This window comes from Photorhabdus khanii NC19 (assembly GCF_000517265.1).
Lineage (GTDB): Bacteria > Pseudomonadota > Gammaproteobacteria > Enterobacterales > Enterobacteriaceae > Photorhabdus > Photorhabdus khanii.
Genome location: NZ_AYSJ01000017.1, coordinates 1 through 57,671, shown reverse-complemented (window position 1 = coordinate 57,671; position 57,671 = coordinate 1). Strand labels below are relative to the sequence as shown.

Annotated in this window: 50 protein-coding genes, 6 tRNA genes and 4 pseudogenes (1 of these 60 running past the window's edge); 51 read left to right on the top strand and 9 right to left on the bottom strand. The window is 43.3% G+C overall.

The features are described from left to right. Window positions 1-436 carry the 5' portion of an MFS transporter gene (locus tag PTE_RS21425; RefSeq protein ID WP_036850519.1) on the bottom strand. 1,082 nt of this gene lie to the left of the window's left edge, so only the first 436 of its 1,518 coding nucleotides appear in the window; the start codon lies at window positions 434-436; its stop codon lies beyond the left edge, outside the window. Between the two features lie 165 nt (window positions 437-601). On the opposite strand from PTE_RS21425, the gene PTE_RS21420 reads away from it, so the two are divergent. Beyond that, on the top strand, window positions 602-1,495 hold the full coding sequence (locus PTE_RS21420) for a LysR family transcriptional regulator (RefSeq protein ID WP_036850517.1): 894 nt from the start codon (window positions 602-604) through the stop codon (window positions 1,493-1,495). Window positions 1,496-1,586: 91 nt separating this feature from the next. On the opposite strand, the gene glnS is transcribed toward PTE_RS21420, so the two are convergent. The 3 genes and pseudogenes from glnS to nagE all read right to left on the bottom strand — a co-directional run. Further along, window positions 1,587-3,254: a glutamine--tRNA ligase gene (glnS, locus tag PTE_RS21415; RefSeq protein ID WP_036850515.1), complete on the bottom strand. Its 1,668-nt coding sequence runs from the start codon at window positions 3,252-3,254 to the stop codon at window positions 1,587-1,589. 198 nt (window positions 3,255-3,452) lie between these two features. Beyond that, a pseudogene (locus PTE_RS27395) lies at window positions 3,453-3,902 on the bottom strand (glucose PTS transporter subunit IIA); the annotation flags it as partial. Window positions 3,903-3,958: 56 nt separating this feature from the next. Further along, window positions 3,959-5,477: pseudogene (gene nagE, locus PTE_RS21410) on the bottom strand (N-acetylglucosamine-specific PTS transporter subunit IIBC); the annotation flags it as partial. Between the two features lie 348 nt (window positions 5,478-5,825). Between nagE and nagB the strand changes: the two are divergent. The 9 genes from nagB to PTE_RS21365 all read left to right on the top strand — a co-directional run bounded on the left by nagB (window position 5,826) and on the right by PTE_RS21365 (window position 9,877). Beyond that, complete coding sequence (gene nagB / locus PTE_RS21405; protein ID WP_036850511.1) at window positions 5,826-6,638, top strand: glucosamine-6-phosphate deaminase; 813 nt, start codon at window positions 5,826-5,828, stop codon at window positions 6,636-6,638. An 83-nt stretch (window positions 6,639-6,721) separates the two neighbouring features. Next, entirely contained in the window at window positions 6,722-7,882 is a 1,161-nt protein-coding gene (gene nagA / locus PTE_RS21400) for an N-acetylglucosamine-6-phosphate deacetylase (RefSeq protein ID WP_036850509.1), read from the top strand. A 15-nt stretch (window positions 7,883-7,897) separates the two neighbouring features. Beyond that, on the top strand, window positions 7,898-9,121 hold the full coding sequence (nagC, locus tag PTE_RS21395; protein ID WP_036850506.1) for a DNA-binding transcriptional regulator NagC: 1,224 nt from the start codon (window positions 7,898-7,900) through the stop codon (window positions 9,119-9,121). Window positions 9,122-9,271: 150 nt separating this feature from the next. Then, window positions 9,272-9,348: transfer RNA gene (locus PTE_RS21390), tRNA-Met, on the top strand. A 5-nt stretch (window positions 9,349-9,353) separates the two neighbouring features. Beyond that, a tRNA-Leu gene (locus PTE_RS21385) sits at window positions 9,354-9,438 on the top strand. A gap of 29 nt (window positions 9,439-9,467) precedes the next feature. Then, window positions 9,468-9,542 (top strand) — tRNA-Gln (locus PTE_RS21380). Between the two features lie 43 nt (window positions 9,543-9,585). Next, window positions 9,586-9,660 (top strand) — tRNA-Gln (locus PTE_RS21375). Between the two features lie 59 nt (window positions 9,661-9,719). Further along, a tRNA-Met gene (locus PTE_RS21370) sits at window positions 9,720-9,796 on the top strand. Between the two features lie 6 nt (window positions 9,797-9,802). Beyond that, window positions 9,803-9,877 (top strand) — tRNA-Gln (locus PTE_RS21365). Between the two features lie 147 nt (window positions 9,878-10,024). Here PTE_RS21365 and ubiF read toward each other — a convergent pair. Continuing rightward, complete coding sequence (gene ubiF / locus PTE_RS21360) at window positions 10,025-11,215, bottom strand: 3-demethoxyubiquinol 3-hydroxylase (RefSeq protein WP_036850503.1); 1,191 nt, start codon at window positions 11,213-11,215, stop codon at window positions 10,025-10,027. Window positions 11,216-11,404: 189 nt separating this feature from the next. On the opposite strand from ubiF, the gene miaB reads away from it, so the two are divergent. From miaB to crcB, 24 genes are all read left to right on the top strand, one after another. After that, a complete protein-coding gene (gene miaB, locus PTE_RS21355) occupies window positions 11,405-12,835 on the top strand; it encodes a tRNA (N6-isopentenyl adenosine(37)-C2)-methylthiotransferase MiaB (protein WP_036850500.1) in 1,431 nt (476 codons plus the stop codon). A gap of 87 nt (window positions 12,836-12,922) precedes the next feature. Then, window positions 12,923-13,900, top strand: a complete 978-nt coding sequence (locus PTE_RS21350; RefSeq protein WP_198539153.1) for a PhoH family protein — start codon at window positions 12,923-12,925, stop codon at window positions 13,898-13,900. Beyond that, window positions 13,897-14,364 carry an rRNA maturation RNase YbeY gene (gene ybeY / locus PTE_RS21345; protein ID WP_036850498.1) on the top strand — a complete coding sequence of 156 codons (468 nt, stop codon included), beginning with the start codon at window positions 13,897-13,899 and terminating at the stop codon, window positions 14,362-14,364. The genes PTE_RS21350 and ybeY overlap by 4 nt, the downstream gene beginning before the upstream one ends. A 72-nt stretch (window positions 14,365-14,436) precedes the next feature. After that, window positions 14,437-15,318 carry a CNNM family magnesium/cobalt transport protein CorC gene (gene corC, locus PTE_RS21340; RefSeq protein WP_036850495.1) on the top strand — a complete coding sequence of 294 codons (882 nt, stop codon included), beginning with the start codon at window positions 14,437-14,439 and terminating at the stop codon, window positions 15,316-15,318. A gap of 7 nt (window positions 15,319-15,325) precedes the next feature. Next, window positions 15,326-16,855 carry an apolipoprotein N-acyltransferase gene (lnt, locus tag PTE_RS21335; RefSeq protein ID WP_036850492.1) on the top strand — a complete coding sequence of 510 codons (1,530 nt, stop codon included), beginning with the start codon at window positions 15,326-15,328 and terminating at the stop codon, window positions 16,853-16,855. 126 nt (window positions 16,856-16,981) lie between these two features. Continuing rightward, window positions 16,982-17,443, top strand: a complete 462-nt coding sequence (locus tag PTE_RS21330; protein WP_036850489.1) for a carboxymuconolactone decarboxylase family protein — start codon at window positions 16,982-16,984, stop codon at window positions 17,441-17,443. Window positions 17,444-17,895: 452 nt separating this feature from the next. Further along, on the top strand, window positions 17,896-18,789 hold the full coding sequence (locus PTE_RS21325) for a glutamate/aspartate ABC transporter substrate-binding protein (protein WP_036850486.1): 894 nt from the start codon (window positions 17,896-17,898) through the stop codon (window positions 18,787-18,789). A 133-nt stretch (window positions 18,790-18,922) separates the two neighbouring features. After that, window positions 18,923-19,663 carry an amino acid ABC transporter permease gene (locus tag PTE_RS21320; protein ID WP_036850483.1) on the top strand — a complete coding sequence of 247 codons (741 nt, stop codon included), beginning with the start codon at window positions 18,923-18,925 and terminating at the stop codon, window positions 19,661-19,663. Further along, window positions 19,664-20,338, top strand: a complete 675-nt coding sequence (gene gltK, locus PTE_RS21315) for a glutamate/aspartate ABC transporter permease GltK (protein WP_036850481.1) — start codon at window positions 19,664-19,666, stop codon at window positions 20,336-20,338. Beyond that, entirely contained in the window at window positions 20,338-21,063 is a 726-nt protein-coding gene (locus PTE_RS21310) for an amino acid ABC transporter ATP-binding protein (RefSeq protein WP_036850479.1), read from the top strand. Before gltK ends, PTE_RS21310 begins: the two co-directional genes overlap by 1 nt. A 162-nt stretch (window positions 21,064-21,225) precedes the next feature. After that, window positions 21,226-23,808: a leucine--tRNA ligase gene (gene leuS, locus PTE_RS21305; RefSeq protein ID WP_036850477.1), complete on the top strand. Its 2,583-nt coding sequence runs from the start codon at window positions 21,226-21,228 to the stop codon at window positions 23,806-23,808. A 14-nt stretch (window positions 23,809-23,822) separates the two neighbouring features. Then, window positions 23,823-24,371, top strand: coding sequence for an LPS assembly lipoprotein LptE (lptE, locus tag PTE_RS21300; protein WP_051477504.1), 549 nt, complete (start codon window positions 23,823-23,825; stop codon window positions 24,369-24,371). Further along, a complete protein-coding gene (gene holA / locus PTE_RS21295) occupies window positions 24,368-25,408 on the top strand; it encodes a DNA polymerase III subunit delta (RefSeq protein ID WP_036850474.1) in 1,041 nt (346 codons plus the stop codon). Before lptE ends, holA begins: the two co-directional genes overlap by 4 nt. Continuing rightward, entirely contained in the window at window positions 25,392-26,069 is a 678-nt protein-coding gene (gene nadD, locus PTE_RS21290) for a nicotinate-nucleotide adenylyltransferase (protein ID WP_051477503.1), read from the top strand. Before holA ends, nadD begins: the two co-directional genes overlap by 17 nt. 99 nt (window positions 26,070-26,168) lie before the next feature. Next, the gene (gene rsfS, locus PTE_RS21285; RefSeq protein WP_081738292.1) at window positions 26,169-26,495 is read left to right on the top strand and encodes a ribosome silencing factor; all 327 of its coding nucleotides are present in this window, start codon (window positions 26,169-26,171) and stop codon (window positions 26,493-26,495) included. 2 nt (window positions 26,496-26,497) lie between these two features. Further along, window positions 26,498-26,968, top strand: coding sequence for a 23S rRNA (pseudouridine(1915)-N(3))-methyltransferase RlmH (rlmH, locus tag PTE_RS21280; protein ID WP_036850471.1), 471 nt, complete (start codon window positions 26,498-26,500; stop codon window positions 26,966-26,968). Between the two features lie 38 nt (window positions 26,969-27,006). After that, complete coding sequence (gene mrdA, locus PTE_RS21275) at window positions 27,007-28,902, top strand: peptidoglycan DD-transpeptidase MrdA (RefSeq protein WP_036850468.1); 1,896 nt, start codon at window positions 27,007-27,009, stop codon at window positions 28,900-28,902. Window positions 28,903-28,910: 8 nt separating this feature from the next. Continuing rightward, entirely contained in the window at window positions 28,911-30,023 is a 1,113-nt protein-coding gene (gene mrdB / locus PTE_RS21270; RefSeq protein ID WP_036850461.1) for a peptidoglycan glycosyltransferase MrdB, read from the top strand. Window positions 30,024-30,036: 13 nt separating this feature from the next. Beyond that, window positions 30,037-31,044: an endolytic peptidoglycan transglycosylase RlpA gene (gene rlpA, locus PTE_RS21265; RefSeq protein ID WP_036850458.1), complete on the top strand. Its 1,008-nt coding sequence runs from the start codon at window positions 30,037-30,039 to the stop codon at window positions 31,042-31,044. A gap of 162 nt (window positions 31,045-31,206) precedes the next feature. Further along, window positions 31,207-32,418, top strand: a complete 1,212-nt coding sequence (gene dacA, locus PTE_RS21260; protein WP_036850455.1) for a D-alanyl-D-alanine carboxypeptidase DacA — start codon at window positions 31,207-31,209, stop codon at window positions 32,416-32,418. A gap of 162 nt (window positions 32,419-32,580) precedes the next feature. Beyond that, complete coding sequence (gene ybeD, locus PTE_RS21255) at window positions 32,581-32,844, top strand: DUF493 family protein YbeD (RefSeq protein WP_011145617.1); 264 nt, start codon at window positions 32,581-32,583, stop codon at window positions 32,842-32,844. Between the two features lie 131 nt (window positions 32,845-32,975). Then, window positions 32,976-33,617, top strand: a complete 642-nt coding sequence (gene lipB, locus PTE_RS21250) for a lipoyl(octanoyl) transferase LipB (protein WP_036850454.1) — start codon at window positions 32,976-32,978, stop codon at window positions 33,615-33,617. 111 nt (window positions 33,618-33,728) lie between these two features. Further along, complete coding sequence (gene lipA / locus PTE_RS21245; protein WP_036850452.1) at window positions 33,729-34,694, top strand: lipoyl synthase; 966 nt, start codon at window positions 33,729-33,731, stop codon at window positions 34,692-34,694. Between the two features lie 14 nt (window positions 34,695-34,708). After that, window positions 34,709-35,083, top strand: coding sequence for a fluoride efflux transporter CrcB (gene crcB / locus PTE_RS21240; RefSeq protein WP_036850451.1), 375 nt, complete (start codon window positions 34,709-34,711; stop codon window positions 35,081-35,083). Between the two features lie 78 nt (window positions 35,084-35,161). Here the strand turns inward: crcB and cspE are convergent, their stop codons facing one another. Beyond that, the gene (gene cspE, locus PTE_RS21235) at window positions 35,162-35,371 is read right to left on the bottom strand and encodes a transcription antiterminator/RNA stability regulator CspE (protein WP_021323071.1); all 210 of its coding nucleotides are present in this window, start codon (window positions 35,369-35,371) and stop codon (window positions 35,162-35,164) included. A gap of 219 nt (window positions 35,372-35,590) precedes the next feature. After that, window positions 35,591-36,052 (bottom strand): methylated-DNA--[protein]-cysteine S-methyltransferase, encoded by a 462-nt coding sequence (locus PTE_RS21230; RefSeq protein WP_036850449.1) that lies wholly within the window; start codon window positions 36,050-36,052, stop codon window positions 35,591-35,593. A 334-nt stretch (window positions 36,053-36,386) separates the two neighbouring features. On the opposite strand from PTE_RS21230, the gene nrdH reads away from it, so the two are divergent. The 13 genes from nrdH to emrB all read left to right on the top strand — a co-directional run bounded on the left by nrdH (window position 36,387) and on the right by emrB (window position 50,377). After that, window positions 36,387-36,617, top strand: a complete 231-nt coding sequence (gene nrdH / locus PTE_RS21225; RefSeq protein WP_036850447.1) for a glutaredoxin-like protein NrdH — start codon at window positions 36,387-36,389, stop codon at window positions 36,615-36,617. Window positions 36,618-36,630: 13 nt separating this feature from the next. Next, window positions 36,631-37,053, top strand: coding sequence for a class Ib ribonucleoside-diphosphate reductase assembly flavoprotein NrdI (gene nrdI / locus PTE_RS21220; protein WP_036850987.1), 423 nt, complete (start codon window positions 36,631-36,633; stop codon window positions 37,051-37,053). Further along, window positions 37,050-39,179: a class 1b ribonucleoside-diphosphate reductase subunit alpha gene (gene nrdE / locus PTE_RS21215; protein ID WP_071993019.1), complete on the top strand. Its 2,130-nt coding sequence runs from the start codon at window positions 37,050-37,052 to the stop codon at window positions 39,177-39,179. Before nrdI ends, nrdE begins: the two co-directional genes overlap by 4 nt. A 21-nt stretch (window positions 39,180-39,200) precedes the next feature. After that, window positions 39,201-40,160 carry a class 1b ribonucleoside-diphosphate reductase subunit beta gene (gene nrdF / locus PTE_RS21210; RefSeq protein ID WP_036850445.1) on the top strand — a complete coding sequence of 320 codons (960 nt, stop codon included), beginning with the start codon at window positions 39,201-39,203 and terminating at the stop codon, window positions 40,158-40,160. Window positions 40,161-40,758: 598 nt separating this feature from the next. Beyond that, entirely contained in the window at window positions 40,759-41,958 is a 1,200-nt protein-coding gene (gene proV, locus PTE_RS21205) for a glycine betaine/L-proline ABC transporter ATP-binding protein ProV (RefSeq protein WP_036850444.1), read from the top strand. Then, on the top strand, window positions 41,951-43,036 hold the full coding sequence (gene proW, locus PTE_RS21200; RefSeq protein WP_036850443.1) for a glycine betaine/L-proline ABC transporter permease ProW: 1,086 nt from the start codon (window positions 41,951-41,953) through the stop codon (window positions 43,034-43,036). The genes proV and proW overlap by 8 nt, the downstream gene beginning before the upstream one ends. Window positions 43,037-43,108: 72 nt before the next feature. After that, on the top strand, window positions 43,109-44,107 hold the full coding sequence (gene proX / locus PTE_RS21195) for a glycine betaine/L-proline ABC transporter substrate-binding protein ProX (protein WP_036850442.1): 999 nt from the start codon (window positions 43,109-43,111) through the stop codon (window positions 44,105-44,107). 225 nt (window positions 44,108-44,332) lie between these two features. After that, the gene (locus tag PTE_RS21190) at window positions 44,333-45,556 is read left to right on the top strand and encodes an MFS transporter (RefSeq protein ID WP_036850441.1); all 1,224 of its coding nucleotides are present in this window, start codon (window positions 44,333-44,335) and stop codon (window positions 45,554-45,556) included. A gap of 92 nt (window positions 45,557-45,648) precedes the next feature. Continuing rightward, a complete protein-coding gene (locus tag PTE_RS21185; protein WP_036850440.1) occupies window positions 45,649-46,407 on the top strand; it encodes an AzlC family ABC transporter permease in 759 nt (252 codons plus the stop codon). Then, window positions 46,407-46,742: an L-valine transporter subunit YgaH gene (gene ygaH, locus PTE_RS21180; RefSeq protein WP_198539154.1), complete on the top strand. Its 336-nt coding sequence runs from the start codon at window positions 46,407-46,409 to the stop codon at window positions 46,740-46,742. The genes PTE_RS21185 and ygaH overlap by 1 nt, the downstream gene beginning before the upstream one ends. Window positions 46,743-46,871: 129 nt before the next feature. Beyond that, window positions 46,872-47,399, top strand: a complete 528-nt coding sequence (mprA, locus tag PTE_RS21175; RefSeq protein ID WP_021323081.1) for a transcriptional repressor MprA — start codon at window positions 46,872-46,874, stop codon at window positions 47,397-47,399. 233 nt (window positions 47,400-47,632) lie between these two features. Beyond that, entirely contained in the window at window positions 47,633-48,811 is a 1,179-nt protein-coding gene (gene emrA, locus PTE_RS21170) for a multidrug efflux MFS transporter periplasmic adaptor subunit EmrA (protein WP_036850436.1), read from the top strand. 24 nt (window positions 48,812-48,835) lie between these two features. Further along, complete coding sequence (gene emrB / locus PTE_RS21165) at window positions 48,836-50,377, top strand: multidrug efflux MFS transporter permease subunit EmrB (RefSeq protein WP_036850426.1); 1,542 nt, start codon at window positions 48,836-48,838, stop codon at window positions 50,375-50,377. 46 nt (window positions 50,378-50,423) lie between these two features. On the opposite strand, the gene PTE_RS21160 is transcribed toward emrB, so the two are convergent. Further along, window positions 50,424-51,440, bottom strand: a complete 1,017-nt coding sequence (locus PTE_RS21160) for a tRNA/rRNA methyltransferase (protein ID WP_036850423.1) — start codon at window positions 51,438-51,440, stop codon at window positions 50,424-50,426. A gap of 137 nt (window positions 51,441-51,577) precedes the next feature. Here PTE_RS21160 and PTE_RS24135 point away from each other — a divergent pair. The 4 genes and pseudogenes from PTE_RS24135 to PTE_RS21140 form a co-directional block, all read left to right on the top strand. Further along, window positions 51,578-51,802 (top strand): annotated as a pseudogene (locus PTE_RS24135) (DTW domain-containing protein); the annotation flags it as partial. Window positions 51,803-51,917: 115 nt separating this feature from the next. After that, complete coding sequence (locus PTE_RS21150) at window positions 51,918-54,560, top strand: bifunctional acetate--CoA ligase family protein/GNAT family N-acetyltransferase (RefSeq protein WP_036850417.1); 2,643 nt, start codon at window positions 51,918-51,920, stop codon at window positions 54,558-54,560. A gap of 163 nt (window positions 54,561-54,723) precedes the next feature. After that, window positions 54,724-56,079, top strand: a complete 1,356-nt coding sequence (gene pssA / locus PTE_RS21145; protein WP_036850414.1) for a CDP-diacylglycerol--serine O-phosphatidyltransferase — start codon at window positions 54,724-54,726, stop codon at window positions 56,077-56,079. 290 nt (window positions 56,080-56,369) lie between these two features. After that, a complete protein-coding gene (locus tag PTE_RS21140; protein WP_051477502.1) occupies window positions 56,370-56,783 on the top strand; it encodes an Exc2 family lipoprotein in 414 nt (137 codons plus the stop codon). A 418-nt stretch (window positions 56,784-57,201) separates the two neighbouring features. Here PTE_RS21140 and PTE_RS27390 read toward each other — a convergent pair. Further along, window positions 57,202-57,295: pseudogene (locus PTE_RS27390) on the bottom strand (IS982 family transposase); the annotation flags it as partial. Between the last annotated feature and the right edge of the window lie 376 nt (window positions 57,296-57,671).

The window sequence follows — 57,671 nt, the reverse complement described above, 5'->3', positions numbered from 1 at the left end:
TACCAATCAGGCTAAAAATACGTGTACGTTGATGACCTTCAAATTCCTGAGTCAATGCTGCCATTGAACCCGCAAAGGCAGCAGCAGCCCCTAATCCTTGTATAAGCCGTAAAATATCAACCCAAAAAACGGACGGCATATAAGGTATTGCCGCAGTAACAACAGCAAAGAGCAATAAACCTAATAACCAGAGTTTCTTACGTCCGTGAATATCGGCCAGGCTACCCGCCGCCATTGTTGCACTACCGTAGGTAAGAATGTAGGCGTTAATCACCCAACTGAGTTCTATAGCACTGCCCCCAAGCGCTTGATTGATCGATGGCACAACAACGGCGGGTCCCGCGATACTCAAAGGAATAACAGCGGCTGTAAGGCAAGCAGTCAAGACGAGTGGAATTTTATTTACACTCGCTCCCGTATTTATTTTAGTTTTCATGATCCAGCCTTGAGTAATGTGTGACTTGCCGCGATATGGCAGACAGAGCAAGATGTATTTTATTTCATACTACAGAGTCGCTAATAGTAGATAAATAGACCTACAATCACTTCTGAAGTGGCTTTTCTGTCACCAATCGTGATCTAAAAAAACCAGGAGGCCTAGATGAACAATTTGAGTGGATTCATGATCTTCATTCATGTCGCCGAAGCTCGTAGCTTTGCAGACGCAGCCCGGCAACTCGGACTATCTCCTTCGTCCGTCAGCAAAAGCATATCCCGATTAGAAGAGAAATTAGGTGTACGTCTGCTCCAGCGTAGCACCCGTAGCGTCAGTTTAACTGCTGAAGGCTCACTATTCCTTGAACGCTGCAAACGTATCCTTGATGAAATCTCCACGGCGGAAAATGAATTGTTGAGTTCCATCTCTGCCCCTCAAGGTCGCCTTCGGGTGAGCTTACCATTAATCAGTAATCTGATGCTGCCCGTATTATCCGCTTTTGCGACTCGTTATCCACAGATAGAACTGGAGCTGGACTTTAGTGATCGATTAGTTGATGTCATTAATGAAGGTTTCGACGCGGTGGTTCGTACAGGAGAGCTTAATGATTCACGATTGATGAACAAACGTATAGGATCCAGCCGTTTCGTTTATGTTGGCGCTCCCAACTATTTTGCCCAACACGGTAAACCATCACAACCCGAAGAGTTATTACATCACGCCTGCCTGATGCACCGTTTTCCAACTACAGGTCTTTTAGAGAAGTGGCCGCTGCGCGCGGGAAAATCCTCAGTAGATATACATCTTCAGGCAAAGATGACCAGCAATCATGTCGAAACGCTGCTTCACATGGCGATCCAAGGTCACGGTATCGCCTGTTTACCTGATTTTACCGTTAAGCAAGCATTGGCTAGCGGTACATTATTAACAGTTTTAGACAAATGGGCGGGTACTTCGAGTACTTTCCGTATCCTATGGCCCTCTAACCGCTGGGTACTACCCAAAGTCAGAGCTTTTGTCGATTTCATGGCAGATAATTTATTTCCACAAGAGAAATAGCAATATAGAGAAATAACAATATTTAGCAAAAAAACTGCACCTCAACTGTTGGCCTCATATCCAACTCGTTGGGTACAGTTCATTATCTCAATTAATCCTGAGAAATTTTTGTCCAGGTATCACGCAGACCAACAGTACGGTTAAATACCAGACTTTCTGCACTGGAATAACAACTATCAGCACAGAAATAACCTTCACGCTCAAACTGATACGTTTTTTCTGACTTGGCATTCGCTAAACTTGGCTCAACAAAGCCCTGATGGACCACCAGTGATTCTGGGTTAATTGTCGCCAGAAAATCATCCTCTGCACCGGGATTTGGTACGCTGAATAGACGATCATACAGACGGAATTCAGCAGGAACAGCATGGGACGCACTGATCCAATGAATAACACCTTTCACTTTACGTCCATCTGCCGGATCTTTATTCAGCGTCTGCTCATCATAGCGGCAATAGATTGTCGTGATATTGCCGTCAGCATCTTTTTCAACACGCTCTGCTTTGATGATATAAGCGTTACGCAAACGAACTTCTTTACCCAAAACTAAGCGTTTATATTGACGGTTAGCTTCTTCACGGAAATCTGCCCGGTCAATATAGATCTCACGGTTGAATGGCACTTCACGGCTGCCCATCTCCGGTTTATTCGGATGATTAGGCATACTCAGCATCTGCTCCCCTTCCGGCCTGTTTTCGATCACCAGCCTGACCGGATCGAGAACAGCCATTGCGCGAGGGGCATTTTCGTTCAGATCATCACGGATACAGGACTCCAATGCGGCCATTTCCACATTATTGTCCTGCTTAGTCACACCAATACGACGGCAGAATTCACGAATGGAAGCGGCAGTATAACCACGACGACGCAAACCTGAGATAGTCGGCATCCGTGGATCATCCCAACCTGCAACAATCTTGTCGGTCACCAATAGGTTCAGCTTACGCTTGGACATCACCGTGTATTCAAGATTCAGACGCGAGAATTCATACTGACGCGGATGACAATCAATGGTGATATTATCCAGCACCCAGTCGTACAAACGACGATTATCCTGGAATTCCAATGTACACAGCGAATGTGTAATACCTTCTAGCGCATCAGAAATACAGTGAGTAAAATCGTACATCGGGTAGATGCACCATTTGTTACCAGACTGATGATGTTCTGCAAATTTAATACGGTACAAAACCGGATCGCGCATCACAATAAAAGGTGATGCCATATCGATCTTGGCTCGCAGGCAAGCTTTACCTTCGCCAAATTCACCGGCACGCATTTTTTCAAACAGTGCCAGGTTTTCACCAATACTACGGTCACGATACGGGCTGTTTTTACCCGGCTCTTTCAATGTGCCGCGATATTCACGGATCTCTTCCGGGCTCAATTCATCAACATAAGCCAGGCCTTTATTGATCAATTCAATAGCATACTGATACAACGTATCAAAATAATTGGAAGAGTAGCGAATATCACCACTCCACTCAAAACCTAACCACTGAACGTCATTTTTAATAGAATCAACGTACTCAACATCTTCCTTAACCGGATTAGTATCGTCAAAACGCAGATTGCACTGGCCCTGATAATCCTCTGCAATCCCAAAGTTCAAACAGATAGATTTTGCATGACCAATATGCAGATAACCATTGGGTTCAGGTGGGAAGCGGGTATGTACGGATGTATGTTTACCAACTGCCAAATCTTCATCAATTATTTGACGAATAAAGTTTGTCGGGCGGGCATCTGCCTCACTCATTGTTTTATACCTCAATAATGCCAAAAGCGCGTCACATAACCGCCTATAATCCAACAAGCAGTGCCGAGAAACAACCGTTTGTTACTGCCAAATGGCGATTCAGAGCAAAGTTAAAGCGAAAAACGGGAAAAGTGGCACTCTTCCCGTTTTTCATTTTATTGAAAACTTTTTATCAACTTTTACGGACTTGTCTGTTGTTTATCTCAGCACATCAAATAATTTTGTCTGTCCTGCTTTTACCTGACCTTTTGCCAAGATATTGATACCGATATAATCATCAATATTGCTGACGATAACCGGACTAATCATAGATTTAGCATTAGCATTCAGATAATCAAGATCCAGATTCAATACAGGTTCTCCAACTTTCACCGTGGTGCCTTCATTCACCAACCGTTTAAAACCTTTACCGTTAAGAGAAACCGTATCAATGCCCAAATGTACAATCAGTTCCAAACCTTCATCAGTTTCAATACAGAAAGCATGATTGGTGTCGAAAATTTTCACGATCGTACCGGACACTGGCGCAAGCACAGTATTTGATGTTGGTTTGATAGCAATACCATCACCAACAACTTTACTGGAAAAGGCTTCATCAGGTACGTCTGTCAAATCGATTAACTCACCACTGACCGGAGCAATCAGCGTCAACAGGATTTTACGTTCGCCTTCAGGCTTCGCTTTCTGCGCTGTCTGATGTTGATAGTTTGCTGTCGCAGCAGCAACCGGACCTTTTGCCAGAACATCACGCATAGCACTGGCAATCAGTTCTGCACGAGTACCAACAATAATCTGCACACTCTGTTTATTCAGGCGGATAATACCGGAAGCACCCAGGCGTTTAACCAGATTGTCATTGACCTGATCGACATTTTTTACAGACAGACGCAGACGAGTAATACAAGCATCAATGCTTGTCAAGTTATCTGAGCCACCCACTGCGGCAAGATATTGATGAGCTTCATTGTGGATGTTATTAGCTGTTGCTTTACCATTTTTGTCCACATCAACATCATAGCCATCAATTTCACCATCAGTTGCCAACTCACGTCCCGGAGTCATCAGATTGAATTTTTTGATAGTAAAACTAAATACGAAATAATACAGGCAGAAAAATACCAGACCTTGTGGGATTAACATGTACCAATGTGTCGCTAATGGGTTACGGGAAGAAAGTACCATATCCACTAAGCCAGCACTGAAACCAAAACCCGCAATCCACTGCATTGTCGCTGCGATAAACACTGAAATACCGGTCAAGATCGCGTGCAGCACATAAAGCACTGGCGCAACAAACATGAAGGAGAACTCTAGAGGCTCAGTAATACCAGTGAAAAATGCAGCGAATGAACCCGCAATCATAATACCGGCAATTTTGGCCTTATTTTCGGGACGTGCGCAGCGATACATCGCTAATGCCGCACCTGGTAGACCAAACATCATAATAGGGAAGAAACCTGCCTGATAACGGCCGGTAATACCAACAATTGCGCTACCATCTACAATGGATTTCTGACCACCGAGGAAATTAGGAATATCGTTGATACCAGCAACATCAAACCAGAATACAGAGTTCAGGGCATGATGCAGGCCAACAGGAATCAGTAGGCGGTTAAAAAAGGCATAGATACCGGCACCTGTAGCACCGAGATCTTTAATACTTTCACCAAAAGTGACCAGTGCATTATAAACCACCGGCCATACATACATCAGAATGAAAGCAACCAGAATCATCAGGAAAGAGATCAGGATGGGGACCAAACGACGACCGCTGAAAAATGACAACGCTTTCGGCAGTTCAACACCACTAAAGCGGTTATACAGTTCAGCAGACACAACACCAACTAAAATACCCACAAATTGGTTATCAATTTTACTAAAGGCTTTTGGTACATCGTCAACCGGAATACCCTGGATCATAGATACCGCTGCCGGAGAACACAGTGTCGTTACGACTAAAAAACCGACAAAACCTGTCAGTGCCGCCGCACCATCCTTATCTTTAGACATGCCATAAGCCACACCAATAGCAAACAACATTGGCATGTTCTTAATAATGGCTTCACCAGATTTAATCAACAAAGCTGCCAGTGCATTATCAGCTCCCCAGCCTACCGGGTCGATCCAGTAACCTATCCCCATTAGTATTGCAGCAGCAGGCAGTGTGGCTACCGGTACCATTAATGCTCGTCCCACTCTTTGCAAATAACTCAGAATATTCACCTTGCTCCCCCTTAATATCCTCAATTACCGGAGTCTCTTACTACTTATGACTACATTATGAAAATAAGCAATAAGAACATTTATTCTACAATTTTCAGTGTAGGAAATTTATTTTTCGTCGCAAATTAATTCATCGATATATGTGATTAATATCACCATGATCACCAATTATTTGGTCAAAATGCTAGCTAACACACAAATCTTATTTTATCATTAAAAATATCATACCGCGCAGAGTGTTTCTGCCAATGAAAATGTTTTAGTATTCAGGCTATAGACGATTAATTAAGAGAATAATGTATAACTCTAATATTTAATCATGATAATTTCTTGTTTTAAGAGGTAATTATGAGACTGATCCCCCTAACAAATGCAAGTGATGTCGGTAAATGGTCTGCACACTATATCGTTAGTAAAATCAATGCATTTAATCCAACCACTGAGCGCCCTTTTGTTTTGGGGATGCCAACTGGCAGCACTCCACTGGCAACTTACAAGGAATTGATTGCTCTGTACAAAGCAGGGAAAATCAGTTTTAAACATGTCGTTACATTCAATATGGATGAATATGTCGGTATCCCCGAAAATCATCCACAAAGTTACCATAGTTTTATGCACCACAACTTCTTTGATCATATTGATATACAAAGGGAAAATATCAATCTACTCAATGGTAATACTGCTGATATTGATGCAGAATGCCAACGTTATGAAGACAAAATTAAGTCTTATGGTCAGATTCATCTGTTTATGGGTGGAGTGGGTAATGACGGCCATATTGCGTTCAATGAACCAGCATCATCCCTGACTTCCCGTACCCGCATCAAGACGCTGACTGTAGAAACCCGTACTGCCAACTCCCGCTTCTTCGATAATGATATTAATCAGGTGCCCAAATACGCCTTGACTGTAGGTGTAGGCACTTTGATGGATGCAGAAGAAGTTATGATCCTGGCTACCGGTCTGAATAAAGCCCAGGCCATCCAGGCCGCTATTGAAGGTAATATCAACCATATGTGGACAGTAAGCTGCCTGCAAATGCACCCAAAATCCATCATTGTCTGTGACGAACCAGCAACAATGGAATTGAAAGTAAAAACAGTTAAGTACTTCCATCAACTGGAAGCAGACATTATCGACATATTTGCCAGCAAAAAATAAGAATCCAGACAGTCTGAGCTTATCTCAGACTGATTATCGTCATTATTCTCAATCATCATCTCCAGACCCCATAGGAGGCTAAGATGTATGCTTTAACCAACTGCATTATATATACTGGTCATAACAGACTGGATAATCATGCTGTTATCATTGCTGGCGGCTTAATTAAACGAGTTTGCCCAACACAAGAGTTACCCGAACAGATTGAAAAACGTGATCTGAATGGTGCAATTCTTTCCCCCGGCTTTATCGACCTGCAAGTTAACGGTTGTGGTGGTGTTCAATTTAATGAACGGCTGGAAGATATTTCAGAAAAAACGCTGGATATTATGCAAAAAGCCAATGAACGCTCAGGCTGTACCAGCTATTTACCGACCCTGATCACCAGTACAGATGAATTGATGATAGCCTCTGTTGAGGTGATGCGTACTTATCTGAAGCATAATAAATTTCAAGCTTTGGGCCTGCATCTGGAAGGGCCTTACCTCAATCCGGTAAAGAAAGGCACTCATAATCCAGAATGTATCCGCAAGCCTACACCTGAAATGATAAATTTCCTGTGCGATAACGCTGATGTCATCATCAAGCTGACTCTCGCGCCGGAAATGGTGGAACAGAAATACATTCACCAGTTGATTGAATCAGGGATTGTGGTTTCTGCCGGTCACTCCAATGCCAGTTATGAAGAAGCCCGGCAGGGATTTCAGAATGGCATAACCCTCTCAACCCATCTCTATAATGCGATGCCATACATTTCTGGTCGCCAGCCTGGTTTGATTGGCGCTATCTTTGATACACCAGAAGTTTACGCGGGTATTATTTCCGATGGTTTTCATGTTTCATGGCCAAACATTCGTCATGCGAAACGTCTGAAAAAAGATAAGTTGATTCTGGTAACAGATGCCATACTTCCCGCCGGGATGGATACTTCTATCAATAAAATGGAGCATTTCACCTTTGCCGGTAAAACCATATACTATCGAGATGGATTGTGTGTCGATGAAAACGGCACTTTAAGCGGCTCTTCTATCACTATGATAGACGCCGTTAAAAATAGCGTTGAACACGTTGGTATTGCTCTGGATGAAACACTGAGGATGGCAGCACTCTACCCAGCCCGCGCGATTGGTGTTGATCAATATCTCGGCACTATTGAAGCCGGTAAAATTGCTAACCTCACCGTTCTCAGTCACGACTTTAAAATCTGCAAGACCATTGTTAACGGAAAAGAAACTGACCTTTGAGGAACAAAATAACCGATGAGTTATAGCAGCACACAAAAGCAAATTGGTAATATTGACCTTGTAAAGCAACTTAACGGCGCTGTGGTATACCGGTTAATTGATCAACAAGGGCCAATATCCCGGATTCAAATTGCAGAGCAAAGTCAACTTGCACCCGCCAGCGTGACTAAAATTACTCGTCAGTTACTTGAACGCGGCCTGATTAAAGAAGTCGATCAACAAGCCTCTACCGGAGGTCGCCGCGCAATTTCAATCGTTACAGAAAATCGTCATTTCCATACTATCGGTGTCCGCCTTGGCCGCCATGATGCCACTCTCGCTCTTTATGACATGAGTGGCAAGGCATTGGTTGAAGAGCATTATCCACTGCCTGAATCCACCCAGCAAAAAGTCGAAAACTTGCTTATCAGCGCAATAGAAAACTTTATTCAACAAAATCAGCGTAGGATCCGTGAATTAATCGCCATTTCAGTTATCCTGCCCGGATTGGTTGATCCAAATACCGGCATTGTCCGTTATATGCCTCATATTAAAGTGACTAACTGGACTCTGGTCGATAACCTGAAAAAACATTTCAATATGACCTGTTTCGTTGGTCATGATATCCGTAGTTTAGCGCTGGCTGAACGCTATTTTGGCGCCACCCGTGATTGTGAAGACTCGATATTGGTACGTATCCATCGAGGTGCCGGTGCTGGGGTGATTATAAACAGCCAGATATTCCTCAATAATAGAGGGAACTTAGGTGAAATTGGCCATATTCAAATTGATCCCCTCGGTGAACGTTGTCATTGCGGCAATTTTGGTTGTCTGGAAACTATTGCCTCTAATTCAGCAATTGAAGCGCGGGTTCAGCATCAATTAAAACAAGGTTTTCCAAGTCAACTAACATTGAATAACTGCAATATCAGAGCCATCTGTCAGGCCGCAAATCAGCATGATCCATTAGCATCTGAGGTTATAAAAAATGTCGGCCATTATCTTGGTAGGGCCATCTCTATCGCCATCAATTTATTTAACCCACAGAAAGTTGTTCTGGCGGGGGAAATTACTGAAGCTCAACAAGTGCTCTTACCCGCTATTCAAAGTTGTATCAATACTCAGGTTTTAAAAGAATTTCGTGAAGACCTGCCAATCGTTGTGTCTGAATTAGTTCACTGTTCCGCTATTGGCGCCTTCGCTCTGACTAAACGTGCTATGCTTAATGGGGTATTGTTACAACACTTACTCGAAGGGTAATATTCATTTTTGTTGGTTTTGTCATCAAAATGCTTATAAGCCAAACAAACAAGCGACCTTAAGCAAATTTCAATAAAAAAGCAGTTGACGCATTTAGCTGATATACGCATAATGCGCCCCGCAACGCCGATGAAGGTAATGCAAAAAGATGGCTACGTAGCTCAGCTGGTTAGAGCACAGCACTCATAATGCTGGGGTCACAGGTTCGATTCCCGTCGTAGCTACCATCTTTGCGGGAGTGGCGAAATTGGTAGACGCACCAGATTTAGGTTCTGGCGCCGCAAGGTGTGCGAGTTCAAGTCTCGCCTCCCGCACCATTTCTTTCATCAAGTTGTCATCATGTAGATGGGGTATCGCCAAGCGGTAAGGCACCAGGTTTTGATCCTGGCATACCCAGGTTCGAATCCTGGTACCCCAGCCACCATTTTGATGACGCAACACGTTGAGCAGTGACTACTTTCAGTTGGGGTATCGCCAAGCGGTAAGGCACCAGGTTTTGATCCTGGCATACCCAGGTTCGAATCCTGGTACCCCAGCCATTAGCTGAATGTCCTCCACTGTTATTTTGCGATAAAATCTCTTGCGTCGTAAATAAAATGGCTACGTAGCTCAGCTGGTTAGAGCACAGCACTCATAATGCTGGGGTCACAGGTTCGATTCCCGTCGTAGCCACCATTTTCTTGGGGTATCGCCAAGCGGTAAGGCACCGGATTCTGATTCCGGCATTCCCAGGTTCAAATCCTGGTACCCCAGCCAAATTCTGAAAACCTGCTTTCGAGCAGGTTTTTGCTTTCCAAGTCCCCTACACTCCCCTTGCTTATACATGGAAATATATAAAAAAAGAGTAAAATGTCTACACCATAAATAGATTTACGACGTGTTTATGATCTGCTGATCTATAAGTTACAATCCCAACGCATACTTAAGCGCCGCTTTTTTCATTACTCCAGCTCGTTGGGCTGCCATCAATGCCAGATTACGTGCAACTTTCAGCCCCGGTAACTCATTACTGAACACGGTGTAAAACAGATCCATTCCAACCTGCATCATCAAGTTATCCGGCATTCTGTAACGCTGATAACGCATAAGCACTTCCAGTGAATCCCATTTTTCTATTAATTCTCTGGCCTTCACCAAAACATTAAGCAACGTATCCACATCCCGATAACCAAGATTTACCCCCTGCCCTGCCAGCGGATTAATGGTATGAGCCGCATCACCCAACAAGACTAATCCTTCACGCACATAACTGTTAGCGTGATGACGAGCCAAAGGAAATGAGCCGGCGGCAACAGGAGTCACTTGACCTAACCGCACAGGAAAGGCCTGAAAAATCTCCTGCTCAAGTTGAGCCATTGGCATTGCCTGTAACTGCCGTATACGTGCCGGTTTGTCATACCACACCAACGAAGCCCATTGATCAAATAGCGGAAGGAATGCTCTTGGGCCAGAAGGAAAAAACTGCTGCCAGGTAATATCCTGCTGTGGCTGCTCTGTTTTTACTGTAATCAACATACAAGACTGTCTGTACTGCCAGCCATGGCTGCCAATCCCAGCCATTTGCCGAACCTGAGAACGAGCACCATCAGCCCCAACAATCAGACGGGTATTAATTTCAATGCCATTATCCAGAGTGACCAACCAGCCCGCTTTCTGCCGCTGCATTGATTGCAGTTCCGCCGGACACAGCAAAGTCAAATTGGGATATTTTTCAAACTGCCGCCACAGCGCCAGCTGCAAAATACGGTTTTCAACCATATAGCCCAGTTCAGGCAGACCCAGACTGTGTGCATCAAACACCAAATTGGAATCATTCTGCTCCCAGGTCTCCAATTTACGATACGGCGCACTGCGCATCTGTAATACCGCATCCCATGCACCAAGTTGTTTGAGCAAATCTACAGAAGCACAACTGATTGCCGATACGCGCACATCTGGGCAACTCTGTGCATCATAAGATTGTGGTGGCTGATGATCCAACAAAGCAACTGTCCAGCCTTCCTGCGCCAGCCCCAATGCTATTGCAGCACCAATCATGCCAGCGCCGACTACCACTACATCAAAAATCTGTTGTGAATTATTCATATCAGTCATGCTATTAACTCATTGATTGGCACAGTGTACCGGATTTTTAATCCTTCGGTAGAGAATATCCTGTTTAACAGTCTGGTCACTGCTCCCTCAAATGACTACAATATCCGGCAACTTTATGCCTAATACACAACTGCTTTTGCAGTGCAATAATCTCTTTAAGCACTGTAGAAAGCCCGGATGCACAAGAAAATGTCGACGATAAAAAAACTGTATATTAAAACCTGGGGCTGTCAGATGAATGAATATGACTCATCTAAAATGGCCGACCTGCTCGAAAGTACTCACGGTTATCAGTTAACCGATGTCGCCGAAGAAGCAGACATTTTACTATTGAATACCTGTTCAATCCGTGAAAAAGCACAAGAAAAAGTTTTCCATCAATTAGGCCGCTGGAAAAATTTGAAAGACACCAACCCAGATATCATTATTGGCGTCGGTGGCTGCGTAGCTTCTCAGGAAGGCGATTTCATCCGTCAGCGCGCCCAGTGTGTAGATATTATTTTTGGGCCACAGACACTGCACCGTTTACCTGAAATGATCAACCAGGTGAAAGGCACCCGCAGTCCGGTTGTTGATATCAGCTTCCCGGAAATTGAGAAATTTGACCGTCTGCCTGAACCACGTGCTGAAGGTCCATCTGCATTCGTTTCTATTATGGAGGGTTGCAACAAATACTGTACTTTCTGTGTCGTACCTTATACCCGTGGTGAAGAAGTCAGCCGCCCGAGTGATGATGTTTTGTTTGAAATCGCTCAGCTTGCCGCACAGGGTGTACGTGAAGTTAATCTTCTAGGGCAGAACGTGAATGCTTATCGTGGTGCAACTTATGATGGCGATATCTGCTCTTTCGCTGAGTTAATCCGTTTGGTCGCTGCTATAGATGGTATTGATCGTATTCGTTTTACCACCAGCCACCCAATTGAATTTACAGACGATATTATTGCTGTTTATGAAGATACACCAGAATTGGTTAGCTTCCTGCATTTACCGGTACAAAGTGGTTCTGATCGTATTCTGACACTGATGAAACGTGCACACACGGCCCTTGAATATAAAAGTATTATCCGCAAACTGCGTAAAGCACGGGCAGAGATCCTAATAAGCTCTGACTTTATCATCGGCTTCCCCGGTGAAACCCAAGATGACTTTGAGAAAACAATGAAACTGATCGCTGATGTCAATTTCGATATGAGCTACAGCTTCATCTATTCTGCCCGTCCGGGAACGCCAGCAGCGGATCTGCCTGATGATGTCAGCGAAGAAGAGAAAAAACAGCGTCTTTATCTACTGCAACAACGCATCAATCAACAAGCTATGGGCTACAGCCGTGCTATGTTGGGTAGTGTACAACGTATTCTGGTTGAAGGAACTTCCCGTAAAAATGTGATGGAACTTTCCGGCCGTACTGAAAACAATCGAGTCGTCAACTTTGAAGGCCAACCTGATATGATTGGTAAATTCGTTGATGTTGAAATTGTTGATGTCTACGCCAACTCACTGCGCGGTAAAGTCATCCGTACAGAAGATCAGATGGATCTTCGTATACACGAATCACCTGAGTCCGTTATAGCCCGTACCCGCAAAGAAGATGAAATCGGGGTCGGCAGTTATCAGCCTTAAATATAGAGATAATCAGTGATTCAACAAACTCATTCACAAGTCGCAACCCAGGAAATTTTCCTCGAACCGGCCGACAATCAACGCCTGATGAGCCTATGCGGCCCGTTTGATGACAATTTGAAGCAGCTTGAGCGCCGGTTGGGCATTGAAATCAGCCGTCGAGACAACCGTTTTAAATTGATGGGCAAACCGTTAAGCGTTAGTGCCGCCACCAATATCCTACGCCATTTATATGTGCAAACGGCCCCTGTCCGTGGTGTTATCCCTGATATCAAACCAGAGCAAATTCACCTAGAGATTACAGAGAGCCGGGTTCTGGAGCAAGCTGCCGAAAACATACCTGAGTACGGCAAATCTGTTAATATCCGAACCAAACGTGGCATGGTGAAACCACGCACGCCCAATCAGGCACAGTATATTGCCAATATTCTTAGCCATGATATTACGTTCGGAGTTGGTCCTGCCGGCACAGGAAAAACTTATTTAGCTGTTGCCGCTGCCGTTGATGCGCTAGAACGTCAGGAAATTCGCCGTATCCTGCTAACCCGCCCGGCAGTAGAAGCGGGCGAAAAGCTGGGTTTCCTGCCTGGCGACCTGAGCCAGAAAGTTGATCCATATTTGCGCCCGCTCTACGACGCCTTGTTTGAAATGCTGGGTTTTGAAAAAGTTGAGAAGCTGATCGAACGAAACGTTATTGAAGTTGCCCCATTAGCTTATATGCGTGGACGAACTCTTAATGACGCGTTTATTATTCTGGATGAGAGCCAGAACACAACCATAGAGCAGATGAAGATGTTCCTGACCCGTATCGGCTTCAACTCCAAAGCGGTTGTCACAGGCGACGTTACACAGATTGACCTGCCTCGTGGACAGAAATCCGGCCTGCACCACGCGATTGAGGTTCTGTCAGGGGTCAGTGAATTGAGTTTTAACTTTTTCCACAGTGATGATGTTGTCCGTCACCCGGTTGTTGCCAAAGTGGTCATCGCTTATGAAGAGTGGGAAGCAACGGAGCAAAAACGTAAGCAGACACTCAGTGAACAACGCAAACAGGAAGCACAATGAGTTCAGTCATACTTGATTTACAAATTGCCTGTGAGAGCTCACAAAGTCTTCCTGAAGAAACCCTGTTCCAGCAATGGCTGGATGGGGTTTTACCCCAATTTCAATCTGAAAGTGAAGTAACAATCCGCATTGTTGATGAGGCAGAAAGCCAAGACTTAAATCTGACTTATCGCGGTAAAGATAAGCCAACAAATGTGTTATCTTTTCCATTTGAAGCACCACCAGAGGTTGATTTACCCCTGCTTGGCGATCTAATTATCTGTCGTCAGGTCGTTGAAAAAGAAGCGGAGGAGCAACAAAAAACCGTAGAAGAGCATTGGGCACATATGGTTGTGCACGGCTGCCTGCATCTGCTGGGCTATGACCATATCGAAGATGATGAAGCAGAAGAAATGGAATCTCTGGAAACAGAAATTATGCAAAAGCTAGGTTATGCTGATCCCTATCTTGCAGAAAAAGAGTAACCACTCTCACCATTTTTATGCTAAAAAATACCGACAACAACTTATTTAATGGGAAATTTTCATTAAAACGCCATGAGCGACGACCATTCTTCAAGTAACGATAACCCTGGCCCTAAGAAAGGTTTTTTTACTCTTCTTCTTAACCAGCTCTTTCACGGTGAGCCAAAAAGCCGTGATGAACTGGTGGAACTGATCCGTGACTCTGAACAAAACGATCTGATTGATCCTGATACCCGCGATATGCTCGAAGGGGTAATGGATATTTCTGATCAACGTGTCCGCGATATCATGATCCCCCGTTCCCAAATCGTTACCTTAAAACGTAATCAAACCCTGGACGAATGTCTGGATGTGATTATCGATTCGGCTCATTCACGTTTCCCTGTGATCAGTGAAGACAAAGATCACATTGAAGGGATTTTAATGGCAAAAGACTTGTTGCCATTTATGCGCACCGATGCCCCACCATTCAGCATAGATAAAGTTCTGCGTCAGGCTGTCGTTGTACCTGAAAGTAAGCGGGTTGACCGCATGCTAAAAGAGTTCCGTTCTCTGCGTTATCATATGGCAATCGTCATTGATGAATTTGGTGGTGTATCGGGTCTGGTCACTATCGAAGATATTCTTGAACTGATCGTCGGTGAAATTGAAGACGAATACGATGAAGAAGAAGATGTCGATATTCGGGCTCTGAGCCGTCATACCTATACGGTGCGAGCGCTCACTCAGATTGAAGACTTTAATGAAGCCTTTGGTACCCAATTCAGCGACGAGGAAGTGGATACTATTGGTGGTCTGGTTATGCAGGCATTCGGTCACTTACCCGCCAGAGGAGAGTCTGTTGATATCAACGGTTATCTCTTTAAAGTTGCTATGTCCGATAGCCGGAGAATTATTCAGGTTCATGTTACGATACCAAACGATGCTCCAATGCCTAACCTTGAAGAAGAATAGAGTCTGGATGAACAAAGTCTCATTATTAAATTGCCAGCGGCTTCGTGCCTTACTGGCACTATCTTTCGGAGCCAGTGGAACACTGGCTTTTTCACCTTTTGGCTTCTGGCCTGCCGCCATTATCTCCTTATTTGGGCTGCAACTTCTGACGTTAAACAGAACAGTCCGGCAAGCAGCCTTTATCGCTTTTTGCTGGGGGTTTGGTCTGTTTGGCACGGGTATAAACTGGGTATATGTCAGTATTGCCAATTTTGGTGGCATGCCAACCGCTGTTAATATTCTGCTGGTCATTTTACTTGCTGCCTATCTTTCACTCTATCCTGCTTTATTTGCTGGCTTACTCAACCGTTTTTTCGCAAAAACGAACTGGTTGAGACTCGCAGTGGCAGCACCTGCATTATGGCAACTCACCGAATTCTTGCGTGGCTGGGTTTTGACCGGTTTTCCCTGGTTACAGTTCGGCTACAGCCAATTAGATGGCCCGATGGAAGCCATCGCACCTATCTTAGGTGTTGAAGCCATCACTTTCCTGTTAATGGCTGTCAGCGGGTTATTAGTTCTGGCTGTCACGCACCGAAAAATTGTCGCGGGTATCATCGCTACCGCCATTCTGCTATTACCGTGGCCAATGCGCCATTATCAGTGGTACAACCTACTGCCTGAAAAAGCCGTCAATGTGGCACTGGTTCAAGGGAATATCCCACAATCCCTGAAATGGGACCCAAAAATGCTCAGTGAAACCCTCGATATTTATATGGGTGATAGCCTGCCATACATCGGTAAAATACCGATAATCATCTGGCCGGAATCTGCAATTCCTTCACTGGAAAATTACCAACGTAATTTTCTGGCAAAATTGGATATGCTATTACGCAGTCAGCACACCAGCCTTATTACCGGTATTGTTGATGAAAGAGCAGTCGGCAACAGCTATAAGACCTATAACAGTCTGATTGTCCTTGGTGATAAAATACCTTACCAATATCCCGCGGCCATCCGCTACGATAAATATCATCTGGTACCCTTCGGCGAGTTTGTTCCTCTGGAGTCTCTGCTCCGACCTCTGGCGCCATTCTTCAATTTGCCAATGTCTTCATTCAGCCGTGGTAACTACACTCAACCACAACTTTCTGTTGCCGGATATAATCTGACCGCCGCCATTTGTTATGAAATTATACTTGGTGAGCAAGTTCGTGCTAATTTCAAACCAGATACCGAATTCTTGCTGACTGTTTCCAATGATGCCTGGTTTGGGCACTCAATCGGCCCCTGGCAGCATTTCCAGATGGCACGTATGCGCTCCCTCGAATTAGGACGCCCATTGTTGCGTGGTACAAATAATGGCATTACAGCCGTTGTCGGCCCAGATGGGAAAGTGCAGGAGGCACTCCCACAATTTACCCGCCGTGTTTTAAACGCTAAGGTGACACCCGCAACCGGGATGACACCGTATGCACACTGGGGTAATTGGCCAGTATGGGGAATCACGGTATTGTTTACCCTATTTGCACTGATCTATAACCGTCGGCAATCTTAATCCAAATATCCATACAAACAAAAGGGAGCGAAATGAAATAGCTCCTTTATATCATTCAGAAGCAAATTAACTTTCAATCCATTTTTTCATTCAATTGATAGAAAAAGCACAAAGGAGTAACAAGTTATGCAAGCAAACCGTCCGCGGCCAGCGGAAGTTTCACCAGAACTTTATAGCGCAGTAGCCAAGGTCGATGAATTAACTTACAAATCAACCCTCGGTAAAGAGCTTATCGAACTCGTCAAGGTAAGAGCCTCCCAAATCAATGGCTGTGCCTTTTGCCTTAATATGCATTCCAAAGCTGCCCGTAAAGCAGGAAGCAACGAGCAAAAACTCTACCTCCTGAGCGCCTGGAAAGAAGCCACTATTTTCACATCACGGGAACGTGCCGCTTTAGGTTGGACAGATGTTTTATCCCGAATTGCCGAAATTGAAGCAAATGATGAACATTACACCCCATTATTGGCTGAATTTGATGAAAAAGAGATTGTCGATTTGACGTTATTGATCGGCCTTATCAATCTCTGGAATCGTCTGGCAATTGGTATGAAATATACTTTGCCCAATCCCACCATTGATCACCCCTGATACAATCCGGCATGGTTATTCTGTAATAACGCCAAACAACTGTCACTGATAGTTAACCATGCCAATCCTCAATGATTGATGTTACAAAAATAATTTGATTGAATGATTTATTGGCCTTAATTTTAGCCCTCCTTATTACTTTGGCACGTTAATTGCTATTATCTCCATGAATGAAAAGGGAAATACCTGTTTAACTCATAAAAACGGGAAAATGCACCAAAAAAGTGATAATCACACACCTTAATTGTGCAAGATAAGTAGAATTGTTCATTTATAGTGCGAGACAGCTCCCGAAATAGAAACAATTCATTTTCATTGACTAACCCTTTTGTACTATTTTTTAACACTATATATACATATAACAGCAAATGATCCTTGGTTAAAAACAAATCACCAGAGAGACTTTTGCAAACATAACATCGCAAACGATAACCACATCAAAGGAGTTGTATATGCGAATGCGTAACCTAGTATTAACCATGATGTTACTTGGCGCGGCAGGTGCTGCTCAAGCCGAAGAATTAACAGGGACACTGAAAAAGATAAAAGATGATGGCGTGATCATTGTGGGACACCGTGAATCCTCCGTGCCTTTTTCTTACTACGATAATCAACAAAAAGTCGTCGGCTACTCACAGGATTATTCCAATCTGATTGTTGAGGCCGTGAAGAAGAAACTGGGCATGCCAAATCTGCAAATAAAATTGATACCCGTGACCTCTCAAAATCGTATCCCTCTACTTCAAAATGGGACTTATGATTTCGAATGCGGTTCCACCAGCAATAACCTTGAGCGCCAGAAACAAGCCACTTTCTCTAACAGCATCTTTGTTGTTAATACTCGTTTGCTGACTAAAAAAGATTCCGGCGTAAAAGATTTCCCAGATTTGGTTGGTAAAAACGTCGTTGTCACCTCCGGTACGACTTCTGAAATATTGCTGAATAAACTCAACGATGAGAAAAACATGAAAATGCGCATCATCAGCGCAAAAGATCATGGTGACGCATTCCGTACTTTAGAATCCGGCCGCGCAATAGCCTTTATGATGGATGATGCTCTATTAGCTGGTGAACGCGCAAAAGCGAAAAAACCTAACCAATGGGAGATCGTGGGTAAAGCTCAATCTAAAGAAGCTTACGGTTGTATATTACGCAAAGACGATCTTGAGTTTAAAAAACTGATCGATGAAACCATTATTCAGGCACAAGCCTCCGGCGTGGCAGAGAAATCATTTGATCGCTGGTTCAAACACCCGATTCCTCCCAAGAATCTGAACTTGAACTTTTCTTTGTCTGATGAAATGAAAGCACTATTTAAATCGCCGAATGATAAGGCACTTAACTAAAAATATAATTAAAAAAATGACAATTTGATTGGCACTACTGGGTGCGAGGTGGTCGTTCCCTACCTCGCTTTTTTTTCCCGGCCAATCAAGTGTTTTCAAGGGATCAAGCCATACCCTTGCAGGGAGTATTATTATGTCAATCAATTGGAACTGGGACATCTTTTTGCAAGCTGCCCCTTTCGGCAATACCACTTATCTCGGCTGGTTGATAGCCGGATTTCAAGTCACAATTGCCTTGTCTATCTGCGCCTGGATTATCGCCTTCGTTGTCGGTTCGCTCTTCGGCATCCTACGTACTGTTCCCAATAAAATATTGTCTGGGATAGGTACCTGTTATGTTGAGCTTTTTCGTAACGTACCACTGATTGTTCAGTTTTTCACCTGGTATCTGGTTATGCCTGAGCTGTTGCCGGAAAAAATCAGTATATGGTTTAAAATTGAACTGGATCCTAACATCCAGTTTTTCATTTCTTCCACTATCTGTTTAGGTCTTTTCACCGCTGCTCGTGTATGTGAGCAGGTTCGGGCCGCCATACAATCATTACCACGCGGTCAGAAAGCAGCGGGGTTGGCAATGGGATTAACCCTGCCACAAACCTATCGCTACGTCCTGCTGCCAAATGCTTACCGGGTCATCATTCCACCCATGACATCAGAAATGATGAATCTGGTAAAAAATTCCGCTATCGCCTCCACTATTGGCCTCGTGGATATGGCGGCACAGGCAGGTAAATTACTCGACTATTCAGCACATGCTTATGAATCATTTACTGCGATCACACTGGCCTATGTCGGAATCAATCTGGCGATTATGCTTGCCATGCACTTGCTTGAGAAGAAAGTGCGTTTACCGGGTAATATTGGAGGTCGATAAATGTACGAGTTTGACTGGAGTTCTATTATCCCCAGTATCCCTTTTCTGTTGCAAGGCTTAGTCATTACAGCAAAAATCACCATTATTGCTGTTGTTATCGGTATCCTCTGGGGAACGGCACTGGCCGTCATGCGCCTCTCTTCTGTAAAAGCCCTGAGCTGGTTTGCAACTTTATATGTCAATCTGTTCCGTTCTGTGCCATTGGTCATGGTACTGTTATGGTTCTATCTGATTGTGCCTAGCCTATTGCAGGATGTTCTCGGTATTTCACCCAAAACGGATATTCGTTTAATTTCAGCCATGGTCGCGTTTGCATTTTTCGAAGCGGCTTACTATTCAGAAATTATCCGTGCAGGCATTCAGAGTATTTCCCGCGGGCAATCTTCGGCAGCACTGGCATTGGGGATGACGTCAATGCAAAGCATGAGAATGGTGATTCTGCCTCAGGCATTCCGTGCGATGACCCCGCTGTTACTGACACAGGGTATCGTGCTGTTTCAAGACACCTCACTGGTGTATGTACTCAGTCTGGCGGACTTTTTCCGTACCGCAGCGAATATCGGTGAGCGTGATGGCACTCAGGTTGAAATGATCCTGTTTGCTGGTTTTATTTATTTTATTATTAGTTTTGCCGCATCTATGCTGGTTAACTATTTGAAGAAAAGGACTGTTTGATGATCTCCCTGAAAAATGTATCCAAATGGTATGGCCAATTTCAGGTTCTTGCTAACTGCTCAACTGAAGTTAAAAAAGGTGAAGTCGTTGTGGTCTGTGGCCCATCTGGCTCCGGTAAATCCACCCTGATAAAGACGGTCAATGGTCTGGAATCCATCCAACAGGGTGAAATTCTGGTTAATGACATTAAAGTCAATGACAAAAACACCAATCTGGCGCAGTTACGTTCAAAAGTCGGCATGGTGTTCCAGCACTTTGAGCTGTTCCCACACCTCTCCATCATTGAGAATCTTACTCTGGCTCAAGTTAAAGTGCTTAACCGTGATAAAAAAGCGGCAGAAGAAAAGGGGCTGAAACTGCTTGAACGTGTCGGGCTTGCCAGTCAGGCTAACAAATTCCCGTCACAACTTTCCGGTGGTCAGCAACAACGCGTGGCAATCGCCCGTGCACTTTGCATGGACCCTATTGCTATGTTGTTCGACGAACCCACTTCCGCACTCGACCCTGAAATGATCAATGAAGTGCTCGACGTCATGGTTAAGCTGGCGGACGAAGGTATGACCATGATGGTTGTTACCCACGAAATGGGTTTTGCCCGTAAAGTAGCCAATCGGGTTATCTTTATGGATGAAGGCAAAATTGTTGAGGACAGCAAGAAAGAAGATTTCTTTGCCAATCCAAAATCAGATCGCGCTAAAGAGTTTCTGGCTAAAATTCTTCATTAGTATTATCTCATTTCCGGTGGTGGTGCCCGTCGCCACCGGATTTTCCCTCAGAACCCCTGTTGCTTGCGTATCAAATCAGATATGCTATGCCGACCTCATATTTCACCAACTAAATGATTGCTACAAGCGTAGCTTTTTACTCACCATAGGATCATCGGTGTCATGCAAGAACAATACCGTCCAGAAGATATAGAGCCGCAAGTTCAGCTTCACTGGCAAGAGAAGCAAACTTTTAAAGTGACAGAAGACAACAGCAAAGAAAAATATTACTGCCTGTCCATGCTACCTTACCCTTCTGGCCGACTACACATGGGTCACGTACGTAACTACACTATTGGTGATGTTATCTCTCGTTACCAGCGTATGCTTGGCAAAAATGTCCTGCAACCTATTGGCTGGGATGCATTTGGCCTGCCCGCAGAAGGCGCGGCGGTGAAAAATAACACCGCACCGGCTCCATGGACCTATGCCAACATCGAGTATATGAAAGGTCAGTTGAAAACACTGGGTTTTGGTTACGACTGGGATCGTGAAGTCACTACCTGTACGCCTGAATATTACCGTTGGGAACAGTGGTTTTTCACCAAACTGTATGAAAAGGGCCTGGTTTATAAAAAAACCTCCGCTGTTAACTGGTGCCCCCACGATCTGACTGTTCTGGCCAATGAACAAGTGGTTGACGGATGCTGCTGGCGTTGTGACACCAAAGTTGAACGTAAAGAGATTCCACAGTGGTTTATCAAAATCACTGATTATGCCGAAGAGTTGCTAAACGATTTGGATACGCTGGAAGAGTGGCCTGAGCAAGTCAAAACCATGCAACGCAACTGGATTGGACGTTCTGAAGGTGTAGAAATTACTTTCGATGTGGCTGACAGTCAGGAGAAACTGACCGTCTATACCACCCGTCCTGATACATTCCTGGGTGCCACTTATGTCGCGGTTGCCGCAGGTCATCCTCTGGTAAAACAAGCAACAGAAAACAACCCTGAACTGACCGCTTTCATTAATGAATGTCGTAACACCAAAGTTGCTGAAGCAGATATGGCAACAATGGAGAAGAAAGGCATGGCAACCGGCATGTTTGCTATTCATCCGTTAACCAAAGAGAAAGTGGCAATCTGGGTTGCAAACTTTGTTTTGATGGAATACGGCACCGGTGCTGTCATGGCCGTTCCTGGTCACGACCAACGCGATTGGGAATTTGCGACGAAATATAACCTGCCAATCAAAGCCGTTATTCTGGACAGTGAAAGCAACGAACCGAATGTTCATGAAGCGCCAGTGACAGACAAGAATGTCCTGTTCAACTCCGGAGAATTCAGCGGCCTGAATCACGAAACTGGTTTCAACGCCATTGCTGATAAACTGGTCGAAATGGGCGTAGGTAAACGTAAAGTCAACTATCGCCTGCGTGATTGGGGAGTTTCCCGTCAGCGTTATTGGGGTGCCCCTATTCCAATGGCTACGCTAGAAGATGGTACCGTTGTTCCGGCTCCAGAAGATCAACTGCCGGTTATTCTGCCGGAAGATGTCACCATGAATGGTATCACCAGCCCGATTAAAGCGGATCCTGAGTGGGCGAAAACCACTATCAACGGTCAGCCAGCGCTGCGTGAAACAGATACCTTCGATACCTTTATGGAATCTTCCTGGTACTACGCTCGTTACACCTGTCCAGAATATGACAAAGGTATGCTTGATCCGGTTGCGGCTAATTACTGGCTGCCAGTTGATCAATATATCGGTGGTATCGAACATGCGATCATGCACTTGATGTATTTCCGTTTCTTCCACAAACTGATGCGTGACGCTGGTATGGTCAATTCTAATGAGCCCGCAAAACGTCTTCTGTGTCAGGGAATGGTTCTGGCCGATGCTTTCTATCATATCGGCAAAAATGGCGAAAAAATTTGGGTTTCCCCAGTTGATACCCTTGTAGAGCGTGATGATAAAGGTCGTATCATCAAAGCGACAGACAAAGAAGGCCATAAGCTGGTTTATACCGGCATGAGCAAAATGTCTAAATCCAAAAACAACGGTATTGATCCACAATTGATGGTGGAAAAATACGGTGCCGATACCGTCCGACTGTTTATGATGTTTGCTGCTCCACCAGAATTGACTCTGGAATGGCAAGAGTCCAGTGTTGAAGGCGCAAATCGCTTCCTGAAACGTGTATGGCGCCTGGTTTATGAACATAGCAGTAAAGGAGTAACTCAACCGCTGGAGATCACAAATCTGACCGCAGAACAGAAAGATCTGTTCCGTGATCTGCACAAAACCATCGCTAAAGTTACCGATGATGTCGGTCGCCGTCAGGCATTCAACACAGCCATCGCTGCCGTGATGGAATTAATGAATAAACTGACTCGTGCACCACAGGAAACGGAGCAGGATCGCGCTCTGATGCAGGAAGCGCTGTTGGCGGTTGTCCGTATGTTGTCACCCATCACGCCTCACGCTTGTTTTACTATGTGGCAAGCTCTGGGCGGTGAAGGTGATATCGATACGGCTGACTGGCCGCAAGCTGATGAGCAGGCAATGGTTGATGACACCAAACTGGTAGTCATTCAAGTTAACGGTAAAGTACGTGGTCGTGTTACCGTACCGACAGATTCTACTAAAGAATATGTTCATGATATGGCAACAAAAGAATATGGAGTGGCGAGATACCTTGAAGGCGTCACTATTCGTAAGGTCATCTATGTACCAGGCAAACTGCTGAATCTGGTCGTCGGATAATAAAAGGAGGCAATGTGCGGCATCGTATTTTAACGTTGTTGCTGGGGTTAGCGGTACTGGTCACCGCTGGCTGCGGTTTTCATCTGCGCGGTACCACTCAGGTACCACCGGAACTCAAAAAGCTGCAATTAACGAGCAGTGATCCATATGGGCCTCTGACCCGTTCTGTTCGCCAACAACTTCGTCTGAATAACGTCACTATCCTTGAAAATGGTAGCGCCGAAATCCCTATTCTGAGGCTAATCGGTTCTTCAGAAAATAAAGATACCGTTTCCGTTTTCCAGGATGGTAAGGCGGCTGAGCGCCAATTGACACTGTATGTCGATGCACAGGTTATTATGCCAAACGGTAGCATCTACCCGCTTCAATCCAGAGTTGACCGCTCTTTCTTCGACAACCCGTTAGAAGCATTGGCAAAAGATGCTGAAAACGAGATGATCAATCAAGAAATGCGCGAACAGGCGGCACGTCAGTTAGTTCGCCAGTTACTGACTGTTCACAGTGCAGAAAAACAGAAAACCAGAGAAAAACAAGCGGAACAGCAAGCTACGCGGGCACAATGATCAAACTCTATCCCGAACAACTGATTTCGCAGCTCAATGAAGGGCTGCGAAACTGTTATCTGATATGGGGCAATGAACCCCTGCTATTACAGGAAAGCCAGGATCATATTCGCAAGACGGCTGAACAGCACTCTTTCACTGAACACTTCACTTATACTCTGGATAATCATACCGAATGGGATGAAGTATTTAGTGTTTGCCAGTCATTAAGCCTGTTTGCCAGTCGTCAAACACTCACTTTACTGTTGCCGGAAAATGGCCCTAACGCAGTAATGGTTGAACAACTGGTAAAACTAGCGGAATTACTTCATCCAGATATACTGCTGATATTGCGCGGTTTGAAATTGACCAAAGCTCAGGAGAACAGTAGCTGGTTTAAAACATTAGGGAAAAACGGTGTCTACATCAGTTGTCAAACGCCTGAATTGAACCGTCTGCCTCAATGGGTCGCGCAACGGGCCAAAGTCATGAAACTGACTCTGGAAGCGCAAGCCAATCAACTGCTGTGTTACTGCTATGAAGGGAACTTATTAGCACTGACTCAGGCTCTTGAGCGGCTCTCCCTGCTATATCCAGATGGTAAACTGACCTTACACCGTATTGAAAATGCGGTGAATGACGCGGCTCACTTTACACCTTATCACTGGGTAGACTCTCTATTATCAGGTAAGGCAAAACGAGCCTGGCATATTCTGAAACAGTTACAACAGGAAGATTGTGAGGCCGTTATTCTGTTACGTATCATACAGCGTGAATTGCTGCTGCTACTTACACTAAAGCGCCAAAGCACCACAATTGCTATAAAAACTCTGTTAGATCAACATCGAATATGGCAAAACCGCCGCCCATTACTAACAAATGCACTGCAACGCTTAACTCAGCATGATTTACAGCTAGCAGTCCATTTACTTGTACAGATGGAACTCCGGATTAAACAGGATTACGGTCAGTCTGTCTGGCCAGATTTAGAAACAATTTCCATGTTGTTATGTGGGAAAACATTACCTGAGAGCTTTTTTAATGCCTCACGCCATTGATTCTATTTGTCCGACACATCCCGTTATTCAGGCATTATTTGGTGGAACATTTGATCCAATTCATTATGGGCACCTGCATTCGGTTGAAGCTCTGGCACACCAAACTGGCCTAAAGCAAGTGATTCTACTGCCAAATCACGTTCCCCCCCACCGCCCACAGCCAGAAGCCACCGCACAACAACGGCTAGAAATGGTTCGGCTGGCGGTACAGGGCAATCCACTATTCACTGTCGATACCCGTGAACTGGAGCGTACCACCCCGTCGTACACAATAGATACGTTGGAATCATTCCGTCAGGAGTTTGGTGAAAATCAACCACTGGCATTTATAATCGGCCAGGACTCTTTGTTATCACTGCATACTTGGCATCGCTGGCAAGAACTGCTGAATATTTGCCATTTGCTGGTTTGTGCTCGTCCCAGTTATCAAACCCAGCTTTCTACAATCGAAATGCAGCAATGGCTTACGCAACATCAAATCGACAATCCCACTCTACTTAGTAACAAACCTAACGGTTATATCTATCTGGCTAATACACCGCTGTTACGCATCTCAGCAACAGATATCCGGCAACGCCACCAGCAAGGGCTAAGTTGTGATGATTTGCTATCCCCTTCAGTACAAAAGTATATAGATTCACAGGGGTTATATCGCCAATAGCGAAATCTGCCCCGATTAGTCACTTAGTTGGCCTTACCCTTGAGTGACCTGGCATGCTATTATTCCGCACTATTTGATCAATTTTGATAAAAAATAAGGATGAGCCTTTTGCAAGGTAAAGAACTCCAACAGTTTGTTATTGATAAACTTGAAGACTCCAAAGCACAGGATATTATTTCTCTGGATGTTCACGGAAAATCCAGCATTACCGATTGCATGATTATCTGCACAGGAACTTCCAACCGCCATCTGATGTCCGTCGCAGATAATCTGGTTGATGACTGTCGTGCGAACGGTTTGGCTCCACTTGGTGTTGAGGGACAGGGCATATCTGACTGGATTGTCGTAGACCTCGGTGAAGTTATTGTACATGTCATGCAGGAAGAGAGTCGCCGCATGTATGAACTTGAAAAGCTTTGGAGCTGAGTTTGAAGCTGCAATTAGTCGCTGTAGGTACAAAAATGCCGGACTGGATACAGGCCGGCTTTATAGATTATTTGCGCCGTTTTCCAAAAGACATGCCATTTGATCTGGTAGAAATTCCGGCGGGGAAACGAGGCAAAAACGCGGATATTAAACGCATTCTGGAAAAAGAAGGTGAACAAATGCTGGCCGCTGTCGGCAAAAGCAACCGTATTGTCACTCTGGATATTCCTGGTTCCCGTTGGGAAACACCTCAACTGGCGCAACAGCTTGAACATTGGAAACAGGATGGCAGAGATGTCAGTTTGCTTATCGGCGGACCAGAAGGTCTTGCGCCAGCATGTAAAGCCGCCGCAGAACAAAGCTGGTCACTGTCGCCACTGACCTTGCCCCATCCTTTAGTCCGGGTTTTAGTTGCAGAAAGCCTGTACCGGGCATGGAGTATTACCACCAATCATCCCTATCATCGGGAATAATTTGGTTACCAACGGATAAAGCGAATTCTGGCAATGGGATGAAAAATAAACGTACCCCTTTTCGTGATTACACGGCTGAATCAGCCCTGTTTGCCCGCCGCGCATTGGTGGCGTTTATTGTTATCCTGGTACTGACTGGTGTCTTGGTTGCCAATCTTTATCATTTACAAATCACCCGCCACGAAGACTACCAAACCCGCTCAAACGAAAACCGCATTAAACTGGTTCCAATCGCGCCAAGCCGGGGTATTATTTATGACCGTAAAGGCACACCATTGGCGCTTAACCGAACAATTTACCAGTTGGAAATCGTACCTGAAAAGGTAGAAAAACTTGAGCAAACGCTCAATGATTTACGGGATGTTATCGATCTGACTGACGAAGACATTGCCAACTTTGAAAAAGAACGTAAGCGTTCACGCCGCTTTACCTCTATTCCACTGAAAGCGTCGCTTGATCATATTCAAGTGGCACGTTTTGCTGTTAACCAGTATCGTTTCCCCGGCCTTGAAATAAAGGGCTACCAACGCCGTTTCTACCCTTATGGTTCAGCGTTGACTCATATCATTGGCTATGTCGCCAAAATTAATGATAAAGATGTAGAACGGTTGGATAAGGAAGGGATTTTACCCAATTATGCAGCTACCCATGATATCGGTAAGCTAGGTATTGAACGCTATTATGAGTCTGTTTTACACGGCAGAACTGGTTATGAAGAAGTCGAAGTCAATAATCGTGGCCGTGTGATACGTCAATTACATGAACAACCGCCACAGGCTGGACAGGATATTTACCTGACTATCGATCTTGAATTGCAGATCTATATTGAGAAACTTCTCACAACCAGCCGTGCCGCAGTCGTTGTCAGTGATCCACGTAACGGGGAAATTCTGGCCTTAGTATCTAACCCAAGTTATGACCCAAACCTGTTTGTAAACGGTATCTCCAATAAGAACTATCAGGAATTATTAAACAACCCTGACCGACCGCTTATTAATCGTGCGACTCAAGGGATCTATCCTCCTGCTTCAACGGTTAAACCTTTCATTACCGTTGCAGCACTCAGCACAAGCGTTATCAATAAAAATACAACTGTTTTTGATCCGGGCTGGTGGCAATTGCCAGGTTCAGAAAAACGCTATCGTGACTGGAAACGCTGGGGACATGGTAGTCTCAATGCATATAGAGCCATTGTGGAATCTGCGGATACTTTCTTCTATCAAGTTGCCTATGATATGGGCATTGATCGTCTGTCTGAGTGGATGACCAAATTTGGTTATGGCGAATACACCGGAATCGACCTGGCTGAAGAACGCTCAGGGATCATGCCGACCCGCGAATGGAAGCAAAAAAAATATAAAAAACCTTGGTATCAAGGAGATACTATTCCTGTAGGTATCGGCCAGGGATACTGGACAGCAACCCCCATTCAAATGGTCAAGGCGCTGACAACCTTAATTAATGACGGTAATGTGAAAACGCCGCATCTGTTACTGGGTAAAAAGTTGAAAGGTGAGATGATCCCTTATCAACAAACAGAAAATGTTCAGATAGGTGATATCCATTCAGGGTACTGGGAACTGGCGAAAAGTGGCATGTATGGTGTTGCTAACCTGCCAAATGGTACCGGTCACAAGAGTTTTACCGGCACACCGTATAAAGCTGCCGCCAAATCAGGAACAGCACAGGTCTATAGTTATGAAACTTACAATGCCAGTAAAATTGCTGAACATTTACGGGATCACAAACTTATGATTGCTTTCGCCCCTTATGAGAATCCGACAGTAGCCCTTTCCATTATTTTAGAGAATGGTGGTGCAGGTCCAACAGTGGGAACCCTTGTCCGCCAAATCCTCGACCATGTACTGTTAGGGGATAACAATACAATATTACCGGATGCTGCCCCTGCACCACCCGGAACAGAAAGTGACTGAATAACACTATGACAGAAAACCAGAAAAAGGTTCCTCTCTGGACCAGATTACATATCGACCCGCCATTGCTGCTATGCATTCTGGCACTACTGGTATACAGCGCTTTTGTTATGTGGAGCGCCAGCGGTCAAGATATGGGGATGATGGAGCGCAGAATCGGCCAAATTGGTGCCGGATTTGTTGTCATGATCATTATGGCGCAGATCCCACCAAGAGTTTATGAAAGCTGGGCACCTTATCTCTATATTGTTTGTGTCATTTTACTGATTTTTGTCGATGCTTTCGGGCAGATCAGTAAAGGGGCACAACGCTGGCTTGATCTGGGGATCATCCGTTTCCAGCCTTCTGAAATTGCCAAAATTGCAGTACCACTGATGATTGCCCGTTTTATGAACCGCGATTTATGTCCGCCATCGCTGAAAAATACCACTATCGCTTTAATGCTGATTTTTCTACCCACTTTACTGGTCGCCGCCCAACCAGACTTGGGTACTTCAATTCTGGTCGCGGCTTCCGGTCTATTTGTCCTGTTCCTTGCAGGAATGAGCTGGCGGCTGATTGGTATTGCGGCTCTACTATTAGCCTGCTTTATCCCTATTTTGTGGTTCTTTCTGATGCATGGATACCAGCGTGATCGCGTAATGATGTTACTTGATCCAGAAACTGATCCATTGGGTAAGGGTTACCATATCATTCAATCGAAAATCGCTATTGGCTCCGGTGGCTTATCAGGTAAAGGCTGGTTGTTCGGGACACAATCTCAGTTGGAATTTCTTCCAGAACGCCATACTGACTTCATATTTGCCGTGCTATCGGAAGAGCTTGGTTTGATTGGCGTACTACTGTTATTAACATTATATTTGTTATTAATTATGCGCGGGCTGGTTATCGCAACCAGAGCACAGAATACTTTTGGCCGGGTCATGGTTGGCGGCCTAATGCTAATCTTGTTTGTTTATATCTTCGTAAATATCGGCATGGTGAGCGGTATTCTACCTGTGGTAGGGGTTCCTCTGCCATTTGTCAGTTATGGCGGTTCAGCATTAATCGTCTTAATGGCCGGTTTCGGCATTATAATGTCGATTCACACACACCGAAAATTATTGTCTAAAAGTTTATAAAGAAGAGGTTTCAATGCGTCAACACTGGCTTATACTCGGCATGATTGTGGCTTCATTATCCGGCTGTACCACTCCTGACGAGCAAAAATCTTCCCCGTTACCAGCAGTACCAACACAGGATGTTTTGGGTGCTGAACCTCATTATGAGCCTTATCACCCCAGCGCTAATAATGATTATCAGATGAATGGACATACTTATCATATTGTTCAAGACCCATCTCAATTCAGTGAAACGGGTTATGCCAGTTGGTATGGCGCAGAATCCAATGGCAAAATGACAGCGATTGGTGAACGTTTCAATCCTTATGCTCTGACAGCAGCCCACCCCACCCTACCAATTCCAAGCTATGTCCGCGTGACCAACTTGAGTAATGGCCGTATGATGGTTGTCAGAATCAATGACCGTGGTCCTTATAAACAGGGGAGGATTATCGATCTGTCAAAAGCTTCTGCTGAACGCCTGAACCTGACTCAAAGTACCAAAGTTAAGATTGATTTTATTCAAGTTGCCCAAGATGGCTCTTTATCTGGTCCCGGTACTGTCGGCAGCAAGATAGTTAAGCAGAGTTATGCGCTACCCAGCAGGCCAGTTCTAACAACAGGGCCACTAGGAACACCCACAATGGAGCATGTTCCGGATCAAACGGGCAACCAGCCCTTGGCAAATCAATCGGTGGAGCAAACGCAACCGTTGACTGTACAGTCGGAAGTCACTGGGCAACTACCCGCAATGAAGTTACAACCGCCTAAACCTGTGACAAATAGTACGTCAACAACCGCTGCCCCAACCTCTACGAAAAATGGTTTTATGGTTCAGGTTGGTGCTGTTAGCAGTGAACAACGGGCAAAAGAGTGGCAACATACCCTGGAACAACGCTTTAATGTTCAAGGACGAATAACCCAATATAGCAACGTTTATCGTGTACAATTGGGGCCATTCAACAATCGCCAGCAAGCTACCGATTTACAACAGAAGCTGGCTGATCAAATACAGCAATCCTCCTTTATCGTCAGCCCTTAATTGTTCGCTTGCTGATATCTGGCTTTAACGCAGATATCAGCAAGCGAGGTAAAAAAATGTAAACCTGTTGCTTGTTAAAATTTGCCAATGTCAGTATTTTTTTTCATTTGCTATTATGTGGCCCGATATCAACCTTTTCTCACGGATGTTGTCCAACCGACCATGAAATATACAATCACTTCTCGTTTTATAAAAAGTGCCACCCTAAGTATTGCGCTGGCAATAAGTGCTTCTGCCTTTGCCGATGGGAACGATGTAAACCTGAAAACGATGATCCCAGGTGTGCCTCAGATCGATGCTGAAGCTTATATTCTTATCGACTATAACTCAGGAAAAGTTCTGGCTGAAATGAATGCAGATGCACATCGTGACCCTGCCAGCTTGACAAAAATGATGACCAGTTACGTTATTGGCCAGACAATCAAATCAGGCAAAATCGGCCCAAATGATATGGTCACTGTTGGCACTGATGCATGGGCAACAGGTAATCCGGTATTTAAAGGCTCCTCCCTGATGTTCCTCAAACCAGGAGATCAGGTCTCGGTTTCTATGTTATCTCGCGGTATAAACCTGCAATCCGGTAATGATGCCTGTGTTGCAATGGCAGATTATGTTGCCGGTAGCCAAGAATCTTTCGTTAATCTAATGAACGGTTATGTAAAATCCCTTGGCTTACAGAATACACATTTCAAAACTGTTCATGGTCTGGATGCGGAAGGCCAATACAGCTCTGCCCGTGATATGGCGTTAATTGGTCAAGCACTGATCCGCGATGTTCCTGAAGAGTATGCTATCTATAAAGAGAAAGAATTTACCTACAATAATATCCGTCAAACAAACCGGAACGGCTTATTATGGGATAAAAGCCTAAATGTAGATGGTATAAAAACCGGCCACACGAATGCCGCAGGCTATAATCTGGTCGCTTCTGCAACCGAAGGCGATATGCGTCTGATTTCTGCGGTATTAGGCGGCCATACTTATAAGGGCCGTGAAACAGAGAGCAAGAAACTGCTGACTTGGGGGTTCCGTTTCTTTGAAACTGTCTCGCCACTGAAAGCTGGCAAAGAATTCGCTTCTGAACCGGTTTGGTTCGGAGACAACGATAGGGTTCAGCTAGGCGTTGATAAAGATGTTTATCTGACTATTCCCCGCGGTCGTCTGAAAGATTTGAAAGCCAGCTATGTCATGAATAATACTGAACTACATGCACCGCTAGCGAAAAATCAGGTCGTCGGTACCATCAATTTTCAACTTGATGGTAAGACTGTCGAACAGCGCTCATTAGTCGTTATGAACGAAGTGAAAGAAGGCAGCATCTTCAGCCGTTTTATCGATTACATCAAACTGCTATTTCATCATTGGTTTGGCTAATCCTTGAAATAGTTAAACTACAAAAAAACATAACCCAAGAAGCGAACCAGGCTACAGCCTGACCGCAATAAAAATCCCCGCGATTTAAAAGCGGGGGGAAGATATCAAATTTTACAGAAGAGACTGACCGTACGTATTGCGGAAAGCAAAACAGGAGTGCCCATGAAAACGAAATTAAATGAACTGCTTGAGTTCCCTTGTTCATTCACTTACAAAGTGATGGGCCTGGCTGAACCTGAGTTAGTCAATCAGGTCGTTGAAGTAGTTCAGCGCCATGCACCGGGCGATTACTCTCCACAAGTGAAACCAAGCAGCAAAGGCAACTACCACTCAGTATCCATTACTATTAATGCAACTCATATTGAACAGGTAGAAACTCTGTATGAAGAGTTAGGTAACCTTGAACTGGTACGGGTAGTGTTGTAATACAAACCAGAAAAATCCCCTGTAATTTCACGGGGGATCCTTTATCTATCAGAAACACCACAGTTTCAAGTGGACTAAACTGGTGAGAATCTCTTCTGAGGGTTATACTGACCAAATCTTATAGCTATCAAATGATGTTTCAATTGCAACATAAAACGATCTTCTTACGCCAATTAGGAATACAACCCTACGAGCCGATTTCTGATGCAATGCACTTGTTTACTGAGCAGCGAAATACTGATACATCCGATGAAATCTGGCTGGTACAACATCCAAAAGTGTTTACTCAAGGACAAGCAGGTAAGTCTGAACATCTGCTATCTCTCGGTGATATCCCGGTTATTCAATCCGATCGCGGTGGACAAGTCACTTATCATGGTCCCGGCCAGCAGGTCATGTATATCATGATTGACATCAAACGCGCCAAAATTGGTGTACGGCAACTGGTTACAGCAATAGAGGATACCGTGGTTAAAACACTCGCTCACTTTGATGTACAAGCTTATGCCCGTCCGGATGCTCCAGGTGTTTATGTCGAGGAAGCTAAAATCTGCTCTCTAGGATTACGAATACGTAAAGGCTGCTCTTTCCATGGGCTGGCACTTAATATCGCCATGGATTTAGAACCATTTCTGCGTATTAATCCCTGTGGCTATGCCGGTATGAGAATGATTCAACTCAGTGATTTAGTTCCCGGAATTACTGTTGAGCAGGTACAACCTATTTTGGTAGAAGAATTCTGCCAACAGTTAGGATTTAAACTGAATAGTTAAAGATGTTATAATTTTTTAATATTTTTCAAAAATTTTTTAATGGATTTATCATGCAATAGGCTGAATGATAAGTCTCAACCTGATGAATTTAACACTGGAACCAGCACGATTATGAGTAAACCAATTCAGATGGAACGCGGAGTTAAGTACCGTGACGCAGACAAAATGGCGCTGATCCCTGTCAAAACAGTGATTACCGAACGTACAGAAATCTTGCGTAAACCTGAGTGGATGAAAATCAAACTTCCTGCGGATTCCAGCCGCATTCAGGGTATCAAATCGGCCATGCGCAAAAATGGTCTGCATTCCGTCTGTGAAGAAGCTTCCTGCCCTAACCTGGCTGAATGTTTTAACCACGGTACAGCAACTTTTATGATCCTTGGCGCAATCTGTACCCGCCGTTGTCCTTTTTGTGATGTAGCCCACGGCCGCCCAATGGCGCCCGATACCAACGAACCGGTAAAACTGGCACAAACCATCAAAGATATGGCACTGCGCTATGTCGTCATCACCTCCGTTGACCGTGATGACCTGCGTGACGGCGGCGCTCAACACTTTGCTGACTGCATTTCTGCTATTCGTGAAAAAAATCCATCCATTAAAATTGAAACTTTGGTTCCTGATTTTCGTGGACGTATGGATCGTGCACTTGAAATATTGACAGCGACACCCCCTGACGTATTTAACCATAACTTGGAAAACGTACCACGGGTTTACCGTCAGGTACGCCCTGGCGCAAATTATGAATGGTCACTGAAATTGCTCGAAAAGTTCAAAGAAGCCCATCCCGATATTCCGACCAAATCTGGCCTGATGGTAGGTCTTGGTGAGACCAACGAAGAAATTCTTGATGTTATGCGTGATTTACGCCGCCATGGTGTCACCATGCTAACTCTGGGCCAATATTTACAACCCAGCCGCCATCATTTACCGGTACAACGCTACGTTAGCCCACAGGAATTTGATGAAATGAAAGAAGAAGCTCTGGCTATGGGATTCACCCACGCTGCCTGTGGACCATTTGTTCGTTCTTCTTATCACGCTGATTTGCAAGCCAGAGGTGAAGAAGTCAAATAATCATGAGATTTACTATGATTAATATTATGTTGGCTGTATTTATTGGTGGTGGCTTAGGCAGTGTATTACGCTGGTTTATCAGCCTCCACCTTAATAGTATTTCTACTAATATCGCGGTTGGTACCCTTACCGTTAACTGTATCGGTGCATTGATCATCGGGCTAGGGTTAGCCTATTTTAATAAATCCATCCATCTTGATCCGGTCTGGAAACTCATGCTAACCACCGGTTTTTGCGGAGGTTTAACAACCTTTTCCACGTTTTCTGTAGAAGTCGCCTATTTGTTACTGGATGGAAAACTAGGATGGGCATTGGGAACAGTTTTGCTTAATCTTTTCGGCTCACTACTGATGACAATTTTAGCTTTCGCATTGATGAACGAGCTTTAAATTTAAAATTACACACACATCACAAAAATCAAAAAAAACCCGTTGTATCAACGGGTTTTTCAAAATACGGAGTTAAAATCAGATAGCGACAACGTTTACAGCAGATGGACCTTTAGCGCCGTCAGTGATTTCAAACTCTACCTTTTGACCTTCTGCCAGAGTTTTAAATCCGTTGCTCTGAATAGCAGAGAAATGCACAAATACGTCTTTGCTACCATCTTCTGGAGTGATAAACCCGAATCCTTTGGATTCATTAAACCACTTAACGTTACCTTTAATTTTTGACATCAAACTTACCTTTAACGTGAAAATAAGACACAAAACCTGTGTCATATACAGTACAGCAAATAAATTGGTTGATTGTCTATAACCAAGATCACGAAAAGCATAATAAAATACAATAGATCTTATCTTTTATTTAGTTTTGCTGCCAAATAATGCACATATGTAAATATTCTATCACCTTCCCTGGTCTTTTATCAGGCAATTTATTAAACAAACAAACTATTATGCTTTTTCATGTTCCAGTAACCAGCTTTTAATATTCAGGCCACCAGTATATCCCACCAATTTACCATCATGTCCAATAACACGATGGCAAGGTACAATTAATGAGATAGGATTACGAGAATTAGCCATTCCTACAGCACGACAATAATTGACTGAACCTAGTGCCAATGATAGCTGCTTATAACTCCGCACTTCGCCAAACGGGATCTTACATAACTGCGACCATACACGCTGCTGGAATTCAGTTCCTGCCGGATTGAGTGGAACAGCAAACCCGGTACGTTTACCCGTGAAATACCCCCGTAGCTCCTTCACGCACTGTTTAGTGATATCATTTTTCACTTCAAGCGCTGTTTTTTCATCAACAAAATACAGACTGGTTACTCCCTTATCATCCGCAGCGATATGAACATACGGTTTCGGGAATCCTTTAGGTGTATCAAAATACTGATGATACATAGCCACCTCCTCCATTGAAAAAATATCAATTATTATAGGGATTAGAGTAAATCGTCTTTTTAATAAATTGCAATGATGAATTCAGTTGCTCCCTTACCACCGACTAGAAAACTTAAATTTCCCCAATAGGGGAAAAGTCTCCCGGACAATAGAGAATAAACAACACCGTAATTTTGATGACAGTCACTCAATGTAAAATTAACACTATATATAGTATGGTTGAAATAAGATTTCACCACATATAGTATAAATCAAGTTGTAGCCTTTCGGGAAACGGTTACCTGTGAACCAAATTTCGTCATTACACACCCACAAACTGAATAAGGAGTCATTAATGAGCATTACTATTTATAGCAAACCTGACTGCGTACAATGCGACGCAACCTATCAGGCTCTAAACCAAAGAAATATTCCTTATCAGATTATTGATTTAACCGAAAACCAACAAGCTTTAGCGGCTGTCCACACTATGGGTTACCAGCAAGTTCCCGTCGTAGTCGCAGGTACACAGCATTGGTCAGGGTTCCGCCCTGATAAAATCAATACGTTATCTGAGAATTTGTAGGTTTATTATGAACATGAATCCGCTGGTCTACTTCTCCAGTTCATCCGGAAATAGCTACAGATTTGTCCAGAAGCTAAAGATGCCAGCTCTTCGTATTCCGATAAACCAATCAGGTAATCTGCTCAATGTAACTTCACCTTACATTTTACTAATACCAAGTTATGGTGGTGGAAGTGCTAAAGGCGCGGTTCCACCACAAGTGATCCAGTTTCTAAATGTTGCCAAAAACCGGGCGCTGATTCGGGGAGTCATCGCCGCCGGGAATACAAACTTTGGCGAAGCTTACGGTATCGCCGGACGGATAATTTCAGAAAAATGTCGGATACCACTCCTATACCGTTTTGAACTATTGGGTACTGAAGAAGATGTACATCAAGTACGCCAGGGTATCCAAAGATTCTGGCAACATTATTCACCAGAGAATATGCAACCATGACTTTCCAAATTAACGAGCGGCAGGATTATCATGCTCTCAATGCCATGCTCAATCTGTACGATAATGAAGGACATATTCAGTTTGATAAAGACAAACTGGCCATTCATCGCTATTTCCACCAACATGTAAATCAGAACACGGTCTTTTTTCATGATCTGAAAGAAAAACTCGATTTCCTTCAGCAAAAGGGATATTACGAAACTGAAGTACTAAAACAATACGATTTTACTTTTGTTAAAAAGCTTTTTCAGCAAGCTTATAGCAAAAAATTCCGCTTTCAAACTTTTTTGGGCGCATTTAAATATTACACCAGCTATACACTGAAAACCTTCGATAATAAACGCTACCTGGAACGCTATGAAGATCGGGTATGCATGGTAGCACTGACCTTAGCTCAAGGCGATCAGGTATTGGCTGACCGTTTGGTCGATGAAATTATCAGTGGCCGTTTTCAACCAGCAACACCAACTTTCCTTAATTGTGGTAAGAAGCAGCGTGGAGAACTGGTTTCCTGTTTCCTGCTGCGAATTGAGGATAATATGGAATCCATCGGGCGTTCAATCAATTCAGCATTACAGCTTTCAAAACGTGGCGGCGGTGTCGCCTGCTTACTAAGTAATCTGCGGGAAACCGGTGCACCAATAAAAATGATTGAAAATCAGTCATCAGGTGTCGTTCCAGTAATGAAAATGCTGGAAGATGCATTTTCATATGCCAATCAACTCGGTGCACGCCAGGGTGCAGGTGCCGTTTATCTCCATGCCCATCACCCTGATATTCTTCATTTTCTGGATACAAAACGGGAAAATGCCGACGAAAAGATCCGTATAAAAACACTCTCCATTGGCGTCGTCATTCCTGATATCACTTTTAAATTGGCTAAACACAATGAAGAAATGTATCTATTCTCACCTTATGATATTCAGCGGGTTTATGGCGTGCCAATGTCTGAAATTAGCATTACAGAAAAATATGCTGAGATGGTAAATAACAAAAAAATTCGCAAATCAAAAATCAATGCCCGTGAATTCTTCCTGACATTAGCTGAGATCCAATTCGAATCCGGTTATCCTTATATTATGTATGAAGACACCGTGAATCATGCAAACCCAATTAAAGGTCGGATCAATATGAGTAATTTATGTTCCGAAATTTTACAGGTTAACAGTGCCAGTGAATATGAAGATGATTTAAATTACCTCCACATCGGGAAAGATATTAGTTGTAATCTGGGATCGATGAACATCGCTCATACAATGGATTCACCTGATTTTGCCCTTTCTATTGAAACAGCTGTTCGCGCCTTAACTGCCGTATCAGATATGAGCCATATCGGTTCAGTTCCTTCTATCGAGAAAGGAAATCAGGATTCTCATGCAATTGGTTTAGGTCAAATGAATCTTCACGGCTATTTGGCAAGGGAAAGCATTCATTATGGTTCTGAAGAGGGAATTGATTTCACAAACATCTATTTTTATATCGTCACTTATCATGCTTTGCGTACTTCAAATCAGATTGCAATTGAGCGAAATAGCTACTTTAAAAGTTTTAAAAATTCCCGTTATGCCAGTGGTGAATTTTTCAATAAATATACGGAAAGATCATGGCAACCTCAGACAAAAAAAGTCCGTCAACTATTTGAACAAGCAGGAATAACTATTCCCAGACAACAAGACTGGCTTGAATTAAAAACCTCAGTGATGGCTCATGGTATTTACAATCAGAATCTTCAGGCTGTTCCTCCCACTGGTTCTATTTCATATATCAACAATTCAACCTCAAGTATTCACCCGATTGTATCCCGTATTGAGATCCGTAAAGATGGCAAAACAGGAAGAGTATATTACCCTGCTCCATTTATGACCAATAATAATCTTGAATATTACAAAGATGCTTATGAAATAGGGCCGGAAAAGATTATTGATACTTATGCCGCAGCGACTCAACATGTTGATCAGGGATTATCACTGACACTTTTCTTTAAAGATGATGCCACTACCCGTGACATTAACAAAGCCCAAATTTATGCCTGGCGTAAAGGGATCAAAACACTATATTACATTCGTCTGAGGCAAACCGCACTGGAAGGTACAGAAGTACAAGGCTGTGTTTCATGTTCACTGTAAAATTAATGCTGGAAATTTATTATGATCAGTAACCCTATATATGCAATTAACTGGAACCGTATTGAAGATGACAAAGATTTGGAAGTCTGGAACCGGCTAACAACTAACTTTTGGTTACCGGAAAAGATTCCGTTATCTAATGATATTCCCTCATGGAATACACTGACGGCAGAAGAGAAAAAACTGACTACCCGGGTATTTACCGGGTTGACCCTATTGGACACCATCCAAAACACTGTCGGCGCTCCGGCATTGATGGAAGACGCACTGACACCCCACGAAGAAGCGGTTATGTCCAATATTAGTTTTATGGAAGCTGTTCACGCACGTTCTTACAGTTCCATCTTTTCAACATTATGTCTGACTACTGATGTGGATGACGCCTATCGCTGGAGTGAAAAGAATTTTTCATTGCAGAATAAAGCTAAAATTATCTTAAATTATTATTGTGATAACCATCCATTAAAGAAAAAGGTCGCCAGTGTTTTTCTGGAATCATTTTTATTTTATTCAGGCTTCTATTTACCGATGTATTGGTCAAGTCGGGGAAAATTAACAAATACAGCCGATTTAATCCGACTTATTATCCGAGATGAAGCTATTCACGGTTATTATATCGGATATAAATTCCAAAAATCATTGGATAAATACGCTAAACCAGAGAAAAAAGAAATTAAAGATTTTACTTTTTCATTGTTATTAAATTTATACGAAAATGAAGTGAAATATACAGAAGAGCTTTATGGTATTGTTGGCTGGACTGAGGATGTTAAAAAATTCTTACATTATAATGCCAATAAAGCATTAATGAATCTTGGATATGAAGCCTTATTTCCCTCAGAAACGACGAATGTCAGCCCGGCAATACTCTCCGCGTTATCACCTGGTGCAAATGAAAACCATGATTTCTTTTCTGGTTCAGGTTCATCGTATGTTATTGGTAAAGTAATTAATACAGAGGATGAAGATTGGGATTTCTGAAGAAAATGAATTTATTTTATATAAAATATTTCGAACATCAGATAACCATAATACGATAATATTCAAAAACAATATCATTAAGCCTGTTTTTTAAACGACAAAATGCCATAAAATCCTTATATTTTTATGGTGTTTTTTACAGTTGCAACGAATTCCTGTGAACATTTTTTGCCAGAAACAGCCATTCTCCTCATCTCAAACGACAAAAAACATTAATAAGTCTAATTAATAATGAATTAAATTTCATTCTAATCAGATATAATCAATATTATAAATTAATAACCAATTCCATCTAAAATACAATTGCCTAATTATTACCTTTAAGTCACAAAAACATATTAATAACAATAATATAGAAACAAATCACCCTTCCGACAGTAGAATCAATTCATAGAAAATAATTTGCTAATAATAATGAAATAACGCCAAATACATTTACTCCAATTAATTTCATATCACTATTTTTTACATTAATTAACATTAACATAGGGTTGTCAGGCTCTCTCAGTATGTTAGGGTATATATCTTCAAAGAATCATGCAGAGATGAATAATGCATAAAATTATTAAATAACCATTGAAAGGAAAGTAACTATTTCATGGCAATTAAACTCGAAGTTAAAAACCTCTATAAAATATTTGGCAAGCATCCAGAATATGCATTCAAATTGCTGAATTCTGGCTTGAATAAAGATCAGATATTTGAAAAGACAGGTCTGACTATTGGTATACAAAATGCCAATCTGGCCATTGAAGAAGGCGAAATATTTGTCATCATGGGATTGTCAGGCTCAGGCAAATCCACCATGGTACGCCTTCTCAATCGTCTGATAAAACCGACTCGCGGTCAGGTATTAATTGATGGGGAAGATATTTCTGAGATTTCAAAAACAGCGTTAAGAGACGTTCGCCGTAACAAAATCAGTATGGTTTTCCAATCATTCGCACTGATGCCACATTTAAACGTCATGGAAAATACGGCTTTTGGCATGGAACTTGCTGGCATCCCCAAGCAAGAACGCCACAAAAAAGCGTTGGATGCACTGAAACAGGTAAATCTGGAAAGTTATACGCAATCCTACCCTGATGAACTTTCAGGCGGAATGCGCCAGCGTATCGGGCTTGCCAGAGCACTGGCTAATAACCCGGATATTTTGCTGATGGATGAAGCATTTTCTGCCCTTGACCCATTAATTCGTACAGAAATGCAGGACGAGTTACTCAGTCTGCAAGGTAATCAGCCACGAACCATCGTCTTTATCTCTCATGATTTAGATGAGGCAATGCGTATCGGGGATCGAATTGCCATTATGCAAGGCGGTGTGGTTATACAAGTCGGGACACCTGATGAAATCCTAAATAATCCGGCAAACGACTATGTGAAAACCTTTTTCCGGGGCGTAGATATCAGCCATGTATTCAGCGCCAAAGATGTCGCTCGCCGCCGCCCAGACTCGCTTCTTCATGTTGCGCCAGGTTTTGGCCCTCTTTCCGCATTGAAAGTCCTGGATGACGAGAACAGGAATTATGGTTATCTGATCGAACGTGGGCAAAAGTTCGCGGGTGTGGTTTCCGTAAATTCATTGGAAAAAGCATTACGGGGAAAAAAACCGATCGAACACGCCATACTGACAGAGCCAGCCGCCGTTGCTGCGGATATGCCTCTCAATGAATTGATTTCTGTTGTAGCACAATCACCTTGTGCGGTTCCGGTTGTTGGGGATAACAACAAATACATCGGCGTTATTTCCAAAGGGATGCTGTTGCAGGCTTTAGATAAGGAGACACCAAATGGGTAATCAAAACGAACATCAAACTCAACCTACACAGGATACGAGGGATCCCCATCCCTCCTCAGTTGATAGCATAGACCCCTGGAGTAGCGAAGCCAGTGTTGATAATTCAGCTGGTTCTGACTGGCTGGATGCACCAACAACAACCGTACAGCCTGAACATTTCAATATCATGGATCCATTCCAACACCCCCTTATACCCTTAGACTCATGGGTCACCCATGCTATTGACTGGGTTGTACTGAATTTTCGCCCGGCATTTCAGGGAATGCGTGTCCCAATTGATTTTGTTCTCAGCAATTTTGAGCAATTTCTAACCTCAATGCCCGCCCCCGTTGCAATCCTGTTTTTTGCTCTGATTGCCTGGCAGTTATCAGGCCTTGGTATGGGGATTGCCTCACTTGTTTCACTGACAATTATTGGTACAATCGGGGCATGGTCTGAAGCTATGGTCACTCTGGCATTGGCTCTGACATCTCTGCTGTTTTGTATCATCATTGGCTTACCACTGGGTATCTGGTTGGCACGCAGTGGAAGGGCCGCCAAAATCATCCGGCCTCTGCTTGATGCTATGCAAACCACGCCGGCGTTTGTCTATCTGGTGCCGATCGTCATGCTATTTGGTATCGGTAACGTACCTGGAGTTATCGTCACCATTATCTTCGCCTTACCCCCAATTGTCCGTCTGACAATCTTGGGTATCAAACAGGTTCCGCCAGATCTGATAGAAGCAGCCGAATCTTTTGGTGCCAGCCCTCGCCAAATGCTGTTTAAAGTTCAGTTACCGCTGGCTATGCCGACAATTATGGCCGGTATAAACCAAACTCTGATGCTCGCGCTGTCAATGGTTGTTATCGCCTCAATGATTGCCGTCGGTGGTTTAGGTCAAATGGTTCTGCGGGGTATTGGTCGTCTTGATATGGGCCTTGCCGCGGTAGGTGGAGTCGGGATCGTTATTCTCGCGATTCTCCTTGACCGTCTGACACAATCTCTTGGCCGCGACAGCCGTACCAAAGGAGGAAATCATTGGTATACCTCCGGGCCAATTGGATTAGTTACCCATTTATTCAGCAAAAAAGCATAGCCTTGCAAAGGCATATATCAAACCGCAAATTTTTAATAAAAAATTATGATGACGACTACAGGAGGAAAAACTATGCGCAAAATAGTTATCTGGGCTATAACCTTGTCATCACTGATAAGCTCTCAATCATTCGCTGTCGAGTTACCGGGTAAAGGTATCAGTGTACAGCCAGTACAAAGCACCATTACCGAAGAAACATTTCAGACTCTTATCGTCAATAAAGCACTGGAAAAACTTGGCTATGATGTCAAACCAATCAAAGAAGTAGACTACAATGTTGCCTACTCCTCTATCGCTTCCGGTGATGCGACTTTTATGGCGGTAAGCTGGGAACCACTACACAACAACCAATATCGGGCAGCAGGGGGAGATGCCAAATTTTACCGTGTTGGTAATTACGTAGAAAATGCTGCTCAAGGTTATTTGATCGACAAAAAAACAGCAGAAAAATACCACATCACGAATATTGTCCAACTGAAAGATCCGAAAATAGCCAAATTATTTGATACCAACGGTAATGGCAAAGCCGATCTTACCGGCTGTAACCCAGGGTGGGGCTGTGAAGCCGCGATTAACCATCACCTTAAAGCTTATGACTTGAACAATAGTGTTGAACATAATCAAGGAAATTATGCCGCCATGATGGCGGATACCATGACTCGCTATAAAGAAGGTAAACCCATCTTATATTACACATGGACACCTTACTGGATCAGTGATGTGCTGAAACCAGGCAGAGATGTTGTCTGGCTACAAGTGCCTTTCTCGGCTATGCCTGACGGTGAAAAAATAGATACCAAACTACCAAACAGCGCTAATTACGGTTTCCCGCCAAGTATTATGCATATTGCCGCCAATAGAAAATGGGCAGAAGATAACCCAGCAGCAGCTAAGTTGTTTTCTATTATGAAAATACCGCTTGCTGATATTAACGCCCAAAACCTGCGGATGCATAATGGTGAAGCATCGCAAGCAGATATCGAACGCCACGCAAACAATTGGCTCAAAGCTCACCAAAAATTATTTGATAACTGGATTGAAACTGCCGCGAAAGCCGCCAGAAATAATTAACATTCTGAATACCACAGTGAATTGGCCTATACCAATTCACTATTTTTTATGTCTATTTTCCCTTACACCGAATTGGATAACTCAATCAATATTTGCAGGTTTCTTTCTACCATCCTCTCGGTTTTATCGTTGAATCTAATAATAAAAACTCACTACAATGCGCTCACTTTTAGTGAGTTACCCACTCCCTCTAAACCTGCCGTTCGAGCATAAGGAAACACATTTATGGAAGAAAATATTTCCCGTACACCGTTAAATCCAGGGTTGATTGCTTTGATAGCAATTGCCACAGGTTTGGTTGTTGCCAGTAACTATTATGCACAACCGCTGCTTGATACTATCGCGTTACAATTTGACCTGACTGTCAGCGAAGCGGGGTTTATTGTGACCACAGCTCAGTTGAGCTACGCCGTTGGCCTGATATTCCTTGTACCATTAGGTGATATGTTTGAACGACGCAGCCTGATTGTCTCAATGACAATGTTAGCCGCTGTTGGATTGCTGATTACCGCTATATCGCAGAATATCTGGCAAATGTTGCTGGGAACTGCACTGACAGGTTTATTTTCAGTTGTTGCCCAAGTACTGGTCCCCCTGGCGGCAACACTTGCTCTTCCCCATCAACGAGGAAAAGCCGTTGGTATAATTATGAGTGGGTTGCTACTTGGAATATTACTGGCAAGAACCATCTCCGGAGCAATGACTACGCTTGGTGGCTGGCGAACTATTTTTTGGGTTGCCAGCGTCTTATTGGTGATTCTCTCCCTAACATTATGGCGCTACCTGCCTCGTTACAAACAAGTGACCACTCTCAATTACTGCCAATTACTTGGCTCTATTGTAAAACTCGTCGCCACAACTCCCCTTCTAAGAGTACGTGCCATACTGGGAGCACTGACATTTGCCAATTTTAGTCTTCTATGGACATCAATGGCATTCCTGCTCTCAGCACCTCCTTTTAACTACTCCGAAGGGATAATCGGTTTATTTGGGTTAGTCGGTGCCGCAGGAGCACTGATGGCAACTAAAACCGGGCAACTGGTTGATAAAGGAAAAGGTTCTCTGACCACCAGCATTTCTCTGGTGCTACTACTTATTTCATGGATACCGATTGGCTTCGCCAAAGAATCATTAATCGGCTTTTTGATTGGTATTCTGCTCCTCGATACTGCGGTTCAGGGTGTTCACGTTACCAATCAAAGTACGATCTACCGTATCATGCCAGAAGCCAAAAACCGACTCACCTCTGCTTACATGACCAGCTATTTTATTGGTGGCGCTCTTGGCTCTCTCGTTTCAGGTTATGCTTATAAACATTCGGGTTGGTATGGCGTTGCCGCCGCCGGAATGACCATCTGTATAATCAGCCTGATCGTGTGGTTCTTAGGCAAAAAGCATGAGCCAAAAACGTTGCAAGAAACAAGTTATGGCAAAAAAATGTCTAAATAAAAACATTTATGAAACATTTATTAAGGATAATATTTTCTATTTGATTTCCTTTTGTTAATGTTACATAACATTTATATAACCGGATATTTTGTATGCCTGCTCCTGACGCATTAACGCCTTTGTCCAGTAAAAAATCTTCCTTTACTGAGGGAATCATGGACAGTTTACCCATCGTAATCGGGTACATTCCCGTCGCTTTTGCTTTTGGTCTTAGCGCGGTAAAACTTGGCTTCAACCCAATAGAAGCCATTTTCTTTTCATGCATCATCTACGCCGGTGCAAGCCAGTTCGTTATCACGGCCTTACTGAGCGCGGGCATGTCATTATGGGTTTCTGCCTTGACAATACTGGCAATGGATGTTCGCCATATCCTGTATGGTCCATCTTTAAGACATCGTATCAAAGATAAACTAACAGAGAAAAAAACCCTTATCTGGGCTTTTGGTCTGACAGATGAAGTTTTTGCCGCAGCCACCGCAAAACTGATTAAGAACCAACGTAGTTGGAGTGAAAACTGGATGGTGGCTATTGCAAGCTGTTCCTGGCTTGCCTGGGTTGTTGGTACAGCAGCCGGCGCATTTCTTGGCAACGGTTATCTGGAATCCTACCCTGCGATAGAAGCTGCCATGACTTTCATGTTACCGGCACTATTTCTCAGTTTTCTGCTTGCATCTTGTAGAAAACAAAACAGTTATTGTGTTGCAGCAGCGCTAATTGGGGCACTGTTGGGAATAACTCTTTTTTCAATCCCTGTTGCCATTCTGGCAGGTATTGTCGGTGGCTGTATCGCCGCATTGTTACAACCACGAAACAGTTACAGTGACACTTATGAACAAAAGGAAACACAATGATTGACAGTAGAATTTTGCTCATCGGGCTATTTGTTGGATTAGCTAACTTTTTATTCCGCTATCTGCCACTGCGTTTTGGTAAAGCGCGTCAGTCTGGTGGCAAACAAGGCGGAAAAACAGGCATTATTCTTGACAGCATTGGCATTGCATCTATTTGCGCTTTACTCATCGTATCAGGTGTACCTGATGTAATGAGAGACAGTAAAAAGCTATTTCCTACCCTGGTGGGCTTTTTAACTATCTGTTTAATTTTTTACAAAACAAAGAAAATTATACTCGCAACACTATTCGGCGCACTGCTTTTTGGACTAACATTCAAAATATTTATGAATTAGGTATCAATATCAAAAGAAATATGATGATAATAAATAACTACAATTGCTAAATTTATCTTTTAATATACCATTTGGATGTTTGATAACAAAAGTTATCTTACCAGTTGAAACTAATAAGGTATCTAAATAATGGAAAGTTCGTTTACGCCTACCGAAGAATTACTGAATATTCGTGCAGCACAGCAAGCCAAATTAAATAAAGATATCCCTTATCAAGAGATCCTGTTGACTAGGTTATCAATGCACGTCCAAAGCAAATTGCTTGAAAACCGTAATAATATGCTGAAAGCTCAAGGAATCAATGAGACTTTGTTCATGGCCCTGATGATCCTTGATACTAAAGAAAGCCACAGCATCCAACCATCAGAATTAAGTGCCGCATTAGGTTCTTCCCGTACTAATGCCACGCGTATTGCTGATGAATTAGAAAAGCAGGAGTGGATTGAAAGAAAGGAAAGTCATAACGATCGTCGCTGTCTTCACCTTCACCTGACAGATCAAGGTACAAAATTTTTAAATAGTTTACTTCCACCTCAACATGATTGCTTGAGAAGACTTTGGTCATGCCTTGACCAGGAGGAACAAAAACAGTTAGAGAAGTTAATGAGAAAATTACTGGTCAGACTTGATACAATGGGCGATTGTATCAAAAAATAACTTATTGTTTGATCGAGCGATTTTCATCCAAACAATAATTTTCTGGTTAAATTGTTCGAAAAAAATTTCCTTGTTAGCCAAGATGATCTTTTCTGCCAAAAGCTAACTATTATTCTTCGATAACATTGGATTCTGTGTGATTCATCTTTCCAGTAGTGATGACATACCACTACTGGAAAGTGAGCCGAAAGATGATAGTGGCCAAAAGATAGATAACAAGCATGGAGATTACTATGAGCACAAATGAGGAAATTGAAGTACCAGCACCACAAAATCCAACCGATAACAAAAAAAGACAACGCAGTCGTGCCTTAGTATTACTAACTCTTGTATTTACTCTGCTTGGTGTTACCTACTCTTTTTATTGGTTTCTCATCTTACGCCACCATCAAGAAACAGATAATGCCTACGTTACAGGCAATCAAGTTCAGATTATGTCGCAAGTTACCGGCAGTGTAATTACAGTTAACTTCGATAATACTGACTTTGTGAAAAGCGGCAGTGTATTAGTACAACTCGATCCCCGAGATGCAGAGTTAACATTGGAAAAAGCAAAAACAGCACTGGCTAACAGTGTTCGCCAGACTCATCAGCAAATAGTCAACAGTAAACAATATCAGGCTAATATCGCTTTGCGCCGCTCTGAATTGACCAGAGTTCAAAATGATCTCAGCCGTCGTGAAATACTTAGCGCTCAGAAAGTGATTGGTAAAGAAGAGCTGCAACATGCACAGGAAGCCGTTGCCAGTGCCCGGGCCGCTCTGGATATCGCTATCGAGCAATATAACGCCAATCAGGCAGTTATTCGTGATACGCCACTAGAAAAACAACCGGCCGTTGAACAAGCAGCAACAGAGGTCCGTAACGCCTGGCTGGCGCTCCAACGCACTAAAATAGTCAGCCCAATTGATGGCTATGTCTCACGCCGCAGTGTACAGGTTGGCGCACAAATCAATAAAAACACACCTCTAATGGCGATAGTTTCAGCAAACGATATGTGGATAGAAGCTAACTTCAAGGAGACTCAAATTGCCGATATGCGTATTGGCCAATCCGTCGAAATCACCAGCGATTTCTACGGTGGAAGCAAAATATTCAGCGGCAAAATCACTGGTCTTGATATGGGTACAGGCAGTGCTTTCTCTTTGTTGCCTGCCCAGAATGCCAGTGGAAACTGGATTAAAGTTGTTCAACGTTTACCCGTCCGCATTACACTGGAGCCTGGACAATTAGAAAAATACCCATTACGTATCGGCCTCTCGACTAAAGTAAGAGTAGATACCACCCGTTCTGATGGCCCTGTTCTGTCTGACAGAACACGCACCAAATCGGCTTATCACACCTCTGCGCTGACAATAGATATGTCCCCTGCAAATAAAATAGTCAACGACATAATTAATAATAACGCTTAAAAACAATACAGACAGAAGGCAACAGTGATGAAACAGCCGCTCACAGGGGTCAAACTTGCATGGATGACCATTGCGCTATCTTTGGCAACTTTCATGCAAGTTTTGGATTCCACAATTGCTAACGTAGCGATACCCACTATCTCAGGTAATCTGGGGTCATCAAATTCTCAGGGACTTTGGGTCATTACCTCTTTCGGTGTTGCAAATGCAATTTCCATCCCGATTACCGGATGGCTGGCAAAGCGCATCGGTGAAGTTAAGCTATTCATCTGGTCAACAGCCCTGTTCGCTATAGCTTCCTGGTTATGCGGGATTTCCAACAGCCTTGGAATGCTAATCTTCTTCCGGGTTATTCAGGGGTTAGTTGCTGGTCCTCTTATTCCTCTTTCGCAAAGCCTGTTACTGAATAATTATCCCCCCGCCAAAGGAAATATGGCGCTTGCGTTATGGTCAATCACTATTATTGTCGCACCGATTTTTGGCCCTATTCTGGGCGGCTATATCAGTGATAACTATCATTGGGGATGGATTTTCTTTATCAACGTCCCTGTTGGTATAGCGATTATTCTAATTGCGATGAAAACGCTGAAAGGACGTGAAACCCAAACACAGATCAAACCTATCGACACAATAGGACTCGTGTTGTTGGTTGTCGGGGTGAGTTGTTTGCAAATTATGCTGGATCAGGGTAAAGAACTGGACTGGTTTAATTCTACCGAAATTATCGTATTGGCTGTTATCGCCGTAATCTCATTGGTATTTTTGACAGTATGGGAATTGACCGATGACAATCCAATTATTGACTTGTCGCTGTTCAAAGAACGCAATTTTACTATTGGTTGCCTCTGTTTGAGTTTGGCTTATCTACTCTACTTCGGCACAATCGTTTTGTTACCTCAATTATTACAGGAAGTGTTTGGCTATACCGCAACCTGGGCAGGACTTGCATTAGCGCCAGTAGGATTGTTGCCATTGATAATATCTCCGCTGATTGGTAAGTTCGGCAATAGAGTAGATATGCGCTACATAGTGACATTCAGCTTTGTAATGTACTCTGTCTGTTATTACTGGCGTGCATATACATTCGAACCAGGAATGGATTTTGCCGCCTCTGCATGGCCTCAATTTATTCAAGGATTTGCTATCGCCTGTTTCTTTATGCCGCTAACAACCATTACCCTTTCTGGCTTACCACCAGAACGTGTGGCATCTGCATCCAGTTTGTCTAACTTTATCCGAACATTGGCAGGCTCAATAGGAACATCACTAACAGCGACCATGTGGACTCAACGCGAATCAATGCATCACGCTCATTTTACAGAACACATCAATCCTTATAGCCCCGATACTCAACAGATTTATCAGCAATTATCGGCCTTGGGAATGAATAACCAGCAAATTTCGGGTTATCTGGCAAAAGAAATTACCCATCAGGGACTCATAATTTCAGCAAATGAAATATTCTGGCTCTCCGCCTGTGTATTCCTGATTTTAATTATACTCGTCTGGTTAGCGAAACCCCCATTCATACAAGGCAGTAAAGAGAGTGTTAGCGGAGCCCACTGAATCTTAAATAGCAAAACGGGAGCACCCACGGCTCCCGCTTTTTCCATCAGGCTCTATTCTGTCGCCACCACTCTGCCAGCATAACGCCAGTTGCAACAGAAACGTTCAGGCTTTCAATCAAACCTGTGCCGCCGACGAACAGACTCATATCGCCATGTTCCCAAGCACTGTCACTCAAGCCATCATGTTCCTGACCAAGTACCAGAACCATTTTTTCGGGTAATTTAGCTTTAGCTAAATTGGTGCTGCCTTTATGGCTGGATGTTGTCACAATGGTATAACCAGCTTCACGAAATTTATTCAGTGTGGTGGTAAAACCATCAGCATCAATACCTTTAATATGTTCAGCGCCACCCTCTGCTGTACGAATAGCCGCACCAGATTCTAACAAAGCCACATCCTGCAAAATCACACCCTGCACACCAAAATGCGCACAGCTTCGCATAATAGCACCGAGGTTATGTGGATTACCCACATCTTCAAGAGCCAGAACACAGTCTTTTACCGGAGCACTTTTCAGGTAGGTCTCCGCATCCAAACCACTGCGTTTTTTAATCAGAAAACAAACACCACCATGATGCTCAGTACCTGACACTTTCGCCAGTTCAGCTTCATCCACAACATGATAAGCTTTGCGGTTGGCAGCCATCCATTTTAGAGCATTACGGAAGCGTGGTGTCACTGACTCAACAAACCAAGCACGAACTATCGCCTCAGAACGGTTCTTAAACATCGCCTGACAAGCATTTTCACCATAAATCCGGGTTTCTTCCATTCGCTGACGACGAAGCTGCTCTGGATCAATCTGACTTTTCCCACTGATACCGCCATGCTCTGGCGTTAAAGAATCACTCTCAGGGCGAGAAACTGTTTTCCAAGGCGATCTTTCACGCTCAGTAACACGCGGAGAACGGGATGATCGCTCATTGTCCCGACGACGCTGACCTTGATCGCGTCCTTTGCCCGACGGACGTTTGTTATTGCTGCGGCTGTCATTACTGTCCTCACTACGGACATACATCACTTTGACTTTGCCATTTTTACCACTGTATGAATCGTTCATTCGTCTCTCCAACTACTTTATGGCGCGAAGATTACCTGATGTGTGCATGGTAAGCTACCTCTGACACCTACAATCCATTAAAATATGCCTTTAATTTTTTTCCTACCTTTTACCTGAAGGACCCAGGTTCCTGATTTATGAATGATAATGCCGTCTTCCAACTGCGCCAGCAGCGCCTCGCTCGCTCTACTCGTCCCTTTCGTGCCCGTGGTTGCCGTATAGAACGTTGCTCTTACTGTCTACTGCCATAAAAAAGTTGTCTGTGCGATACAATCGAACTGGCGAATGCCACCAGCCGATTTTGTCTTATCATGTTTGATACCGAACCAATGAAACCCAGTAATACAGGTAAATTGTTAGCTATTTTCATCAACAATATCTGGCAGGTAAACCTCATCACCCGATAGCGTAAATCACAGCAATGACCAACAAAATCCGTTACAGTGACCACATTAATCGCCAACAAGGAGCCTCCTGATGAGCCAGCGCGGACTTGAAGCTTTATTACGCCCTAAATCCATTGCGGTAATTGGCGCCTCAGAAAAACCAGAACGAGCGGGTTCCGTTATGATGCGCAACCTACTTGCAGGAGGATTTGCCGGACCAATACTGCCGATAACACCCAATAGCAGTTCCGTTCAAGGGGTTTTAGCCTATCCTTCAATAGATAAATTACCGATTACACCAGATTTGGCTGTTATTTGTACTCATCATAGCCGCAATTTGCAAAGTCTGGAACAACTGGGGCAACTTGGTTGCAAAACAGTTATTATTCTTTCCTCACCAAAGCCCCAATTTACTGAGCTAAAACAGTGTTGCCAGCGCTATAGTATCCGGCTACTTGGACCAAACAGTTTGGGATTATTAGCCCCCTGGCAAGGATTAAACGCCAGCTTTTCTCCAGTTCCAATACTCAAAGGGAAACTAGCCTTTATTTCTCAATCTGCGGCAGTATCAAATACGATTCTTGACTGGGCTCAACACCGAGGAGTCGGATTTTCCTACTTTATCGCATTGGGCGACAGTGTAGATATTGATATTGATCATCTGCTTGATTTTCTGGCTCGTGACAGTAAAACCAGCGCTATCCTGCTCTATCTGGAGCATATTCATGACGCCCGTCGCTTTCTTTCAGCGTCCAGAAGTGCTTCCCGCAATAAACCTATTTTGGTGGTTAAAAGCGGCCGCACCAAGCGGGCCCAGAAATTACTTGGTGAACAACAAAACCTGGATGCTGCCTATGACGCAGCAATTCAGCGAGCTGGATTATTGCGGGTGCAAGATACACATGAAATGTTTTCTGCTGTAGAAACGTTAAGCCATATGTCACCTTTACGGGGAGAGCGACTATTTATCATCAGCAATGGTGCTGCTCCAGCAGCAATGGCGCTGGATGAGTTATTCCGTCGTAACGGTAAGTTAGCAACGTTAGGTGAAGAAACAACGAAAACATTGAAAACACACCTGCCAGAAACTATCGCCTTACACAATCCACTGGATTTAAAAGATGACTCTACGGTGGAACGTTACGTCTCCGCACTAAAACCTTTGCTAGACAGCCATGACCATGATGCTCTGTTACTTATTCATTCTCCTAGCGCAATTGCTCCCGGCATTCAGACCGCCACAAAAGTCATTGAAACAATCCGTAAACATCCACGGGGAAAATGGCTGACTATCTTCACCAACTGGTGCGGAGAGTATTCTTCACAAGAAGCCCGCCGTCTGTTCAGTGAAGCAGGTATTCCAACTTACCGAACCCCGGAAGGTGCCGTTACTGCTTTTATGCATATGGTGGAATATCGCCGCAATCAGAAACAATTAACAGAAACACCAGCACTATCAGCAAACATCACAGCCAATACGGCCCGCGTCCATCAGTGCATACAACAAGCTCTGGAACAGGGGAATTCGCGTCTGGATACCCATGAAGTTCAACCTATTTTGGAAGCCTATGGCCTCAATACACTTCCAACCTGGATTGCGCATAACAGTGATGAAGCAGTCAATATTGCCCAACAGATCGGTTATCCTGTCGCCCTGAAATTACGTTCACCAGATATCCCACATAAATCAGAAGTTCAGGGGGTTATGCTCTATTTGCGAAACGCAAATGAAGTCAGAACTTCAGCTCAAGCGATTATCGAACGAGTCAATCAAAACTTCCCTCAAGCAAGAGTTCAGGGACTGTTAGTTCAGAGCATGGCAAATCGTGCCGGAGCACAAGAGTTGCGTATCGCAGTAGAACAAGACGAAGTATTTGGTCCACTGATTATGCTGGGAGAAGGTGGTGTTGAATGGTCACATGAAACACAAGCAGCCGTAGCATTACCGCCGCTTAATATGGCATTAGCGCGATACCTGGTTATTCAAGCCACAAAAAGCAGGAAAATTAAACTCAGGGGCTCCCCTCAATCATTAGATGTGCTGGCACTTAGCCGACTTTTGGTTCAAGTATCTAACCTATTACTTGATTGCCCACAAATTGTACGACTCGATATTCATCCATTACTGGCTTCTGGCGATGAGTTCACACTACTGGATGTTTCAATGGAATTATCTTCGATAGAAGGCGATCCACGGACCAGATTGGCTATCCGCCCATATCCAAGCGAACTGGAAGAAACCATAAAACTGAAAAGTGGTGCAGAATGCCTTCTGCGTCCAATTCTGCCAGAAGATGAGCCACTGCTGAAAGATTTTATTGGTCAGGTTACCAAAGAAGATCTTTATTACCGCTACTTCAGTGAAATCAGCGAATTCACCCACGATGATTTAGCAAATATGACTCAAATTGATTACGATCGTGAAATGGCATTTGTTGCCGTGCGTCATCCTAAGACTAACCCGGAAATTATCGGTGTCACCCGTGCCATAGCTGATCCTGATAATGTCGAAGCAGAATTCGCTGTACTGGTACGCTCTGATTTAAAAGGGATTACCCTTGGACATCAGCTTATGATTAAGCTGATTAATTATACGCGGGAACATGGCATAAGCCGCCTCAACGCCATCACAATGCCAGAAAACCGTACTATGATAAAACTGGCTAAAAAACTTGGATTTACCATAGATGTTCAATTTGAGGATGGTATTGTAAACTTAGCCCTCGAACTTTAAATCAACTACGTGATGAATCGCACAGACTTGAATCATTAGGTAGCAGAGCGTTAAATCATGCTCACAATTAGCCAAACTAATGGTATTATCGCCAGATCATTTGATTCATTGCTTTATATAGTCGTATTTCAGCCATCCAACATAAGAGAAAAAGCGCACTGTGATGTTGTCTAAATTCAAACAAGCTAAACACCAACAACACCTTGCACAACTGCCTAAGCTACCTCAGTCAGTTGCTGATATTAAAACACTTTATCAACCAGAAGTGTTCCGCAGCACCCTGCTGGAAAAAATTGCTAGCGCTGAAAAACATATTTATATCATCTCTCTCTATCTGGAAAACGATGACGCAGGAAGAGATATCCTTAATGCACTTTATCTGGCTAAACAACAACGCCCGAACCTAGACATTAAAGTTCTTGTTGATTGGCATCGAGCACAACGTGGACGAATTGGTGATGCTGCAATGGCAACTAATGCCGATTGGTATTGTTCCATGACAGAAACATATTCTGATGTAAAAATTCCAGTATTAGGTGTACCAGTAAATACCCGTGAAGCACTGGGAGTTTTACATTTAAAAGGTTTTATCTTTGACGACACGGTGATTTATAGCGGAGCGAGTATTAATGATGTTTATCTCCACCAACATGATAAATATCGTTATGATCGCTACCATTTGTTTCGCAATGCAAAACTTGCAGAAGCAATGAAGCACTTTGTTGATAATTACATTATCGCTACAGGTGCTGTACAAAAACTGAATTGTAAGAATCGCCCCCGTAGCCCTGAAATTAAAACTCTGATCCGTCAATTTCGTTCTTCTCTGCGACACACGACTTATCAGATAAATAATCAGGCAACGAACGATGAATTGTCTGTCACTCCGCTTGCCGGTCTGGGGAAGAAAAATCTTCTAAATAAAACCATCAGTCATCTTATCGCCAGCACAGAACAAAAGCTGATTATTTGTACTCCGTATTTTAACCTTCCAGCTATCATTGTCCGACTGATTATTCATCTACTTCGTCAGGGTAAACAAGTCGAAATTATTGTTGGCGATAAAACTGCCAACGATTTTTATATTCCACCGGAAGAGCCATTTAGAATTATCGGTGCATTACCCTATCTATATGAAATCAACCTGCGCCGTTTTATCAGCAGACTACAGCGCTATGTGGATAGCGACCAACTCACTGTACGACTATGGAAAGATGGTGATAATAGCTACCATCTGAAAGGTGTGTGGATAGATAATCAATGGCAGTTGATTACAGGAAATAATCTTAATCCTCGTGCCTGGGGACTGGATTTAGAAAATGCAATTCTTATCCACGATCCTAATAAAGAAATGCAGGAACAACGTGCAAAAGAACTAAATTGTATCCGTACTCATACTACGATTGTCAGTCATTATCAGGAACTGGACAGTATCCAGCTTTACCCAGTCAAAGTACGTAAACTTATCCGTCGCTTACGCCGTATCCGGGTAGACAGGCTGATTAATCGTATTCTGTAATTGAATCGATAAAGCTGATTATCATTTAAATCCCTTGTAGCGCATGTAATCTCAGGGGATTCTTATTTCATTGAATTTCGGTTTAGGAGTTTTGAACCTCATTGTCATTTTCTAAAGAAGAGAACAATATAGCTATGGAAAATAATAATATTGAAAATTTTCAGGATATTATTGGTAATATCCAGTGCAATAGATATGTTAATCAAACAGATACTTTGAAATTAATTTCTAGCAATTTCTCTTCATTATCAATTTATTTAATTGACTATTAGTATTGTAGAGGATTTTTTATGCGCTCTTTATATTTTTTACCTGTTCTCTTATTTTTATCCGCTTGTTCAGTAAATCTCCCTCCGTATGAACGGGAAGCCAGGCATTACGTTTATCGTTCTAATGATGATTTTGACCCTAACTTTAAAACACATGTGAATAATTCTATTAAACTTCTAACGCCTTTCTTTGAACAATTTTATAGAGAGGAAGTTAAGAATAGAATGGACAATATCAGCTCACAGGAATTTGAGCAAAGAATTAGTTATTTTAATAGTGATAATTTCATTCAAGAAATCGACATGTCAGAAACATTCATTTCACCAAAAGTACATATAGAAAAAATTGACAATAGTCAGATTTCAGATAAGAAGATAAAAGCATTAATTAAAGGAGTCATCAATTCTTACGAGGCTGGTTACTATGGAAAATAAAAATATTCGCCATAAACTTATTAGTAAATTCTTATCCAAATCAGGGATTCTATTTGGATTAAAATTAAACAAGCTATCTTTTGATGATAAAGGAGCTATTTCATCAAAATAGCTATTAATCAGTAAGATTACCGTTAGTTATAGTTTAAGTTGCTCACGGAATCCTCAGGTACGAATAATTTAGACGAAATTTATTGTGAAATCGACGATTTTTGCCAAACATTTCTTCCCTTAGGCAGCAACGGTTACTCGACAACAGTGAAAGTCAGCAGCATCGTCATTCAACACTTTCCTATGATGAGGTCATGACTCTCCTTATTCTGTTCCACATGTCTCGTTTTCGTGATTTTAAATATTTATATAATCAATACGTTAAGATCTGCTTGCGGACCGAGTTCCCTAAACTTATTAGCTAACGTCAACTTCGTTTAAGAATAGCGATATCAGAATCCCATAAATTCAAGCTCGGTTTTTTTAGGTTGGAATGTATAAGCGATTAGGCCTGCGGCGACCCCAATAAAATCTATGGCGACAAAGGGGATATCTCACAGTCTCTGAATAATGAACTGGCTCCAAGAGATCATCCTGGTGATAAATACGCGTAATAATATGAAACTTAAAGATATTTCTCTATGGAACCGAATTATGCTAAGAAAATAGTATTGGATAGAAATGCTCTTTGATCAGTTAAAAAACATCTCACACATAGAGCATACACGGCACCGAAACCCTCTAAACCTACTTCTTGAGGTCATAGCTGGGTTGCTCCCCTATACTTTCGAACCCAAAAAACTGAGTCTTAACCTACCCCCTCTGAGGTGGGCTATCTTATGCAAATCTAAGGTTAAATCAGTAAATCAAATCATCCCAAAAAACGCAAACACCCCC

What these genes read in the sequence shown, in the direction of transcription:
- PTE_RS21420 (WP_036850517.1), top strand. Translation starts at nt 602, where the DNA reads ATGAACAATTTGAGTGGATTCATGATCTTCATTCATGTCGCCGAAGCT.
- glnS (WP_036850515.1), bottom strand. Translation starts at nt 3,254, where the DNA reads ATGAGTGAGGCAGATGCCCGCCCGACAAACTTTATTCGTCAAATAATT.
- nagB (WP_036850511.1), top strand. Translation starts at nt 5,826, where the DNA reads ATGAGACTGATCCCCCTAACAAATGCAAGTGATGTCGGTAAATGGTCT.
- nagA (WP_036850509.1), top strand. Translation starts at nt 6,722, where the DNA reads ATGTATGCTTTAACCAACTGCATTATATATACTGGTCATAACAGACTG.
- nagC (WP_036850506.1), top strand. Translation starts at nt 7,898, where the DNA reads ATGAGTTATAGCAGCACACAAAAGCAAATTGGTAATATTGACCTTGTA.
- ubiF (WP_036850503.1), bottom strand. Translation starts at nt 11,215, where the DNA reads ATGACTGATATGAATAATTCACAACAGATTTTTGATGTAGTGGTAGTC.
- miaB (WP_036850500.1), top strand. Translation starts at nt 11,405, where the DNA reads ATGTCGACGATAAAAAAACTGTATATTAAAACCTGGGGCTGTCAGATG.
- PTE_RS21350 (WP_198539153.1), top strand. Translation starts at nt 12,923, where the DNA reads ATGAGCCTATGCGGCCCGTTTGATGACAATTTGAAGCAGCTTGAGCGC.
- ybeY (WP_036850498.1), top strand. Translation starts at nt 13,897, where the DNA reads ATGAGTTCAGTCATACTTGATTTACAAATTGCCTGTGAGAGCTCACAA.
- corC (WP_036850495.1), top strand. Translation starts at nt 14,437, where the DNA reads ATGAGCGACGACCATTCTTCAAGTAACGATAACCCTGGCCCTAAGAAA.
- lnt (WP_036850492.1), top strand. Translation starts at nt 15,326, where the DNA reads ATGAACAAAGTCTCATTATTAAATTGCCAGCGGCTTCGTGCCTTACTG.
- PTE_RS21330 (WP_036850489.1), top strand. Translation starts at nt 16,982, where the DNA reads ATGCAAGCAAACCGTCCGCGGCCAGCGGAAGTTTCACCAGAACTTTAT.
- PTE_RS21325 (WP_036850486.1), top strand. Translation starts at nt 17,896, where the DNA reads ATGCGAATGCGTAACCTAGTATTAACCATGATGTTACTTGGCGCGGCA.
- PTE_RS21320 (WP_036850483.1), top strand. Translation starts at nt 18,923, where the DNA reads ATGTCAATCAATTGGAACTGGGACATCTTTTTGCAAGCTGCCCCTTTC.
- gltK (WP_036850481.1), top strand. Translation starts at nt 19,664, where the DNA reads ATGTACGAGTTTGACTGGAGTTCTATTATCCCCAGTATCCCTTTTCTG.
- PTE_RS21310 (WP_036850479.1), top strand. Translation starts at nt 20,338, where the DNA reads ATGATCTCCCTGAAAAATGTATCCAAATGGTATGGCCAATTTCAGGTT.
- leuS (WP_036850477.1), top strand. Translation starts at nt 21,226, where the DNA reads ATGCAAGAACAATACCGTCCAGAAGATATAGAGCCGCAAGTTCAGCTT.
- holA (WP_036850474.1), top strand. Translation starts at nt 24,368, where the DNA reads ATGATCAAACTCTATCCCGAACAACTGATTTCGCAGCTCAATGAAGGG.
- nadD (WP_051477503.1), top strand. Translation starts at nt 25,392, where the DNA reads ATGCCTCACGCCATTGATTCTATTTGTCCGACACATCCCGTTATTCAG.
- rsfS (WP_081738292.1), top strand. Translation starts at nt 26,169, where the DNA reads ATGAGCCTTTTGCAAGGTAAAGAACTCCAACAGTTTGTTATTGATAAA.
- mrdA (WP_036850468.1), top strand. Translation starts at nt 27,007, where the DNA reads ATGAAAAATAAACGTACCCCTTTTCGTGATTACACGGCTGAATCAGCC.
- mrdB (WP_036850461.1), top strand. Translation starts at nt 28,911, where the DNA reads ATGACAGAAAACCAGAAAAAGGTTCCTCTCTGGACCAGATTACATATC.
- rlpA (WP_036850458.1), top strand. Translation starts at nt 30,037, where the DNA reads ATGCGTCAACACTGGCTTATACTCGGCATGATTGTGGCTTCATTATCC.
- dacA (WP_036850455.1), top strand. Translation starts at nt 31,207, where the DNA reads ATGAAATATACAATCACTTCTCGTTTTATAAAAAGTGCCACCCTAAGT.
- ybeD (WP_011145617.1), top strand. Translation starts at nt 32,581, where the DNA reads ATGAAAACGAAATTAAATGAACTGCTTGAGTTCCCTTGTTCATTCACT.
- lipB (WP_036850454.1), top strand. Translation starts at nt 32,976, where the DNA reads ATGATGTTTCAATTGCAACATAAAACGATCTTCTTACGCCAATTAGGA.
- lipA (WP_036850452.1), top strand. Translation starts at nt 33,729, where the DNA reads ATGAGTAAACCAATTCAGATGGAACGCGGAGTTAAGTACCGTGACGCA.
- crcB (WP_036850451.1), top strand. Translation starts at nt 34,709, where the DNA reads ATGATTAATATTATGTTGGCTGTATTTATTGGTGGTGGCTTAGGCAGT.
- cspE (WP_021323071.1), bottom strand. Translation starts at nt 35,371, where the DNA reads ATGTCAAAAATTAAAGGTAACGTTAAGTGGTTTAATGAATCCAAAGGA.
- PTE_RS21230 (WP_036850449.1), bottom strand. Translation starts at nt 36,052, where the DNA reads ATGTATCATCAGTATTTTGATACACCTAAAGGATTCCCGAAACCGTAT.
- nrdH (WP_036850447.1), top strand. Translation starts at nt 36,387, where the DNA reads ATGAGCATTACTATTTATAGCAAACCTGACTGCGTACAATGCGACGCA.
- nrdI (WP_036850987.1), top strand. Translation starts at nt 36,631, where the DNA reads ATGAATCCGCTGGTCTACTTCTCCAGTTCATCCGGAAATAGCTACAGA.
- nrdE (WP_071993019.1), top strand. Translation starts at nt 37,050, where the DNA reads ATGACTTTCCAAATTAACGAGCGGCAGGATTATCATGCTCTCAATGCC.
- nrdF (WP_036850445.1), top strand. Translation starts at nt 39,201, where the DNA reads ATGATCAGTAACCCTATATATGCAATTAACTGGAACCGTATTGAAGAT.
- proV (WP_036850444.1), top strand. Translation starts at nt 40,759, where the DNA reads ATGGCAATTAAACTCGAAGTTAAAAACCTCTATAAAATATTTGGCAAG.
- proW (WP_036850443.1), top strand. Translation starts at nt 41,951, where the DNA reads ATGGGTAATCAAAACGAACATCAAACTCAACCTACACAGGATACGAGG.
- proX (WP_036850442.1), top strand. Translation starts at nt 43,109, where the DNA reads ATGCGCAAAATAGTTATCTGGGCTATAACCTTGTCATCACTGATAAGC.
- PTE_RS21190 (WP_036850441.1), top strand. Translation starts at nt 44,333, where the DNA reads ATGGAAGAAAATATTTCCCGTACACCGTTAAATCCAGGGTTGATTGCT.
- PTE_RS21185 (WP_036850440.1), top strand. Translation starts at nt 45,649, where the DNA reads ATGCCTGCTCCTGACGCATTAACGCCTTTGTCCAGTAAAAAATCTTCC.
- mprA (WP_021323081.1), top strand. Translation starts at nt 46,872, where the DNA reads ATGGAAAGTTCGTTTACGCCTACCGAAGAATTACTGAATATTCGTGCA.
- emrA (WP_036850436.1), top strand. Translation starts at nt 47,633, where the DNA reads ATGAGCACAAATGAGGAAATTGAAGTACCAGCACCACAAAATCCAACC.
- PTE_RS21160 (WP_036850423.1), bottom strand. Translation starts at nt 51,440, where the DNA reads ATGAACGATTCATACAGTGGTAAAAATGGCAAAGTCAAAGTGATGTAT.
- PTE_RS21150 (WP_036850417.1), top strand. Translation starts at nt 51,918, where the DNA reads ATGAGCCAGCGCGGACTTGAAGCTTTATTACGCCCTAAATCCATTGCG.
- pssA (WP_036850414.1), top strand. Translation starts at nt 54,724, where the DNA reads ATGTTGTCTAAATTCAAACAAGCTAAACACCAACAACACCTTGCACAA.
- PTE_RS21140 (WP_051477502.1), top strand. Translation starts at nt 56,370, where the DNA reads ATGCGCTCTTTATATTTTTTACCTGTTCTCTTATTTTTATCCGCTTGT.